Annotated in this window: 55 protein-coding genes, 1 pseudogene and 1 riboswitch; of the genes and pseudogenes, 32 read left to right on the top strand and 24 right to left on the bottom strand. The window is 58.3% G+C overall.

Annotated elements, in window-relative coordinates:
• Positions 1–52 precede the first annotated feature (52 nt).
• The 3 genes from tdh to putA form a co-directional block, all read right to left on the bottom strand.
• Positions 53–1,087: an L-threonine 3-dehydrogenase gene (gene tdh, locus EO133_RS09570; RefSeq protein WP_127072420.1), complete on the bottom strand. Its 1,035-nt coding sequence runs from the start codon at positions 1,085–1,087 to the stop codon at positions 53–55.
• Positions 1,087–2,277, bottom strand: a complete 1,191-nt coding sequence (locus EO133_RS09565; RefSeq protein WP_127072419.1) for a glycine C-acetyltransferase — start codon at positions 2,275–2,277, stop codon at positions 1,087–1,089. Before EO133_RS09565 ends, tdh begins: the two co-directional genes overlap by 1 nt.
• 77 nt (positions 2,278–2,354) lie before the next feature.
• Positions 2,355–6,053 (bottom strand): trifunctional transcriptional regulator/proline dehydrogenase/L-glutamate gamma-semialdehyde dehydrogenase, encoded by a 3,699-nt coding sequence (gene putA / locus EO133_RS09560; protein WP_127072432.1) that lies wholly within the window; start codon positions 6,051–6,053, stop codon positions 2,355–2,357.
• 179 nt (positions 6,054–6,232) lie between these two features.
• On the opposite strand from putA, the gene EO133_RS09555 reads away from it, so the two are divergent.
• Positions 6,233–6,694 (top strand): Lrp/AsnC ligand binding domain-containing protein, encoded by a 462-nt coding sequence (locus EO133_RS09555; RefSeq protein WP_127072418.1) that lies wholly within the window; start codon positions 6,233–6,235, stop codon positions 6,692–6,694.
• On the opposite strand, the gene EO133_RS09550 is transcribed toward EO133_RS09555, so the two are convergent.
• The gene (locus EO133_RS09550; protein WP_127072417.1) at positions 6,691–8,031 is read right to left on the bottom strand and encodes a dihydroorotase; all 1,341 of its coding nucleotides are present in this window, start codon (positions 8,029–8,031) and stop codon (positions 6,691–6,693) included. The two genes, EO133_RS09555 and EO133_RS09550, sit on opposite strands and share 4 nt — an antisense overlap.
• A 76-nt stretch (positions 8,032–8,107) precedes the next feature.
• On the opposite strand from EO133_RS09550, the gene ygfZ reads away from it, so the two are divergent.
• The 3 genes from ygfZ to EO133_RS09535 all read left to right on the top strand — a co-directional run bounded on the left by ygfZ (position 8,108) and on the right by EO133_RS09535 (position 10,334).
• On the top strand, positions 8,108–8,938 hold the full coding sequence (gene ygfZ, locus EO133_RS09545; RefSeq protein WP_127072416.1) for a CAF17-like 4Fe-4S cluster assembly/insertion protein YgfZ: 831 nt from the start codon (positions 8,108–8,110) through the stop codon (positions 8,936–8,938).
• Between the two features lie 21 nt (positions 8,939–8,959).
• Positions 8,960–9,565, top strand: a complete 606-nt coding sequence (locus EO133_RS09540; RefSeq protein WP_127072415.1) for an HD domain-containing protein — start codon at positions 8,960–8,962, stop codon at positions 9,563–9,565.
• Between the two features lie 220 nt (positions 9,566–9,785).
• Positions 9,786–10,334, top strand: a complete 549-nt coding sequence (locus EO133_RS09535; protein WP_164734958.1) for a hypothetical protein — start codon at positions 9,786–9,788, stop codon at positions 10,332–10,334.
• Here EO133_RS09535 and EO133_RS20530 read toward each other — a convergent pair.
• Together EO133_RS20530 and EO133_RS09525 are read right to left on the bottom strand one after the other, a co-directional pair.
• Positions 10,324–10,791 (bottom strand): annotated as a pseudogene (locus EO133_RS20530) (cell wall hydrolase); the annotation flags it as partial. The gene EO133_RS09535 and the pseudogene EO133_RS20530 overlap by 11 nt on opposite strands.
• An 849-nt stretch (positions 10,792–11,640) precedes the next feature.
• Positions 11,641–13,899, bottom strand: a complete 2,259-nt coding sequence (locus EO133_RS09525) for a putative PEP-binding protein (protein ID WP_164734957.1) — start codon at positions 13,897–13,899, stop codon at positions 11,641–11,643.
• A gap of 149 nt (positions 13,900–14,048) precedes the next feature.
• Here EO133_RS09525 and ispH point away from each other — a divergent pair, with 149 nt between their 5' ends.
• Both ispH and rnhA read left to right on the top strand, forming a co-directional pair.
• Entirely contained in the window at positions 14,049–15,029 is a 981-nt protein-coding gene (gene ispH / locus EO133_RS09520) for a 4-hydroxy-3-methylbut-2-enyl diphosphate reductase (protein ID WP_127072411.1), read from the top strand.
• The gene (gene rnhA / locus EO133_RS09515) at positions 15,026–15,481 is read left to right on the top strand and encodes a ribonuclease HI (protein WP_127072410.1); all 456 of its coding nucleotides are present in this window, start codon (positions 15,026–15,028) and stop codon (positions 15,479–15,481) included. The genes ispH and rnhA overlap by 4 nt, the downstream gene beginning before the upstream one ends.
• A gap of 19 nt (positions 15,482–15,500) precedes the next feature.
• Here the strand turns inward: rnhA and EO133_RS09510 are convergent, their stop codons facing one another.
• The 3 genes from EO133_RS09510 to EO133_RS09500 all read right to left on the bottom strand — a co-directional run bounded on the left by EO133_RS09510 (position 15,501) and on the right by EO133_RS09500 (position 19,164).
• A complete protein-coding gene (locus EO133_RS09510; RefSeq protein ID WP_206513493.1) occupies positions 15,501–16,004 on the bottom strand; it encodes an SRPBCC family protein in 504 nt (167 codons plus the stop codon).
• A gap of 145 nt (positions 16,005–16,149) precedes the next feature.
• A complete protein-coding gene (glyS, locus tag EO133_RS09505; RefSeq protein ID WP_127072409.1) occupies positions 16,150–18,186 on the bottom strand; it encodes a glycine--tRNA ligase subunit beta in 2,037 nt (678 codons plus the stop codon).
• Between the two features lie 270 nt (positions 18,187–18,456).
• Positions 18,457–19,164: a glutathione S-transferase family protein gene (locus EO133_RS09500; RefSeq protein ID WP_127072408.1), complete on the bottom strand. Its 708-nt coding sequence runs from the start codon at positions 19,162–19,164 to the stop codon at positions 18,457–18,459.
• A 108-nt stretch (positions 19,165–19,272) separates the two neighbouring features.
• On the opposite strand from EO133_RS09500, the gene EO133_RS09495 reads away from it, so the two are divergent.
• From EO133_RS09495 to EO133_RS09485, 3 genes are read left to right on the top strand one after another with little or no spacing between them, the layout of a single operon-like run.
• Positions 19,273–19,629: a winged helix-turn-helix transcriptional regulator gene (locus EO133_RS09495; RefSeq protein WP_127072407.1), complete on the top strand. Its 357-nt coding sequence runs from the start codon at positions 19,273–19,275 to the stop codon at positions 19,627–19,629.
• Entirely contained in the window at positions 19,626–20,060 is a 435-nt protein-coding gene (locus EO133_RS09490; RefSeq protein WP_127072406.1) for a GNAT family N-acetyltransferase, read from the top strand. Before EO133_RS09495 ends, EO133_RS09490 begins: the two co-directional genes overlap by 4 nt.
• 14 nt (positions 20,061–20,074) lie before the next feature.
• Positions 20,075–20,482, top strand: a complete 408-nt coding sequence (locus EO133_RS09485) for a VOC family protein (protein ID WP_127072405.1) — start codon at positions 20,075–20,077, stop codon at positions 20,480–20,482.
• Here EO133_RS09485 and EO133_RS09480 read toward each other — a convergent pair.
• On the bottom strand, positions 20,476–21,495 hold the full coding sequence (locus tag EO133_RS09480) for a polyprenyl synthetase family protein (RefSeq protein WP_127072404.1): 1,020 nt from the start codon (positions 21,493–21,495) through the stop codon (positions 20,476–20,478). The genes EO133_RS09485 and EO133_RS09480 overlap by 7 nt on opposite strands.
• Before the next feature lie 93 nt (positions 21,496–21,588).
• On the opposite strand from EO133_RS09480, the gene EO133_RS09475 reads away from it, so the two are divergent.
• From EO133_RS09475 to EO133_RS09465, 3 genes are read left to right on the top strand one after another with little or no spacing between them, the layout of a single operon-like run.
• Positions 21,589–22,392 carry a tRNA1(Val) (adenine(37)-N6)-methyltransferase gene (locus EO133_RS09475; protein ID WP_164734956.1) on the top strand — a complete coding sequence of 268 codons (804 nt, stop codon included), beginning with the start codon at positions 21,589–21,591 and terminating at the stop codon, positions 22,390–22,392.
• Positions 22,393–22,427: 35 nt separating this feature from the next.
• Positions 22,428–23,306: a S49 family peptidase gene (locus EO133_RS09470; RefSeq protein WP_127072402.1), complete on the top strand. Its 879-nt coding sequence runs from the start codon at positions 22,428–22,430 to the stop codon at positions 23,304–23,306.
• 1 nt (position 23,307) lies between these two features.
• Positions 23,308–23,532: a hypothetical protein gene (locus EO133_RS09465; RefSeq protein WP_127072401.1), complete on the top strand. Its 225-nt coding sequence runs from the start codon at positions 23,308–23,310 to the stop codon at positions 23,530–23,532.
• Positions 23,533–23,542: 10 nt separating this feature from the next.
• Here the strand turns inward: EO133_RS09465 and EO133_RS09460 are convergent, their stop codons facing one another.
• Together EO133_RS09460 and EO133_RS09455 are read right to left on the bottom strand one after the other, a co-directional pair.
• The gene (locus tag EO133_RS09460; protein ID WP_127072400.1) at positions 23,543–23,809 is read right to left on the bottom strand and encodes a Txe/YoeB family addiction module toxin; all 267 of its coding nucleotides are present in this window, start codon (positions 23,807–23,809) and stop codon (positions 23,543–23,545) included.
• Positions 23,806–24,060: a type II toxin-antitoxin system Phd/YefM family antitoxin gene (locus EO133_RS09455; protein ID WP_127072399.1), complete on the bottom strand. Its 255-nt coding sequence runs from the start codon at positions 24,058–24,060 to the stop codon at positions 23,806–23,808. The genes EO133_RS09460 and EO133_RS09455 overlap by 4 nt, the downstream gene beginning before the upstream one ends.
• Positions 24,061–24,236: 176 nt before the next feature.
• Between EO133_RS09455 and EO133_RS09450 the strand changes: the two genes are divergently transcribed.
• The 5 genes from EO133_RS09450 to EO133_RS09430 all read left to right on the top strand — a co-directional run bounded on the left by EO133_RS09450 (position 24,237) and on the right by EO133_RS09430 (position 28,682).
• Positions 24,237–25,139, top strand: a complete 903-nt coding sequence (locus EO133_RS09450) for a glycine--tRNA ligase subunit alpha (protein ID WP_127072430.1) — start codon at positions 24,237–24,239, stop codon at positions 25,137–25,139.
• Between the two features lie 82 nt (positions 25,140–25,221).
• Positions 25,222–25,779 carry a LemA family protein gene (locus EO133_RS09445; RefSeq protein ID WP_127072398.1) on the top strand — a complete coding sequence of 186 codons (558 nt, stop codon included), beginning with the start codon at positions 25,222–25,224 and terminating at the stop codon, positions 25,777–25,779.
• A complete protein-coding gene (locus EO133_RS09440) occupies positions 25,779–27,680 on the top strand; it encodes a DUF2207 domain-containing protein (protein WP_127072397.1) in 1,902 nt (633 codons plus the stop codon). The genes EO133_RS09445 and EO133_RS09440 overlap by 1 nt, the downstream gene beginning before the upstream one ends.
• Positions 27,681–27,854: 174 nt before the next feature.
• The gene (locus tag EO133_RS09435; protein WP_206513492.1) at positions 27,855–28,223 is read left to right on the top strand and encodes a hypothetical protein; all 369 of its coding nucleotides are present in this window, start codon (positions 27,855–27,857) and stop codon (positions 28,221–28,223) included.
• 153 nt (positions 28,224–28,376) lie between these two features.
• Positions 28,377–28,682 carry a hypothetical protein gene (locus EO133_RS09430; protein WP_127072395.1) on the top strand — a complete coding sequence of 102 codons (306 nt, stop codon included), beginning with the start codon at positions 28,377–28,379 and terminating at the stop codon, positions 28,680–28,682.
• 124 nt (positions 28,683–28,806) lie between these two features.
• Here EO133_RS09430 and EO133_RS09425 read toward each other — a convergent pair whose 3' ends face one another.
• The 3 genes from EO133_RS09425 to EO133_RS09415 all read right to left on the bottom strand — a co-directional run bounded on the left by EO133_RS09425 (position 28,807) and on the right by EO133_RS09415 (position 33,163).
• Entirely contained in the window at positions 28,807–29,682 is an 876-nt protein-coding gene (locus EO133_RS09425) for a 4-(cytidine 5'-diphospho)-2-C-methyl-D-erythritol kinase (protein WP_206513491.1), read from the bottom strand.
• Positions 29,682–31,379 (bottom strand): tetratricopeptide repeat protein, encoded by a 1,698-nt coding sequence (locus tag EO133_RS09420; protein WP_164734955.1) that lies wholly within the window; start codon positions 31,377–31,379, stop codon positions 29,682–29,684. The genes EO133_RS09425 and EO133_RS09420 overlap by 1 nt, the downstream gene beginning before the upstream one ends.
• Positions 31,380–31,507: 128 nt before the next feature.
• Positions 31,508–33,163, bottom strand: coding sequence for an electron transfer flavoprotein-ubiquinone oxidoreductase (locus tag EO133_RS09415; protein ID WP_127072393.1), 1,656 nt, complete (start codon positions 33,161–33,163; stop codon positions 31,508–31,510).
• Between the two features lie 171 nt (positions 33,164–33,334).
• Between EO133_RS09415 and EO133_RS09410 the strand changes: the two genes are divergently transcribed.
• On the top strand, positions 33,335–34,162 hold the full coding sequence (locus EO133_RS09410) for a uracil-DNA glycosylase (protein WP_127072392.1): 828 nt from the start codon (positions 33,335–33,337) through the stop codon (positions 34,160–34,162).
• Here the strand turns inward: EO133_RS09410 and EO133_RS09405 are convergent.
• Positions 34,159–35,073 carry a DMT family transporter gene (locus EO133_RS09405; protein WP_127072428.1) on the bottom strand — a complete coding sequence of 305 codons (915 nt, stop codon included), beginning with the start codon at positions 35,071–35,073 and terminating at the stop codon, positions 34,159–34,161. The two genes, EO133_RS09410 and EO133_RS09405, sit on opposite strands and share 4 nt — an antisense overlap.
• A 301-nt stretch (positions 35,074–35,374) precedes the next feature.
• Between EO133_RS09405 and EO133_RS09400 the strand changes: the two genes are divergently transcribed.
• The 6 genes from EO133_RS09400 (at position 35,375) to EO133_RS09375 (ending at position 40,807) form a co-directional block, all read left to right on the top strand.
• Positions 35,375–36,658 (top strand): MFS transporter, encoded by a 1,284-nt coding sequence (locus tag EO133_RS09400; RefSeq protein ID WP_127072391.1) that lies wholly within the window; start codon positions 35,375–35,377, stop codon positions 36,656–36,658.
• The gene (gene moaB, locus EO133_RS09395) at positions 36,655–37,194 is read left to right on the top strand and encodes a molybdenum cofactor biosynthesis protein B (protein WP_127072390.1); all 540 of its coding nucleotides are present in this window, start codon (positions 36,655–36,657) and stop codon (positions 37,192–37,194) included. The genes EO133_RS09400 and moaB overlap by 4 nt, the downstream gene beginning before the upstream one ends.
• A gap of 146 nt (positions 37,195–37,340) precedes the next feature.
• Positions 37,341–38,462, top strand: coding sequence for a PA0069 family radical SAM protein (locus tag EO133_RS09390; RefSeq protein ID WP_371870929.1), 1,122 nt, complete (start codon positions 37,341–37,343; stop codon positions 38,460–38,462).
• Positions 38,463–38,464: 2 nt separating this feature from the next.
• The gene (locus EO133_RS09385) at positions 38,465–38,848 is read left to right on the top strand and encodes a nuclear transport factor 2 family protein (protein ID WP_127072388.1); all 384 of its coding nucleotides are present in this window, start codon (positions 38,465–38,467) and stop codon (positions 38,846–38,848) included.
• Between the two features lie 46 nt (positions 38,849–38,894).
• The gene (locus tag EO133_RS09380) at positions 38,895–39,539 is read left to right on the top strand and encodes a ribonuclease HII (protein WP_127072387.1); all 645 of its coding nucleotides are present in this window, start codon (positions 38,895–38,897) and stop codon (positions 39,537–39,539) included.
• Positions 39,540–39,670: 131 nt separating this feature from the next.
• The gene (locus tag EO133_RS09375; RefSeq protein ID WP_127072386.1) at positions 39,671–40,807 is read left to right on the top strand and encodes a site-specific DNA-methyltransferase; all 1,137 of its coding nucleotides are present in this window, start codon (positions 39,671–39,673) and stop codon (positions 40,805–40,807) included.
• Positions 40,808–40,897: 90 nt separating this feature from the next.
• Here the strand turns inward: EO133_RS09375 and EO133_RS09370 are convergent, their stop codons facing one another.
• Positions 40,898–41,926, bottom strand: a complete 1,029-nt coding sequence (locus tag EO133_RS09370) for an A/G-specific adenine glycosylase (RefSeq protein WP_371870931.1) — start codon at positions 41,924–41,926, stop codon at positions 40,898–40,900.
• A 132-nt stretch (positions 41,927–42,058) separates the two neighbouring features.
• Between EO133_RS09370 and EO133_RS09365 the strand changes: the two genes are divergently transcribed.
• The 8 genes from EO133_RS09365 (at position 42,059) to EO133_RS09330 (ending at position 49,726) form a co-directional block, all read left to right on the top strand.
• On the top strand, positions 42,059–42,523 hold the full coding sequence (locus tag EO133_RS09365; protein ID WP_164734954.1) for a DUF721 domain-containing protein: 465 nt from the start codon (positions 42,059–42,061) through the stop codon (positions 42,521–42,523).
• Between the two features lie 102 nt (positions 42,524–42,625).
• A complete protein-coding gene (locus tag EO133_RS09360) occupies positions 42,626–43,339 on the top strand; it encodes a DsbA family protein (RefSeq protein WP_164734953.1) in 714 nt (237 codons plus the stop codon).
• Positions 43,340–43,366: 27 nt separating this feature from the next.
• Positions 43,367–46,825 (top strand): chromosome segregation SMC family protein, encoded by a 3,459-nt coding sequence (locus EO133_RS09355; protein WP_127072382.1) that lies wholly within the window; start codon positions 43,367–43,369, stop codon positions 46,823–46,825.
• A gap of 221 nt (positions 46,826–47,046) precedes the next feature.
• On the top strand, positions 47,047–47,424 hold the full coding sequence (locus EO133_RS09350; RefSeq protein ID WP_127072381.1) for an AtpZ/AtpI family protein: 378 nt from the start codon (positions 47,047–47,049) through the stop codon (positions 47,422–47,424).
• Positions 47,425–47,447: 23 nt separating this feature from the next.
• Complete coding sequence (locus EO133_RS09345; protein ID WP_127072380.1) at positions 47,448–48,221, top strand: F0F1 ATP synthase subunit A; 774 nt, start codon at positions 47,448–47,450, stop codon at positions 48,219–48,221.
• Positions 48,222–48,269: 48 nt separating this feature from the next.
• Positions 48,270–48,497 (top strand): F0F1 ATP synthase subunit C, encoded by a 228-nt coding sequence (locus EO133_RS09340; protein ID WP_127072379.1) that lies wholly within the window; start codon positions 48,270–48,272, stop codon positions 48,495–48,497.
• A gap of 115 nt (positions 48,498–48,612) precedes the next feature.
• Complete coding sequence (locus EO133_RS09335) at positions 48,613–49,239, top strand: F0F1 ATP synthase subunit B (RefSeq protein ID WP_127072378.1); 627 nt, start codon at positions 48,613–48,615, stop codon at positions 49,237–49,239.
• A gap of 4 nt (positions 49,240–49,243) precedes the next feature.
• Positions 49,244–49,726 (top strand): F0F1 ATP synthase subunit B family protein, encoded by a 483-nt coding sequence (locus EO133_RS09330; RefSeq protein ID WP_127072377.1) that lies wholly within the window; start codon positions 49,244–49,246, stop codon positions 49,724–49,726.
• Positions 49,727–49,792: 66 nt separating this feature from the next.
• On the opposite strand, the gene EO133_RS09325 is transcribed toward EO133_RS09330, so the two are convergent.
• The 7 genes from EO133_RS09325 to EO133_RS09295 form a co-directional block, all read right to left on the bottom strand.
• Complete coding sequence (locus EO133_RS09325; protein ID WP_244640829.1) at positions 49,793–50,848, bottom strand: DUF2332 domain-containing protein; 1,056 nt, start codon at positions 50,846–50,848, stop codon at positions 49,793–49,795.
• A gap of 165 nt (positions 50,849–51,013) precedes the next feature.
• Complete coding sequence (gene gcvPB, locus EO133_RS09320) at positions 51,014–52,561, bottom strand: aminomethyl-transferring glycine dehydrogenase subunit GcvPB (RefSeq protein WP_127072376.1); 1,548 nt, start codon at positions 52,559–52,561, stop codon at positions 51,014–51,016.
• On the bottom strand, positions 52,558–53,901 hold the full coding sequence (gene gcvPA, locus EO133_RS09315) for an aminomethyl-transferring glycine dehydrogenase subunit GcvPA (protein ID WP_127072375.1): 1,344 nt from the start codon (positions 53,899–53,901) through the stop codon (positions 52,558–52,560). Before gcvPA ends, gcvPB begins: the two co-directional genes overlap by 4 nt.
• Before the next feature lie 17 nt (positions 53,902–53,918).
• Positions 53,919–54,284, bottom strand: a complete 366-nt coding sequence (gcvH, locus tag EO133_RS09310; protein ID WP_127072374.1) for a glycine cleavage system protein GcvH — start codon at positions 54,282–54,284, stop codon at positions 53,919–53,921.
• Between the two features lie 20 nt (positions 54,285–54,304).
• Positions 54,305–55,450, bottom strand: a complete 1,146-nt coding sequence (gene gcvT / locus EO133_RS09305; protein WP_127072373.1) for a glycine cleavage system aminomethyltransferase GcvT — start codon at positions 55,448–55,450, stop codon at positions 54,305–54,307.
• A 172-nt stretch (positions 55,451–55,622) separates the two neighbouring features.
• A riboswitch (glycine riboswitch) is annotated at positions 55,623–55,716 on the bottom strand.
• Positions 55,717–55,782: 66 nt separating this feature from the next.
• Positions 55,783–56,343, bottom strand: a complete 561-nt coding sequence (locus tag EO133_RS09300) for a hypothetical protein (RefSeq protein WP_127072372.1) — start codon at positions 56,341–56,343, stop codon at positions 55,783–55,785.
• Between the two features lie 7 nt (positions 56,344–56,350).
• A complete protein-coding gene (locus EO133_RS09295) occupies positions 56,351–56,863 on the bottom strand; it encodes a peroxiredoxin (RefSeq protein WP_127072371.1) in 513 nt (170 codons plus the stop codon).
• Between the last annotated feature and the right edge of the window lie 65 nt (positions 56,864–56,928).

The following is a 56,928-nucleotide window of genomic DNA, read 5'->3' as shown; positions in this document are numbered from 1 at the left end:
CGCGCTCTCGAACCGAAAAACCGCTACGCACTTTTGCTGAGGGCGCTCCTATTCACCACTCCAGCACAATCTTGCCGGCCCCGCCCTGAATGGCGCTTTTGAAAGCGGTATCGAAATCCCGCGCGGCAAAGCGGTTGGTGATCACGGGGCGAATGTCGAGGCCGGACTGGAGCATGGCGAGCATCTTGTGCCAGGTCTCGAACATTTCCCGGCCATAGATGCCTTTGATCGTAATCATCTTGAGAACCATCTTGGCAAAATCATATTCAAACGGCTTTGCAGGAAGGCCAAGCATGGCAATTTTGCCGCCCATGACCAGTTGATCGGTGAGCGTTGCCATGGCCGCCGGCGCGCCGCTCATTTCAAAGCCGACATCGAAGCCTTCCTTCATGCCAAGACTTTCGGCGACGGCGCGGAGGTCTTCCGATGTGTTGACGGTGACCACCGAGGGTTCGGTTTTCCTGGCCAGTTCGAGCCGGTGATCGTTGGGATCTGTGATGACGACGTGACGCGCGCCCACATGCTTTGCGACCGCCGCGCTCATGATGCCGATGGGGCCGGCGCCGGTGATGAGCACATCCTCCCCGACAAGATCGAAGGCGAGTGCCGTGTGGACGGCATTGCCCAAGGGATCGAGGATCGCAGCGAGTTCGTCGTCAACTGCATCGGGCAGCGGCACGATGTTGAAGGCGGGGATTTTGACATATTCGGCAAAGGCGCCCGGCAGGTTGACGCCAACGCCCTTGGTTTCCGGATCGAGATGAAACCGCCCTGCCCGGCTGGCCCGGCTTTTGAAGCCGATGACATGGCCTTCGCCCGACACACGTTGACCGACCTTGAGATGGGTTACATTGGTGCCGAGTTCGGCAATGGTGCCGGAATATTCATGGCCAACGGTCATGGGCACCGGTACGGCGCCCTGCGCCCATTGATCCCATTTATAGATATGCAGATCAGTGCCGCAGATGCCGGTTTTAGCGACTTTGACCAGCACGTCGTCGGGACCGATTTGCGGCACCGGCACGTCCTGCATCCACAGGCCCGGTTCGGATTTTGCCTTGACGAGAGCTTTCATGGTGCGGGTCATCAGATAACTCCAAGGTCCTTGCCAGCGCCGATAAAGGCATCGATGGCGAAGTCGATATTTTCATCGGTTAGCCCAGCGGACATCTGGGTGCGGATGCGCGCCTTGCCTTTTGGCACAACAGGAAACGAGAATGCCGAGACGAGAACGCCACGATCCTGCAGGGCCTTTGCCATACCCTGCGCCTTTACGGCATCATAGAGCATGACGGGGATGATCGGGGTTTCACCGGGCACCAGATCGAAGCCGGCTTCGGCGAGTGCGGCGCGGAAACGGGCAGTGTGGCTTGCAAGCAGCGCACGGCGATCGTCGGCCTTTTCAGCGATTTCAATGGCCTTAATGGCGCCTGCGGCAACCGATGGCGGCAAGGCGTTGGAAAAGAGGTATGGCCTTGCACGCTGGCGCAGAATGTCGATCACAGGCTGTGGGCCTGCGATAAAGCCGCCCATTGCACCGCCTAGCGTCTTGCCGAACGTGCCCGAGATGATGTCGACCCGATTACCGGCGCCGGTAAGGTGGGGCGTGCCCTTGCCCTTTTCGCCCAGATGGCCGGTGGCGTGGCATTCATCTATCATCACCACCGCTTTGTAGCGCTGGGCCAGGTCGCAGATTTCGGGCAGTTTGGCGATGTAGCCGTCCATCGAGAAAACGCCATCGGTAACGATGAGCTTGAAGCGGGCGCCGTCGTCCTCGGCGGCCTTGAGCTGGAGCTCGAGATCGTCCATGTCGGATGTGTGGAAGCGGTAGCGCCGGGCCTTGGAAAGCCGCACGCCGTCGATGATCGAGGCGTGGTTAAGCGTATCGGAAATCACCGCATCGTCGGGCCCGAGCAGGGTTTCAAAAATGCCGCCATTGGCGTCAAAGCAAGAGCCGAAAAGGATGGCGTCATCCTTTTCGAGATAGCGGGCGACAGTTGTTTCGAGTTGCTTGTGCAGTTCATGTGTGCCGCAGATGAAGCGGACAGAAGCCATGCCCGAGCCGTATTTCTCAAGCGCGGCGATGCTGGCCTCGACCACCTGCGGGTCATCGGCCAGCCCGAGATAATTGTTGGCGCACAGATTGACCATATCGCGCCCTGCGACCGTGACTGTGCCCATTTGAGCCGAACCGATCACCGTCTCGGACTTAAAAAGACCATCGGCTTTGATCTGCTCGAGTTCGGCCGAGAGGTGTTGGGCCAAGCCATCCATCATGTGCATTACTCCTTCTGGCAGATCAGCAATACGATTGCGGTCGCCAAGTCAATGATGTCATTTGGACATTTCAACGATCAGGCAAGCGCCATGAGCGAGGCATTGCCACCGGCTGCGGCGGTGTTGACGCTGGTTGCGACTTCATCGACCAACAGATCGACGGCAAAGACTGCAATGCCGGAAGCAAGATCTTCTGCTGACGCGCCCTGAACATTGATAACCGGGCCACGCCACCGGGCCGCCTGCGCGCAGGCATTGGCAATCGTTTCGGCGTCGCCTTCGACAAGGATGGCCTGCACCGCGCCTTGTGGCGTTTCCTCTTTAGCTGCGCTTACCCGCAAGGCCACTTCCGGCGGTAGGCTGTTGAGGACCGAACCGAGGATCGGATCGGTCTGGACGCGCGCATTGTTGCCTGCCGCGAGTGCGGCTGAGATGCCGTGTACCAACCCGGTCATGGATATGGCCTTTACCAGCACCGTTCCCTTGGCGCGAGTCATGTAGGTATTGCGCTCACCGACAGGGCCCGGCAACTCCACAAAGGCGTTGATGGCCGGATGGGTGCCGTAATCGAGTGCGGCCCGCGCAAGATCGGCATATCCCTTTTCCTCGACCCATTGGAAGAACGCAGCAAGGGTCGGGCCAGCCTGCCGTGCCGGAAGACCGGGAACGTTCTGGTCTGTTGTGGACACAAGGCGGCGCAGATAAAGCGGCCCGCCAGCCTTGGGGCCAGAACCGGACAGACCATGCCCGCCGAATGGCTGCACGCCAACAACGGCGCCGATCTGATTGCGGTTGATATAGATATTGCCGACCTCGATCTTCGAGGTCACTTCGGCAATGGTCGTGTCAATGCGGGTGTGCAGGCCAAAAGTGAGGCCATAGCCAAGCGCATTGATCTTTTCGATCATGGCATCAAGGGCGTTGCGCTTGAACCGGACGACATGCAGGACCGGACCGAAAACTTCCTCGCCAAGCTCGGAAATATCGGACAGCTCTATGATTGTCGGCGGAACGAAAGTGCCGTGCGCGCAATGGGGGGGCAGTTCGAGCTGGGTGATGGCATGGCCTTTCCCGGCCATTTGCGCGATGTAGTTTTCGATATTGGTTTTGGCTTCCCCGGTGATGACCGGCCCAATGTCGGTCGCGATTCGATCGGGATTGCCGATCCTGAGTTCGGCCATGGCGCCCTTGAGCATTTCCATGGTGCGCTCGGCCGCTTCATCCTGAAGGCAAAGCAGGCGAAGGGCGGAGCAGCGCTGACCAGCGCTGTCGAAGGCGGACGCGAGAACGTCGATCACCACCTGTTCGGTGAGGGCCGAACTGTCAACAACCAGCGCGTTCTGGCCGCCGGTTTCGGCAATCAACGGGATGGGCCGTCCGTTGGGCAGCAAGCGTTCGGACAACTGCTTCTGGATGAGCCTTGCCACTTGAGTCGATCCGGTGAACATCACGCCGGAAACCGCCGGATGCGCGACAAGGGCCGCGCCGACCTTGCCATCGCCAGGCATAAGCTGGAGAACATCTGTTGGCACGCCCGCTTCATGGAACAGTGCCACCGCTGCCTGCGCGATCAGCGGGGTTTCTTCTGCCGGTTTGGCGATGACGCAATTGCCCGCGACCAACGCCGCCGACAATTGGCCGGTGAAAATTGCCACAGGGAAATTCCACGGCGAAATACAGACTACGGTTCCCAGCGGCTGGTGTGTCCGATTGTCGAAGGTGGTTTCAACCTGACGTCCATAATAGCGCAGGAAGTCGATGGCTTCGCGCACTTCGGCAATGGCGTTAGCCGCCGTTTTGCCTGCCTCGCGCATGGCAAGGCCCATGAAGGTCTCGAAACGCTCCTGCATCTTGTCGGCGACCGCATAGAGCAATTGCGCGCGCTCGGCTGGCGCTTTTGTTGCCCAGCCCGTATGCGCCTGCCCTGCCCGCACAAAGGCATTGGCGATCTGTTGGTCTGAGGCGACCAGCATCTGCCCGACTACATCGCGGTGATCGGCAGGGTTTTTGATTTCGACAGTCTCGGCAGCGCTTTCGTCGCTCGCTGTCGGTAGAGCCTGCCAGTCACGCTCAAGCGTTGCGTCGAGCGCAGCCTTGAGATGGGCCAGTTGATGCTCGTTGGACAGGTCGATTCCAGCCGAGTTCTGCCGCTCTGCCCCCAGAATGTCCTTCGGCAACGCGATTTGCGGATGGGGAGCACCAAGCGGCGAGATTTCCGATGCCAGCTTTACCGGATCGGCAATCAATCGCTCGATAGCGACCTTTTCATCGGCAATCTGATTAACGAAGGACGAGTTAGCTCCGTTTTCGAGAAGCCGGCGCACAAGGTAGGCAAGCAGCGTTTCGTGAGTACCAACGGGCGCATAGATGCGGCAGGGCCGGTTCAGCTTGTCCTTGCCCACGACCTGCTCATAGAGCGGTTCGCCCATACCGTGCAGGCATTGAAACTCGTAATCGCCAATCTTGAATTCGGGACCAGCCAGCTCATAAACGGTCGCCATGGTCTGCGCGTTATGGGTGGCAAATTGGGGGAAAATGACATCCTTGGCGGCCAGCAGTTTGCGCGCGCAGGCGATGTAACTGACGTCGGAATGGACTTTGCGGGTAAAGACCGGGAAATCTTCAAGCCCGTCGACCTGGGCACGCTTGATTTCGGTGTCCCAATAGGCCCCCTTGACCAGCCGCACCATGATGCGATGGCCCGAGCGCCGGGCAAGGTCGATGATCCAGTCGAGAACGAAGGGGCAGCGCTTGGAATAGGCCTGAACTACAAAGCCTATACCATCCCAGCCATCAAATGCGGGATCGAGCGCCAGAGCCTCGAGAAGATCGAGCGAGAGTTCGAGGCGATCCATTTCCTCGGCGTCGATATTAAGGCCGATGTCGTAGCCTTTTGCCAGTGCTGCCAGTTCCTTTAAGCGCGGCAGAAGTTCGTTCATCACGCGATCGTACTGGGCGCGGAAATAACGCGGGTGCAGCGCGGAAAGTTTGATCGAGATACCTGCGCCGGTATAGATACCCCTGCCTTTTGCCTGTTCACCGATGGCATGGATGGCGTTGGCATATTCATCGAAATAGCGCTGTGCGTCATGGGCGGTGGTGGCCGCCTCGCCCAACATGTCATAGGAATAGGCAAAGCCCCTGGCCTCGTGTCTTTTACCGTTGCGCAGCGCTTCCTTAATGGTCTGACCCGAAACAAACTGCTCGCCCAGCATCTTCATGGCCATCTTGACCCCGGCACGGATGACCGGTTCACCGGAGCGCGCAACCAGTTGCGACAAGGCGCTGGACAGGCCCTTTTCATCGACGGGCGTGACGAGCTTGCCGGTAACGACGAGGCCCCAGGTGGCGGCATTTACAAACATCGAGCGATCCAGCCCTAAATGAGCCTGCCAATTGCCCGGCGCGATCTTGTCGGCAATCAGCAGATCGCGCGTTTCATTGTCGGGAGTGCGTAGCAACGCTTCGGCAAGGCACATAAGCGCAATGCCTTCCTGGGAGGACAGTGCATATTCGTGGATCAGACCATCGACGCCACCGCCCGGCCCTTTGGCGCGGATAGCGCGGACGGCTTTTCCAGCAATGGCGGCAATGTTTTGCGCTTGTGCTTCTGTTACCGTTGCCGCCTGAATGAGCGGGGGCACACAGACAGTTTCAGGAAGATGATAGGCGTTGGTGATGGCGGCCCGCAAAGGGCCATCCGCCCGCTCCCGCCCGGAAAAGCCAGCGAAGGGCCGCCTGATCTCTGCCGACACTTGCCGGTCACTATCGGTCATTGCCTTTACCGTTTTAACCACACCCATAACTATCTCCCTTTGACCGCAGCATGTCCATGTCGGGGGCGAACTCGCCGTCGTCCAACTGCTCCGAAATTATATGGAACATTCCGAATTTCCATTGCTGCTTTGGCTGAAGTCACGTAGCTTTTACGAAATTTTGTATCGGAGGCGTTAAATTGACGGATCTGGATCGACTTGACCGGCGCATATTGAACGAATTGCAACTGGACGGGCGCATCACCAATGCCGAACTGGCGGCAAGGGTGGGCATGGCCCCTACATCAATGAGCGACCGGTTGCGCCGCTTGCAGCGTCAGGGATTCATTGCCGGTTTTGGTGCGCGCATAGACCCGCACAAGGTAGGGCTCGATCTTTTGGTGCTGGTGGAGGTCTCTCTGGACAAGACGACGCCGGACGCTTTCGACAAGTTCTCAAAGGCGGTGCGCAAGGTGCCCGAAATTCTTGAATGCCACATGGTAGCGGGCGGGTTCGATTACCTGCTGAAAGCCCGGCTCAAGGACATGACGCGCTATCGCTCGTTTCTGGGCGACGTACTGCTCAATATGCCGGGGGTGCGCGAAACGCGCACCTATCCGGTGATCGAAGAAGTGAAATCGGACGGGCCGCTGCCGATTTAATCGGCCTGCGGCTCAAGGGTCTCGGCAAAGCGGATCGGCTGGCCCTGGGCGGGCGTTACCAGTTCGCCATCCCACATGACCTTGTTGCCGCGGATGACGGTTCCGATGGGCCAGCCGGTAACAGAGACGCCATCATAAGGGGTCCACCCAGCCTTTGAGGCGATCCACGCGTTGGCAATGGTTTCCTTGCGACCCAGATCGACAATCGTGAGATCGGCATCGTAGCCGACTGCAATCCGGCCTTTGCAAGCCAGATTGAACAGGCGCTGCGGGCCATGGCTCGTCATGTCGACAAAGCGCTGCAGGCTCAGGCGTCCCGCGTTGACGTGATCAAGCATAATCGGCACGAGCGTTTGCACGCCCGTCATGCCAGAGGGTGACGCGGGGTAAGGCTTGTCCTTTTCCTCGCGCAAATGCGGCGCATGATCGGAGCCTAAAATATCGGCAACGCCATTGGCAACGCCCTGCCAGATGCCTTCGCGGTGTTCGGCATCGCGCACGGGCGGGTTCATCTGAACGTAGGTGCCAAGGCGATCATAGGCGGTTTCGTCCAGCGTGAGGTGATGCGGGGTCACTTCAACGGAGGCGACGTCCTTGTGATCGGCAAGAAAGACGATCTCTTCCTTGGTGGAAATGTGCAGCACGTGAATGCGCTTGCCGGTCTTGCGGGCAAGGCGCACGAGCCGCTGGGTGCATTGGAGCGCAGCCTGCGGGTCGCGCCAGACCGGATGAGAGGACGGGTCGCCTTCAACGCGCAGGTTCTTGCGCTCCTCAAGCCGGAATTCATCTTCGGAATGAAAGGCGGCGCGGCGCGAAATGGCCGAGAGGATCGCTTCCACCCCATCGTCATCGGCAACGAGCAAGGAGCCCGTCGACGATCCCATGAAGACCTTTACCCCGGCACAGCCCGGCAGGCGCTCAAGTGCGGGAAGTTCGGCGACGTTGTCTTTGGTGCCGCCGATATAGAAGGCGAAATCGCAGTGCATGCGGTTTGTCGCGCGGGCGATTTTGTCTTCAAAGGTTTCGCGCGTGATGGTGAGCGGACTGGTGTTGGGCATTTCAAAAACGCCGGTAACACCGCCCATGACGGCCGCCCGCGAGCCGGATTCGAGATCTTCCTTGTGGTCGAGGCCAGGTTCGCGGAAATGCACCTGCGTATCGATGACACCGGGCAGGATGGTAAGCCCGGTGCAGTCGATCCGTTCATCGGCGCTATCGTGCATGAGGGCGCCGATTGCGGCGATGCGGCCCTTGATGATGCCGATATCGGCACCACCTATGCCATCGTGATTGACCAGAGTGCCACCGCTATAGATCGTATCGAAATGGCGACTCATGGCATATCTCCCGTAATCGGTTTGGTTGCTGCCGGGTTTAGCGGATTGCGGATGGCAAAAACAAGGGTATTGGGAAATGGGAATTGAATTGCGTGCCGATCGTGTCGCCTTCCGCATCAGCGGACCGGACGCAACGCATCTGCTCCATGATGTCTTGACGCCGCCGGTTAAGGAAGAGGCCGATCTGACGCGCTGGTTTGCGTTGCTCACACCGCAAGGCAAAATCATCGCCGAGGGGCTTATCGGCTGGGCCGGAGACGCCTATTGGCTCGATGTGCATAAGAGCGTGGCTGAAGCCTTTTTCAAGCGCATGAAGATGTATCGGCTGCGCGCCAAGGTCGAAATCGAAATGCTCAATGAAAGTCACAGGGTTGGCTGGAGCGCGATACAAACCGAAACCGGAATTTGCCACAAGGACCCGCGCGCAAACGAGATGGGGTTCCGAATTATCGCAGCGGCGGAAATCGCAGCGGACTGGGCCGAGGGTACTGGACAGGCCGGAGCACGGATTGCTGCCGGCATTGCTGAACTGGGGCCGGACTTTCCTACCGAAGATGCTTTTCCGCACGATCTGGGGATGGACCAGCGTGACGCGATCGACTTCAAGAAAGGCTGTTATGTTGGCCAGGAAGTTGTGTCCCGGATGCAGCATCGCGGCACCGCGCGCCGTCGCCCGGCCATTGTATCGGGACTGCCTGAAAATCTGGACAGCCAGACACTGACCGTTGATGGGAAATCGGTCGGCACGTTCGGTCAGGTTGTTGCCGGACAGGCGGTTGCCATTGTTAGAATCGACAAGATCGATGACCCCGAAAATGTAGTGGCCGGCGACACGCCCGTCACGCTTGCCCTGCCCGAATGGGCGCGTTACGCTTTCGGTTCGCCGGGCGGCGATTCTGACGACTAACAAACCTGAACCGGGGGCAATATGGCACGCGCATCAACCCGCGCCTGGCAGCGTATGTTGTCAGGCCGCAGGCTCGACCTTCTCGACCCGTCGCCGCTCGATGTCGAGCTTTCCGATATTGCCCACGGGCTTGCACGGGTTGCACGCTGGAACGGCCAGACACGCGGCGATTACGCCTTTTCGGTGGCGCAGCATTCGGTGCTGGTTCTCGATATCGCCTGTATGCTGGAGCCAACGCTCGACGACAAGGGCCAGCTTTATGCGCTGCTCCACGATGCGCCTGAATATGTGATGGGCGACATCATCTCCCCGTTCAAGGCGGCGATGGGCGGCAATTACAAGGACGTCGAAGCCCGGCTGCTCGGCGCGATCCATGTGCGGTTCGGTCTTGCAGCCATTCCGCCTGCCGCCATCAAGAAACTGATCAAGCGCGCCGACCGCGAGGCAGCCTTTTTTGAAGCGGTGAACCTGGCTGGGTTCGGGGCCGATGAGGCGCGCAAGATTTTCGGCGAGCCAACACTGGCAGGGTTCGACCTACCCGGCTTTGAGCGTCTGATCCGGCCCTGGCCGACCCAGGAGGCCCATGAGCAGTTCATGTCCGTCTTTGACAGTTTATCCGTGCAATAAATTCTCACTCAGCAGACCTTTTCCAAGGCCACCGCGCGCAAAGCCGGTGGCTTTTTTTCATTGCGCGACACGCATTGGGCGCAACTGCTAACAAATTGAAATATATGCAATTTTATGAAATTTTTAGATATTAACCATGGGGCAAAAAGGCCTTTGCGTTAACGGATCGGAAAGGTTGATAAAGTGTTAACGCCACACGGAGCAATTGTGAGTTCGGATCATGCCGGGACGCCGCCAACCGCCAACAATGTCACGGATTTCACCGCTTATTCGGCTTTCGGTTGCGTTCGGCCTTTTTTGTCTGGCGGCCATTGGCGCCAGTCAGGCGCGAGCGGATGGCTTTCTTCCCAGCTTTGGCGCGGCACCGCTTTCAACGCTCGTGAAGTTCGACGATCGCCGATATGAGGTGACAGCGGCGGATTGGGTATCGCTCGATCCAATCACGTCGTCGACGGTGCGCAAGGTTGGCTATGGCAGGGTCACGGAGGTGAACATCGCGACCACCTCCACGGGCACTTACTCAAGCGACGGCATGGTTTCGCCCCATGTGCTCTATCCGGGCATAGAGGTGGACGAGCTGCCGCCGACATGGTTCGCGTTCCCGCTGGGCGTTATCCGCAACTATGACGGGATGGGACCGGCCGGCGTCTCAATGATGCATATTTCGCGCCGCCCATCGGGCGGGTACAGCTACACGCAAATCCGTCCGACCGGCGTTCGATCCTGCATTACCGGCGGCAGTTTTATCGCCTGCAACGTCACCCGTTAGAACTTGTCCAGTCGCCTTCTACCGAGCCGAAGCGCCAGCCTGGCTTGAAGCGATAGAAGATATGCATGCCAATCTGGGTGAGCCGATCCATGTTTCGCGCCCAGGCTGGACGGACATAGGTGGCGTGATAATGGGTCGCATCGGCCACTTCGGTCAGATAAATCTCGCCATTCAATACTGTCTGGGTGATTTCCTGGGCGCGCGCCCAAGCGGCGACTTCCGGCGTCCGGTTCACGTTGGTTTTGCCGTCACAGGCAAATGAGAATTGGCAGGCGTTGCGCCGATGCTGGTTCTGATAGACCACGCCGCAAATGGTGTTGGGATAGTTCTGATGCTCGACGCGGTTCATGATGACCTGAGCGACCGCGACCTGCCCGCGATAGCTCTCGCCCCGCGCCTCAAAATAGATGCCGGTTGCCAGACACCATTGTTCGCGTTCGGAATATTGATGCTGGGGGGTAAAGTCGGTCTCGGGTGTATTGGCCCGCGCATAGGCAAGTGTATCGGGAACCGATGCCGGACGCGGGATCGATGGATCGGCATCGGGGGCAGAAAGCGCGTCGATAGCGCGCAGGCCTTCCACTCCTGCAAAGTTCGTATTGACCGACGCAACCGAAATGCGCGGACCATCTTCCGCGCCCCCGGATGCCGCATCCGCAACCATCACGTCAGACTGCATCGTTGTCAGCGGATCGCCGTTGGCGCGGCGCTCGGCGATAGACAGGCGCACAGCGTCAAAGGATTGGGCGAATGTCACAATGTCGGTTTCGGGACGCGCACGACCGGTTTTATCGGTGCGATTCGGACCGGAGAATATTGGGGCGTCAAACAGGCTGCTCACCGATCCGGTAATGACGGGCTCATTGGCCTCAAAATGCAGAGCAGCTATCGGCACAGCAGGAATTTCGCTTGCCGGATCGAGCGCTCTATAACCGCCCGTCTCGCCGACCAGCGCAGCCCAGGCGCAGACACTTAAGGTCAGCCCGGCCATTGCCCGTGCAAGAACAGTCGATGCGCGGCCCTTGCGGGACCGCACCGGATGGGACCGGTACGCCATACTCTACGCCAACTCTACACTTCACACATCATGCGGCACACTCTCTCAGGCCCCAGATACTCAGAGCCTGCAAAGGCGGATCGATGCATGTATCTGTCTCAAATCGACACAAGCATGATCAAATGCCATCGATTTGGATGATCGGTCATTAGGGTTAGCAAGCGGTAAACATCAGCAAAATGGCGGACAAGAGTTCGCATTCAGGCGCTGAAGGGATTAATTTGGGGCCGTAAATTGGCCTTGTATCATTCAAGATTGAGCAAGCACCATGCGTGCCACGGGCACACGATAAGGCGAGCAACTCACATAATCGATGTCAAGGCCCGCGAAAAAGCGCAGCGATGTGGGGTCGCCTGCGTGCTCACCGCATATGCCGACTTTCAGGTGCGGATTGACCGCCCTGCCCCGTTCGATTGCCAGGGCAATCAGTTCACCAACGCCACGCTGGTCGATGGTGACAAAGGGATCGACATCGTAAAGCGCCTTGCGATGGTATGAGGCAAGGAAGGCTGGAGCATCGTCGCGCGAAATGCCATAGGTCGTTTGCGTGAGATCGTTTGTGCCGAACGAGAAGAAATCCACTTCCTTTGCGATGTCTCCGGCGCGAAGACAGGCCCTTGGCAACTCGATCATCGTGCCGAAGGCGACATTTGCTCCGCGCTGAAAAATCTCGGCATTGCCGATATATTCGTTCACCCGCGACTTGACCCAGGACACTTCACGCGCCGAGGTCACAAAGGGCACCATGATCTCAAGGTTAACCGGCAAATCCTGATTATCCATCGCCGTTTCGACACCGGCGACGAGTGCCCGGATCTGCATGGCGAGAATTTCCGGATAGGTAATGACAAGGCGGCATCCGCGGTGGCCGAGCATCGGATTGACCTCGCTGAGCCGTTGCAGCCGCGCCTTGAGCGCCTTTACCGACAGGCCGAGCGAAGCGGCCGTATCTTCTATGTCTTCATCGCTGCGCGGCAAAAACTCATGCAGTGGCGGATCGAACAGGCGCACATTGACCGGCTTGTTCTGCATTGTCGCAAACAGCGCCGCATAGTCTGCCGCCTGATAGTCCACAAGCCCCTCCAGCGCAGTCGCGCGGTCATGCTCATTTTCCGAGAGGATGAGGCGACGCAGCGCAATCATGCGTTCGGCGGAGAAAAACATGTGCTCGGAGCGCGCGAGCCCGATGCCCTCAGCGCCGAAACTCAATGCCGTGCGCGCCGCTTCTATGGTTTCCGCATTGGTCCTTACGGCAATAGTGCGGCTATCGTCGGCCCAGTCGAGCAAGCGGGAGAGTGCGCCGCCGATATGTGGACGCGAAAGAGCAAGCGCGCCCTCATAGATCAGCCCTTCATTGCCATCGATGGTTATGCGCTCACCGGCGGCAAATTTGCGATCACCGATCTTGCAGACGCCATTGACCGGATCGATCTGAAGCGAGCGCAGTGCAGCAACGCAGGGCTTGCCGGTAATGCGCGCGACGACCGCCGCATGGCTGGTCATGCCGCCGCGGGCGGTGACAAAGCCCGTCGCTGCCTTCATGCCCTCGATATCGCCCGGACCTGTTTCCATGACAACGAGTATGCAGTGGCGCCCACGCGCCCGGCAGCGCGCGGCATCCTCTGCGGTAAAAACGATCTCACCGCTTGCAGCGCCTGGCGAAACGCCAAGACCAACGCCGACCGGTTCGGCATCGGAGCGCGTGGCCAGTCGCGGGTGCAGCAATTGCGGCAATTGTGTTGAATCGAAGTGTTTTACGGCCTGTGCAGGCGTCCAGATTTTGCGCTCGACCCGATCAACCGCGGCTTCGAGTTGGGCGCCTGCGCTGACTTCGACTGGCCGCGCGGAGAGAAACTGCGCTTCATTGGGCTTGATGGCTACGAGCACCGCCATGTGCTGACCCGAAACGGCGTCGAGGGTTTCGATGAGTGGCTCTATATCGGGCAATCGAGGCAGTTTGGCGCCCTGCATCGGCACCGGCCCAAAACCGCCGGTCACAAGATTGCGCGACAAAAACTGCTCGATTGTTCCATCTGCCATCGCTTGTACGATGACCAGTTCGTTGCGGCGGCGCTCAATCTCGGCATCACCGGCCCAACCGGCATTTTCGGGGCCGTAGGATGCAAAGGCTGCCTGAATGGCCTTGCCCATCGGGCGCTGGGGATCGACAGCATCCATCTCCTTGCCTGGCGCCGCCAGCCCGACGCGGGCCGATTGCAGGCCGGCAATATGCTTGTTGGCCGAGGTGCGCACCACGAGTTCAGGCGGGGTCGTGCCCGGTTTGACCAGCTTGAAGAGCGTTGCGACCCAGACGCGACGCAAGGTATCGCCGCCATTGCTACGCTCTTGCTGCAACTCTTCCCACGCCGCACGCGTAATGACGATTGTGGGCGCGACTGGCAAGCCACGTTCGGCGACAGCATGTATCCACCGGGCCTTGCCCACGAGCAGGCTCGCCTGAGCCTTGCTGAGCAATGGCTTGCCCTGTGCAGGCGCAATCGCAAACATGAGCCGGGAAGCCGCCACGAAATAAAGTCCCAATTGATTCAACGCCCATATTGCCCATGCTAGTGCCATACGGCAACAGGGCTTTCACTGCGCCTTTGGTCACATGAACATGGCTTGACTTGGGCACGATGAAACAGCATGTGATGGACATGACCGACAAGCCCAAACTCGATATCCTGCTTTGCGCCCCGCGTGGATTTTGCGCCGGGGTGGATCGTGCCATTCAGATCGTCGATCTAGCGCTCAAGAAATATGGCGCGCCGGTCTATGTGCGCCATGAGATCGTGCATAACAAATATGTGGTGGACGGGCTGCGCGCCAAGGGCGCTGTTTTCGTTGAAGAACTGGACGAAATTCCAGAAAAGGATATTGACGCCCCGGTGATCTTTTCCGCTCACGGGGTTGCCCGGTCCGTGCCAGCCGAAGCCAAGGCGCGCAACATGTTCTATCTCGATGCCACCTGCCCGCTTGTCACCAAGGTGCATGTGGAAGCCCAGCGTCATGCCGAGGATGGCCGGGACATCGTTCTGATCGGGCATAAGGGGCATCCCGAAGTTATCGGCACGATGGGCCAGTTGCCGCCGGGCAAGATCAGCCTTGTGGAGACCGTCGACGATGCCGAGGCGTTCACGCCGCGCGATCCCAACAATCTGGCGCTCGTGACCCAGACAACGCTTTCGGTGGACGATACAAGCGCCATCGTTCTGGTGCTCAAGAGCCGGTTCCCTTCCATTGCCGTGCCCCATAAGGAAGACATCTGCTACGCCACCACCAACCGGCAGGAAGCAGTCAAGAAGGTCGCGCCGCAAGTTGACGCCATGATCGTTGTCGGGGCGCCCAATTCTTCCAATTCCATGCGTCTCGTGGAAGTCGGGGAACGTGCGGGCTGCAAGGTTTCAGTGCTGGTGCAGCGCGCCAAAGATATTGACTGGACGCTTTTCGAGGGCATCTCTTCGCTCGGCATTTCCGCCGGTGCTTCGGCGCCTGAGGCATTGGTGGAAGAAGTGATCGACGCTTTTGCCGCGCGATTTGAGGTGAATGTGGAAATCGCCGTGACCGCAGAAGAAAATATCGCCTTCAACATTCCGCGCATTCTGCGCGAACTCGAGGTGGCGTCGGGACACGCATGAGCCAAAACGTCATCATCCATACGGACGGGGCCTGCTCGGGCAATCCCGGCCCCGGCGGTTGGGGCGCAGTGCTGCAATATGGCGGTACTGTCAAGGAACTCAAAGGCGGCGCCGCGCTGACGACCAATAACCAGATGGAGCTTACGGCCGCAATCGAAGCACTCAATGCGCTCAAGCGCCCGTGCAAGGTGGAGCTTTATACCGACAGTCAGTACGTGAAAAACGGCATTGGTGGCTGGCTATTTGGCTGGAAGAAGAACGGCTGGAAAACCGCCGCCAAAAAGCCGGTCAAGAATGTCGAGCTTTGGCAGGCGCTCGATGAGGCCGTCAAGCGCCATGACATCTCATGGCACTGGGTCAAGGGCCATGCGGGCGACGAACTCAATGAGCGCGCCGACCGGCTGGCTAACGAGGGCATGGCGCCTTTCAAGAGCAACGGGAAGGCCAAGTGAAGCCTGCCCGCGCCTTTGTTTATTTCGCCAGTTTCTCTGAAATGAACTTTTCCATTCGATCGTAGCTCTGGTTCATGCCATCGGCCATACCGCTGGCAAGCGCGCCGTCACGGACGTTGGAATTGGCAAAGCGGATGGTGGTGGTCAGCGTGGTCTTGCCGTCCTTTTCGACCAGGCTCAAGGTGTTGAGCGCTTCACCATCGGGACCATCGACCGCGCCGGGAAAGCCGTACATGCGCTCGGTGTTTACGATGTATTCGGGCGCTTTGATCTCGCGATACTGGCCTCGCGCTCCGAACTGGTTGTCGGCATCGTTCTCGCGCCAGACAAAGTGATAGCCACCGCCTACGCGCAGGTCGATTTCGCAGACCGGCATATGCCAGCCATCGGGCCCAAGCATCCAGGACTGCACATATTCAGGCACGGTGTGGCATTTGAAAATCAGATCGGCAGGGGCCGCGAAAACGCGCGTGACCACGATATCGCGATCATTGGGTGTTTCGACCTTAACGGGTGCAGGCACGATAGAGCCCCTTTCATAACCAATGCATTTAATAACTATATAGCTATAAACAGATTGACCAAGTGTCAAGCGGGCAAAAAACCCCGGCGAGAACGCCGGGGCGGGAAATCTACCAACATTTTGCAGGGCTGGAGAGAATGGCGCCCTACCCTGCGACCTTACCGAAATCGGCAACAAGGTGCATGGTGTCGCGCAGCCGGGCCAGAAGGTTCAGGCGATTGGTGCGAATGGCCGGGTCATCGTCATTGACCAGAACCTTTTCAAAGAAGGCATCGACCGGCTCCCGCAAAGAGGCCAGCGAAGCGATAGCGCCAGCGTAATCGTCGGCTTCGAGCCGGGCGGAAACGTCCGTGGCGGCGAGATCGATAGCGGCGGACAGCACCTGCTCTTCAGACAGCGTCAAGGCCGCGTTATCGAGGTCGCCGGTATAGGCCTTGCCGTCTTTTTTCTCCTCGGCGACAAGGATATTGACCGCGCGCTTATAGCCGGCCAGCAGGGCAATGCCGTCTTCGGCTGCAAGCAGGGAGCCGAGGGCGTTCACGCGGTTGACGATCTGCAAAATGTCGTCGCTATCGGCTGAAATCACGGCATCGACAAGATCGTGCCGCGCGCCCGCATCGCGGAGCGAGACTTTCAACCGGTCATGGAAAAAGGAGAGGAGGTCCTTGTCGGAGACGAATTTCCCGAGGCTTAAACGCAAGCCATTATCTGCAATCAACCGGATCACCCCCAGCGCGGCGCGGCGCAGGGCGTAAGGGTCCTTGGAGCCGGTGGGCTTTTCATCGATGGCCCAGAAGCCGGTCAGAATATCGAGCTTGTCGGCCAGGGCGACCGCGATGGAAACCGGATCGGACGGCACGCGGTCGGACGGGCCGAGAGGCTTGTAGTGCTCTTCTATGGCGGCGGCGACTTCGGGCTTTTCGCCTTGGGCCAGTGCGTAATAACGGCCCATCAGCCCTTGCAATTCGGGGAACTCGCCAACCATGCCGGTCGGCAGGTCGGCCTTGGAGAGTTTTGCTGCGCGCTTTGCATCTTCGACATCGGCGCCAACCAGCGGCGCGATTTCGGCGGCCAGCTTCTCGATGCGGGCGACGCGCTCGGCCTGAGTGCCCAGCTTGGCGTGGAAGACCACATTTTCCAGCTTGGGCAGATTATCGGCAAGCGGGGTCGCCAGATCGGATTCATAGAAGAATTTGGCATCGGACAGGCGCGCACGGATCACGCGCTCATTGCCTGCAACGATGGTCTTGCCGTCATCTTCGGCGATGAGGTTGGATGTGAGGATGAACTTATTGGCGAGTTTGCCGGTGGTGCTGTCGCGCAGGCAGAAGCATTTCTGGTTGGCGCGGATGGTGGCAATGATCGCTTCTTCGGGCACCGAGAGAAAAGCCTCATCGAAGCTGCCCATCATCACGACCGGCCATTCGACCAGTCCGGCCACTTCTTCAAGCAGGCCTTCATCCTCGATCAGCTCCAGACCTTGGGCAAAAGCAAGCTGGTTGGCGTCGGAGCGGATGATGTCCTTACGGCGGTCTATATCGAGGACGACATGCGCTTTTTCGAGCGCTTGCACATAATCGTCGAAGCGGCGGACCTTTATGGCCTCAGGCGCCATGAAGCGATGGCCGTAGGTGGTATTGGCGGACGCTATCTCGTCGATTTCAAACGGCACGATCTCGGGTTCTTCGCCGTCCGGGCCAAAGGTCGCCGTGATAGCGCGCAGCGGGCGCACCCATTCCAGCCGCCCGGAACCCCAACGCATGGGCTTGCCCCATGGGAAGGATTTGACCGCGCCGGGAAGCACATCTTTCAAAATATCGATGGCCGGGGCGCCTTTTTTCTCGATCACGGCAACGTAAAAATCGCCCTTTTTCGGGTCCGACTGAATTTTGGCTTGATCGATGCTGTCGAGCCCGGCACCGCGCAGAAAACCATCGATTGCCTGTTGCGGAGCGCCGACCTTAGGGCCTTTGCGTTCCTCGCGCGTATCGGGCGAGCCGGCAGGCAGACCCGTAACGGTCAGCGCGAGGCGGCGCGGGGTCGCAAAAGCACCAGCGCTTTCGTAAACCAGACCGTTTTCAACCAATGCGTTGGTGACGGCTTTTTTGAGATCTTCGGCGGCGCGGCGCTGAAGGCGCGCGGGGATTTCCTCGGAAAACAGTTCAAGCAGCAATTCGGGCATGGTTTTTCAGGCCTTGGAGAGAAAAGGATGCGGGCGGAACGGGTAGCAGGGCCAAACCCAAATGTCTATTGGTGAAGGTTGGGGAGCCTTGTGCCAGCGCACAAGGCTCACGATTTGCGGCTCTCTGGATTCAGTGAACAAGCGCCCGAATGACAGAGAAGGGGCGCTTGGTGCAAGAACAGGGAATGGTGCGCATACCTTACCCAGGCTCAAGGCCGGGGCGACAGTTTGTGTTTTGTGGCACGAGTATGCACATACACCGGTGCTGCTCTACGACTTTCCGAACTTTTCAATGACCTCGGCCAGAGGCAGATGCCCCTTGCAGGCGCCGGACCCTTTTGGCGTTTCGCCTTCTTCCAGTGCCGTGGCGTAAATCACCGCAGGATCGGCTTCGAGCCGTTCGCGCAAGGTGGCAAGCTTTGGCCACCGCGCCTTGTCGGCGACGGCATGGAAATCGAGCCAACGCGCGACGCCGATCAGCACGCCATCGGCGAGCGAGGGCGTTTTGCCGACCAGATAAGGATCATTGCCGATCATGGCTTCAAGCTTATCGTGGCGTTCGAGAACACCCTCCCTGCCCCATTCACGCAAGGCGTTTTGCAGGGGCGGATTTGGCGGGGTCATTTCCATGGCGGCCCAGAGCGGGCTGAAAGCGCCGGTGAACCCGGTATTGATGTAGGCCAAAAGCTGATACATGCGATCGGCCTCGCGCGATTGCGGTTCAAAGCTGATCCGCCGGTCGGTGTCGCGCGCAGCCAGCCAATGGGCGATGGCCATTGTTTCGGTCAGGACGTCACCCTTGTCGGTAATCAATGCAGGTGTTTCAACGCGGGGGTTGAGCCGGGTATAAGCGGGCTCACGCATTTCGCCCATCATATCGACCCGGCACAGGCGATAGGGCTTGCCTAGCCATTCGAGCGCTGCGACAAGGCCCATGGAGCTTCCTGAGGGGAAGCCATATACAAGAATCGGTTCCAATTGTGGTCTCCGTGAAGTGTGGTTTGTTCACGCTGCGCAGCGAGACCGGACCCTAACCTTGCGTGCCGCAAAGTAAATTACGCACTTTTTTGTAACCACGAGAGCGCCATGAAAGACCTTGTTTCCCGCTGTCCCATCGAAGAAGTGATGCAGGTGCTCAGCGGACGCTGGCCGACACTGCTGATCTATTATCTCAAAGAGGGCACCAAGCGATTTTCCGATCTGCGGCGCGACAATCCAACCATTTCCCACAAGATGCTGACGCTGGAGTTGCGCAAGCTGGAAGAGGCGGGAATTGTTGAGCGCACCGAGTTTGAAGGCTATCCCCTGCGTGTTGAATATGATCTGACACCCGCGGGGCACCGACTAGTTCCGCTTATCGATGCGCTCGGAGACTGGTGGGATGCCAATAGCGATATTGCTGGCGGGGAAACGACAGCAGCAGAGGCAGTTAGCGTCAAATGATTATCCGTCCTTATGAACAGACCGATACAGCGCAGCTCGTTTCCATCTGGCGCGCAGCGTCAGAACAGGCGCATTCCTTTTTTGCCAAAGAGCAACTCGACCACAATGAGCAGCTCGTCCGGGATATCTATTTGCCCAAGGCTGAAAACTGGGTGCTTTCGGTTGAAAACGATCCAGTCGGTTTCATCGGGCTTATCGATCATTTCATCGGCGGATTATTTGTCGATCCCATGCGACAGGGCCATGGCTATGGTCGTGCGCTAGTGGACCACGCCGCACAGCTAAAGGGGCGACTTGAGCTGGAGGTCTATAGCCGCAATCAAAGCGCTGTCGGCTTTTATCAAAGGCTGGGTTTTGTCGAGATCAGCCGCAGACCGACCGACGATCACGGCCTGCCGTTTGAACTGATCAAGATGCAGCGGGACGGCTAAGCGGAGGTTCTCCCATGGCACAGGATCTTGCCCATATCGCCATTGTTGTTCGCGATTATGACGAGGCAATCGCCTTTTATGTGGATCAACTCGGCTTTTCGCTGATCGAGGACACGTATCAGCCCGAACAGGACAAGCGCTGGGTTATCGTCAAACCCCAGGGCGATGGGGCGACCTCGCTTCTGCTCGCGCGCGCTTCGGACGCACATCAGGCGCAATATGTAGGCGATCAGGCCGGTGGCCGGGTTTTCCTTTTTCTCAGCACCGACGATTTCTGGCGCGACTATGAAGCCTATCGCGCCAAAGGCATAACGTTCGTGCGTGAGCCGAAGCAAGCTGAATATGGCACTGTCGCCGTTTTCAAGGATCTCTACGGAAACCTATGGGACTTGGTTGAATTTGCCGAGGCAAAGTCTCAATAAGCGCGCGACGTGCAAAATTCAGGCACATCGAACAGAATGTCGCGCTCAAGCGACGGGGCGACGTCTGAAAGCGCCGCACGAGCGGCCTCGGCGTGATGCTCGGCCTTGGCCATTGTCTGCTTGAGCGTCCCGTAGCGATTGAGGATGGCAAGCACGGCCTCAAATGCATCCTGCCCGGCATCGGGTTTTCCCAGAACAGCTTCGATGGTCTTGCGCTCATCGCCGGTCGCACTTTCCAGCGCCAAAATGACGGGCAGCGTCATCTTGCCTTCGCGCAAGTCATCGCCCGTATTCTTACCCAGGACGCCACCTGCCCCGCCATAATCGAGGACGTCATCGACAAGCTGGAAGGCCATGCCCAGTTCGCAGCCATAAGCGGCAAGTGCCTTGCGCGCGAGCGCATCGGCCCCACCTGCCATCGCGCCAACCTCGGTGGCCGCTTCAAAAAGCGTTGCCGTCTTGGCGTGGATGATTTTCGTGTAATCTTCCGGCGTTGTCGAAAGATCGCCGGCCTTGGCAAGCTGGAACACTTCGCCTTCGGCAATGACGGCGGCGGCGCGCGAGAGCACGCCGAGCGCATCGAGATCGCGGCTTTCCACCATCATCAAAAAGGCCTGGCCAAGCAGGAAATCGCCTACCAGAACAGAAGCCTGATTGCCCCAGATGGTGCGGGCGGCGGGACGGCCACGACGCATATCGCTTTCATCGACAACATCGTCATGGAGTAGCGTAGCGTTGTGCATGAATTCAACGGCGGCGGCGAAACGGATTTCGTTGCCATTGGCGCCGCCGAACAGGGCGGCCGACGCAAGCGTCAGCATGGGGCGCAGGCGCTTGCCTCCCGCATCGATCAGGTGATTGGCAATTTCGGGCACCATGTCGACAGGACTGTCCGAGCGCGAAAGAATCAGGCGGTTCACCGCTTCCATCCCGGATTGGGTGGCTGAAATCAGATGATCGATGGTTGCCGAAACATCGGAATCAGCATTGCGCGCCAAATTATCAACCGCCATTGGGGTCCGATCTCCGAAAACGGCATAGTGCCGTTCCAATCAAGTGTCGTCTATGTCTATTGTGCGGGCCGAGAGAAAGAGAGCCGCGCGCCTATGTCGGTAAACCAGACGCCTGCATTTGTAAAACATATCCGCCACACAATTGACGCGTTTCTGGGCGGCAAATTGTCCATCTGCCAGCCGGAAAAAGGATTTCGGGCGGGCGTCGATTCCGTGCTTTTAGGTGCAAGCGTACCGCAAACGGCCCGTTCGCTGCTCGATCTTGGTGCCGGTTCGGGCGTCGCATCGCTCGTTGCCATGACACACAATGCTGATCTTGCTGCCACGCTGGCGGAAATAGAACCGGATATAGCAGCCCTGGCCGAGCATAACATCCGCGAAAACGGGTTTGGCACCCGCAGTCGTGTCGTTACCGTCGATGTAACCGCGGGCGGCGCGGCGCGCAAGGCGGCGGGGATAGAGCCGGACGGCTATGACGTGGTGATTGCCAATCCGCCCTATTTCGACAATGGCACGCTGGCGTCTCAGGCCGATCGGGCGCGCGCGCGTCACATGCAGACAGAAGACCTTGAGCTTTGGGTCAAGGCAGCGGTTTCGAGCGCCGGGGGCAAGGGCGAGATCATTTTCATTCACACGGCCCAGGCTTTGCCAGCGCTAATGGCGGCGTTCGACGGGCGCGTGGGCGATATTGGCATAATGCCCATCGCCCCCCGGCCGGGCATGGCGGCAAGCCGGGTGATTGTAGGTGGGCGCAAGGGATCGCGCGCGCCGATTTCGCTTTACCCACCGCTTGCGCTGCATGGGGAGACGGGGCACGGTTTTGCGCCAGAAGCAAAAGCGCTATTTCTCGGTGAAGCGCGGTTTGACTGGCGAAACGCAACACAAGCACCTAAGTGATACAGTCAATCGAGTATTCCGGAGACGCAAAGACGATGACCGCCGCCCCACCGACCGAGATCAAGGACACGCCCAAGCGCCCCTGGTACAAGAGGCTGTTTCGGGCGTCGGGTCCGACAATTCCCGTGGTGCGGCTTCAGGGCGTGATTTCACAGGATACCAAACCGGGCCGGCTCAATATCGCCTCGGTCAATCCGCTGCTGGAAAAGGCTTTTGCATTCAAGAAAGCGCCGGTGGTGGCGCTGATCGTCAATTCTCCAGGCGGCTCGGCTGTGCAATCGCACCTGATCGCCAAGCGCATCCGCCAGCTTGCCGACGAAAACAAGAAACAGGTTCTGGTTTTCGTTGAAGATGCGGCGGCATCGGGCGGCTATTTCATCGCCACCGCCGGAGACGAAATCATCGCCGATCCCTCCTCGATCGTTGGGTCGATCGGGGTGATCTTTTCAGGGTTCGGCTTTGTCGACGCCATCGAAAAGCTCGGGGTCACGCGCCGTCTCTATACAGCCGGCAAGAACAAATCGACGCTCGACCCGTTTCTTCCCGAGAAGAAAGAGGATGTCGCCCGGATCAAGCAGATGGAACTGGATGTCCATGATGTCTTTATCGGATATGTGAAAGCACGGCGCGCCGAAAAGCTGAAAGTTGCCGACGACGAGCTTTTTACCGGCGAATTCTGGACCGCTCATCGCGGATATGGGATGGGGCTTGTCGATAGCCTTGGCGACATGCACTCCACGTTGAGCGCGCGGTATGGCAAGAATGTACAGGTCAAGCTGATCGCGCAGAAACGTGGGCTGTTTCAGTTGCCGCGGTTCGGGCTTTCAGGCTCTAGCATAATGGAAGCCGATCTTGCGGGAGAGGTCATGGCGAAACTGGAAGACCGCACCTTCTGGTCGCGGCTGGGGCTTTAGCGTGGGATTGCGAACACTCATCTATCTCGCGTTGGCACTTGTAATAGTGTGGGGCTTTCGCACGATCTATCGCGATTGGCGCAAGAAATTTGCCGATGACGACAAGAAGGCCGAAGCTAAGCGCAAGGCTCAATTGGAACACAACCGCAGGGAAGCGAAAAAACCGGGCGTTGTCGAACTCAAGCGCGGAGATGACGGGGTTTATCGACCGGGGGATGAGGAATAGTGCGCGGCACTCAATAATGAAATCTGAGCTGGGCGATTTCCAGCGACTGGCTCTGATTGCTGCCGGAAACCCGATAAACAAAGCGATGCTCTCGCGTTATGCGCCGGGACCACCAGCCGGACAAATCCCCTTTGAGCGGCTCGGGTTTACCGCGCCCTCTGAAAGGGTGGCGACGCGTTTCCTCGATCAATTCGTTGATGCGTTTTAGCCGTTCGGGATCGTTCTCCAGCCAGAAAAGGCAATCCTGCCAAGCCTGGCTCGAGAAAACGAGCTTCACGGCTCGATCAAGTCCTTCGCCTCGCCCTTGCCTTCATCAAGTTCGGTAATCGAGCGCCGCAATGCTGCGGCATTGGCGCGCGTGGAGAGCAAATGCAAGGTCTCATTGATCGAGGACCAATCCTCCAACGACACAACAACAACCGCCTCGCCCTTGCGCCGGGTTACAACGATTTCCTCATGATCGTTTATCGCGCGATCCATGACTTCCTTGAAGTTGGCGCGGGCATCCGTGTAGGTCATAACTGGCATGGGTATGCTCCTTATGCACAAAGATATTGTACAGAATTCTGCACAAGTCAACATTGGCACTGTCTGAGATGGCAGGACGCCGACCCGCTTGACCTGTCCGGCTGCCGCAACTACGGTCGCGCCGCCTTCAACACTGGTTTTTCGGATAGACGATGAGCGACGCGCCCAAGCCCCATATGGACCCAAAGAACTCGTTTCAGGGCCTGATTCTGACCTTGCAGAATTTCTGGGCGGATCAGGGCTGTGTCATCTTACAGCCCTATGACATGCAGATGGGTGCGGGCACGTTCCATACGGCAACGACGCTGCGCGCGCTTGGTCCCAAGCCTTGGAATGCCGCCTATGTGCAGCCTTCCCGCCGCCCAACCGATGGCCGGTATGGCGAAAACCCGAACCGGCTGCAGCACTATTACCAGTTCCAGGTGATCCTGAAACCGTCCCCTGCCAATATTCAGGAGCTTTACCTGCAATCGCTGGCGGCAATCGGGCTCGATGCCAGGGTGCATGACATTCGATTTGTCGAGGACGATTGGGAAAGCCCGACGCTGGGCGCCTGGGGGTTGGGCTGGGAATGCTGGTGCGACGGGATGGAAGTTTCCCAGTTCACCTATTTCCAGCAGGTTGCAGGCTTTGAGTGCAACCCAGTGCCCGGTGAAATCACCTATGGGCTGGAGCGGCTTGCCATGTATGTGCAAGGCGTCGAGAACGTTTATGATCTGAACTTCAACGGCCGGGAGGGCGCTGAAAAGGTCACTTATGGCGACGTATTCCTGCAAAACGAGCAGGAGTTCTCGAAGTATAATTTCGAGGCTGCCGATACGGCCATTTTGTTCCGGCATTTCAAGGATGCCGAGGACGAATGCCGCGCCATTCTGGAAAAGGGCGCTTCGGGCAATCGTCAGACCATGGCCGTGCCGGCATACGAACAGGTGGTCAAGGCGTCGCACACCTTCAACCTGCTTGATGCGCGCGGCGTGATTTCAGTCACAGAGCGCCAAAGCTACATCCTGCGCATACGCGAGCTTGCCAAACTGTGTGGCGCGGCATGGTTGCAGACTGAAGGCGGCGGCGCCGAATAAGGCACTTCCCACATAAACCGTTGATAATGCCCGGCAATGGTGCAAATCTCCGACTCATTTGAACGAGCCGGAGGGACACGGCATGGAATGGGTAATTCTGGCACTGGTTTTGGCCATCGCTGGCTATGCGATCTATGCCTATAACCTTCTGGTCAAAAACAGGCAGCTAACCGAGGAAGGCTGGTCGGGTATCGACGTGCAACTCAAGCGTCGCGCCGACCTCATTCCCAACATGCTTGAAACTGTCAAAGGTTATATGAGCCATGAACGCGAGACGCTTCAGGCTGTCACCGATGCGCGCGCCGCAGTGCAACAGGCTGGTAATGCCTCGCCAGCCGAACGCGGCAAGATCGAAGGCATTCTCTCGGGCGCATTGGGGCGGCTTTTCGCCGTTGCCGAGGCCTATCCCGACCTCAAGGCCAATACCAATTTCCTTGAATTTCAGGGCGCGCTGCAAACAGTGGAAGACGAAATTCAACTTTCGCGGCGCTATTATAATGGTGCCGTGCGCAACCTCAACATTGCGGTTGAATCGTTTCCGTCCAATGTCGTTGCCAATGCGTTTCAGTTCAAAAAAGCTGAATATTTTGAACTGGATAACGAGATAGATCGTGCCGTTCCGCAGGTAAAATTCAACTGATGGTGAAACTGGCGTCGCAGGTGATTGCCCGGCTCTGGCTGGCGGCAGCGCTTATTCTGGTGAGCCTGCCGGCACTCGCCCAGGAAGTCATTCGCAGTTTCGATACGGCGATTGTCGTCAACACAGACATGTCGGTGACGATTACCGAGAGCATCGAGGTCAATGTCGAAGGCCAGGAGATCAGGCGCGGCATTTTCCGCGATATTCCCACGGTGCTGGAAGGCCCGCACGGTTCGTCCATACGGTCAGATCTCGATGTGATTTCGGTCACCCGCAACGGCAATGCCGAACCCTATTCGGTCGAAAGCATTCGCGATGGCCAGCGGATCAGGATCGGCAGCGCTGGCGCGATGCTCAATCGCGGGGTGCATCGCTACCAGATCCGATACACCATGGACCGCGCAGCACGCTTGTTTGACAGCCACGACGAAATCTACTGGAACGCGACCGGCAATTTCTGGCAGTTCCCCATCGAGCGGGCAACAAGTGTCGTGACCCTGCCGGACGGTGCGCGGATTATCGACCTTTCCGCATATACCGGCAAGCAAGGCGAAACCGGGGCTGAAAGCTCGGTCGAGCGACTCAGCGATACACAAGCGCGCTTTACCACGCTGCACCCATTGCGTCCCTATGAAGGGCTGACCGTTGCTGTGGCCTTCGAGAAAGGCGTATTGGTCGCCCCGGAAGGCAGCGAGGCCCTGGGCTATTGGCTTTCGGACAATCGCGGATTTCTCATTCCGGCAATTCTGGTGCTTCTCGTTCTCGCCTATAACGGGCTGGCCTGGAACAAGGTCGGACGCGATCCGGCCAAGGGCGTCATTTTTCCACGCTTTTATCCGCCCGAAGGATATTCCCCGGCCCTGACCCATTACGTGCATCGGATGGGATGGACCAACTCGGGATGGACGGCCTTTTCCGCCGCCCTTGTTTCTCTGGCGCGCAAAGGCGTTATCGAGATCGAAACCGAGGGCAAGACCAACACTCTGCGCCCGACCGGCAAGACGCCGGACGAAATGCTGCCACCGGGCGAGGCCGTGATTTTCAACTATCTCGATGGCCAGGACAAAATCACCATCGACAAGAAAACCGGTCCATCGCTCAATACAACGCGCGGCAAGTTCATATCGGCGATAGAGCGGGAAAATTCCAAGGTCTATTTCAAGAACAATACGGCCTTCATCGTTCTGGGCGCGGTGCTCGGTGTCGTTTCGCTTATCGTAATGGCGGCGACTGAGGTGCTCGATCCCAGTATTGTCGTGCTATGCCTGTTTCTCACTGTGGGAGTGACGATTTTCGGGGTCGTGCTGCACGGCGTGTGGCAGGGCAATGCCTTGGGCAAGATACGCATATTCGTGACTGCCGCAGTTGCCCTGACCATGTTTTCCGGTTTGATAAGCGAATTGCTGGACCTGTTCGATGGCAGCTTTGCGGTGGTAGCAACGATTGTCATCGTGGCGATCACGGTGATCTTCGGGATCTTGATGCGGGCGCCAACCGTGCATGGACGCAAGGTCATGGACGAAATCGACGGCTTCAAGATGTATCTGGAAACAGCCGAGAAAGAGCGGCTGAACTTCCAGAAGGAACCGGAAATGACGACCGCGCGGTTCGAGCAGATCCTGCCCTATGCGATGGCGTTGGGCGTCGAAAAGCCCTGGTCGGAGCGGTTCGAGAGCGATCTGGCACGCAATGCGGTCAAAGATGCTCGACAAGGCTACCATCCGCATTGGTATCGCAGTTCCTCGTTCTCGCCGGGGGCTCTTGCCAGTTCGATGAGCGGGGTTGCCACAGGGCTGAGTTCAGCAATGGTGGCGGCACAGCCAGCCAAATCGTCAAGCTCGGGTTTTTCTGGCGGCTCTTCCGGTGGTGGCGGAGGCGGCGGTGGTGGTGGCGGCTGGTAGCCTTCGCTTCAAACCAAGACCGATCAAAACCGTCCGGTCGCCTTGCTTCCAGGAAAAACCGGCGCGGTAGTATTTGCCTCATGGACTTGCGCCGCAGCAATGCTTAGATGAGCCCCTGAGCATTGTTCTAGGGCAACGACCTTGTCACACCCGGTAAAACCGTTTCGCGTTGAAATGAGCCGCGTTATCGCGTTGGCGCTCGTTGTCTTTGCGCTGGCCGGTTGGGTTGGGCATGGCGTCTCGCATTCTGCCAAGTTCAGCGACATCGGCGCGCAAAGCACCGTTACGCTTACTGCCCCCGAACATGCCTCCCCGCTGGCCAAGCTGCCCGATGCGGGCCGGTCGCTCGGCACGCAGACACAAGGCTGGGCGTCTGCCGATACTTTTGGTGACGATGCCGCGCCACTGATCGAAAGATCTGCGTCCGCAACAAATCTTGCCTTCGGGTCCGCTGTCTTTACCATAGCCGCTGCGGCGGCACCGCTGGCTGGCCGCCGGGCCGGTGCCCAGCCCAGAGCCCCGCCCCAGACCCCCGTTCTGTAGAAACAGAGCTGCGCCCTCACCTTATCGTCGGCTCGCTGACTGTTTCCACCGTGCTTTCGCAACGATGCGCTTTCGTTCTTGCTTCCGGCTCCAACATCGGCCGGGCAAGCGCCGGTGCGCATACCCGATATTGCAGAACTTGTGGTTTTGGAAATGACTGATCTTACCGTCGAACATACCCCGTGGTCTCTTGCCGATCACATGCGCATGCCGCGCTTTAATGCAGATGACGTCCGCTCACCGCTGCAAGCCTTCGTTCACGCCCTTCCCGCCTTCCTCTATATTTCGATTAACGTCTGGCTCGCGGGCATCGGCGGCGCCTGGGCGCTGGCGCTGGTTTTTCCCTTCCCCCTTGCCATCGAATTGGGCTTTGCCGCGATATTGGCCGTGCCCTGCGCGATTGTGAGCTGGATGGTTTTTGTGACCTGCGTTGAGGTGGAGGCTGTAACGCCCAATTAGAGCCGTTCAGGATTTAATGGAATCAAATCCCTGGCTCTAAATCTTTGTTTTGTCGTGTGTCCGAACCGCAAAACCGTTTCCACCCTCGGATCAAGTTCGAGGGCATGCTTGCTGGACACGCTCTCTAGTCCTGCAGGACTGGCGTGGCCGCCACCCAATAACCGGAAAGCCGCTCACGCAGATCGTGGGCGGCCTGATGGGCCGCAGCCGCGCTTCCATAAAGGCCAAAGCAGGTGGCGCCCGATCCCGACATGCGGGCAAGCGTCACCCCTTGCGTGGCAGCAATGGCATCAAGAATTGAGCGGATGGCTGGAAATATTTCGATTGCGGGCGCTTCGAGGTCGTTGCGCGTATCGGCCAGCCAGAGCGAAAGCATGGCCACACGATCGAACGGCTCCGGCAAGCTGGGCATAGGCGAATTATCCCGCCTTTGCAGCCGTTTGAAAACGTCGGCTGTTGCAACGGGCGCCAAGGGATTGACCAGCACCAGATATGTCGGCGGCAATGGTTGCAGCGGCCTGATATGCTCACCGATCCCCATGACCTCGCATGTGCGCGATAAAAGGCACATGGGCACATCGGCGCCAAGTCTGGCAGCCAGATCGAACAGGTCGGCATCGTCGATGGGGTTGCTGCTCAATTGCGCAAGCAGGCGCAATACCGAGGCCGCGTCGGCAGAACCGCCGCCAAGCCCGGCAGCAACCGGCAGATGCTTTTCCAGCGCTATGGATACCCCATCGGGCAATTGGCCGGGAAAGCGGGCCCGGAATTTTTCCACCGCGCGGACAACAAGATTACTGCGTCCTGCCGACAGGTCGTTGGCGAAAGGACCGGTGATTTCAAGATCGTCTCTGGCGGCAGGCGATATCGATATTTGGTCGCCCAATTGTGCAAAAACGCAAAGGGAATGAAGCGTGTGAAAACCGTCCTCGCGCTGCCCGGTCACGTGCAGCGCGAGATTTATCTTGGCCGGTGCGATTTCAGTGAGCACCGCTTCCATTATTGGATTTCAGGCATATCCACCAAACCTTCGGTGAGTTTCGGCCGGGCTCGCTCTGTAACCTCACCACGCTCATCGACGGCAATTGCAATGCGCCACTGGAACATGGCTTCGCGATGGCGGCCAGCAACCCAATAGGCATCGCCCAAATGGTCGTTTATTTCCGGATCGTTTGGCAAATATTGCAGCGCACGCTCCAGTTCCGCAATCGCTTCGTCGACGCGACCGAGACGGAAAAAGGCCCAGCCGAGACTGTCGATGATATAGCCATCGCGTGGACGCAATTCGACAGCGCGCTCGATCATTTCAAGAGCGGGTTCGAGATTCATGCCCATATCGACCCAGCTATAGCCAAGGTAGTTAAGCACCTGCGGCTGATCGGGGTTGAGCTCAAGCGCGCGCTTGAAATCAGGTTCGGCATTTTCCCAATGCCCTGCGCGCTCATAGGCTATGCCGCGTACATAGTAGTAGCGCCAATCGCGCGGGCGGTCGGTTTCAATGGTGTTGATAAGCTGCGTATAGGCGTCAGCCGCTTCTTCCCACCGCTCATCGTACCGCAGCACATCGCCTAGCGCCCCCCACGCTTCAACATTGTCGGGATTGCTGTTTACGATGTTGCGCAAACGGGAGATTGCGCCTTCACGATCATCCTGCGCGTCACGGCTTTCTGCCAACCGGATCAGCGCACTGGTAGAAAGCGGAGAGGACGAGGGAATCTTGCCATAAACCGCATCGGCTTCGCTGTAGCGGCCCGCGCTGGCGAACAACTCACCGAGCGTCATTGCAACCACGGATGCTTCGGGATCGAGATAAAGGGCCAGTTGCAGAAACACGACACCCAGTTCCAATGAACCGTCGCGTGCCAGGGCTGTGCCCAACCCATGGAACATCTCCGTGGCACCCGACTGCACAGAATTGGCAAACAGGCCAGGGCGGCGGCCAGCCGCAACGGGCGCCCTCAGCGAGTCCACCAAAGGATGCGCAATGCCTTCAGCCGCGTATTCATCGAGAACAATCTGGGCTTCTTCAAAGCGCCCGGCATTTGCAAGAATACGGACATAGGCCTCGGCAATGCGGGTTACGAAGGGGTCCATTTCATAGGCTTCGCGGGCATAGTCGAGCGCCTGGCCCCGTAAGCCGCCGACATCTGCAACCAGAGCGCGATGGAAAACTAGAAAATCTGCGAAGCCGCTGTCTCCCAACGCATCAAGAGTTGCGAGAGCTGCACTTGGATTGCCGTTTCCTGCCTGCGCCCATGCCCTAAGAATGCCGCCAGTCAGCCCGATCAGCGATCCGTCGGAAATGCGCGAAAGGGTCTGTTCGGCAGAACTGTAGCGGCGCTGCTTGAGCGCAACTGTGCCCAGAGTAAGCCGGGCAAGCTCATCATTGGGTTCGAGATCGAGAAGATGATGGGCAAGCGTTGCCGCATCGGAAACCTTGCCGGCAACCAGATAGGAAAGAAATGCGCGAGAAACGTAAACCGGATTGTCCCACTCCTCGCTGGCGGCGTCCATGAAATAGCGCGCGGCGCGATTGCCATCGAGGTTTTCGAGCGCAGCAACGCCCGCAAGATAGCTGCCCACGGGACTGGGCTTGCGCAGCGACAACATACCACTCTGAGCCTGCGCAGCCTGGACCGGAACGATTGCCGCAAAGGCAATTGCGACCCCTGCCAAGACAGCCTTACGAATAGACATATGCACGTTTATCGATGCTCCTCGCATGTTCTTTTCTGGACAGCACACAGCCGTGCTGTACGAACCATCCAAGAGTCACTGTTTCGCAAATCCGGGTCACTCGCAAGTGTCGTCGCTTCACTTGATGTTCACATGCCCGAATAGTTCGGGCCACTGCCCCCTTCAGGTGGAACCCAGGTGATGTTTTGAGCAGGATCTTTGATGTCGCAGGTTTTGCAATGCACGCAATTTTGGGCATGAATGCGGAAGACTGGCCCTTCTTGTTCTTCCGCCACCTCGTAAACGCCCGCCGGGCAATAAAGCGGCGCCGGTTCTCCATAGCGCGGCAGGTTCTGGGCAATCGGGATAGCCGGATCGGTTAGACGCAGATGAACCGGTTGATCCTCGTCATGGGCGATATTGGCGCGATAGACCGATTCCGAGCGTGCAAAGGTTATTTTCCCATCCGGTTTGGGATAGGCGATGCGCGCGACTTCGGAGATGGGTTTGAGAGTTGCAAAATCGGGCTTGTGGCGCGCCATACCCGCCAGCGGCGAAATCTTCGCAAGGCTTGAAGCCCACATGTCCATACCCGCCAGCGTTACACCAGCAAAGGTCCCGAATCGCGCCCAGAGCGGTTTGACCGACCGGACCGGATAGAGATCGTCGCGAATGCCGTTGGCCAGAATGGCTTCATCGAGCGTTTCAATAACATCGTTCGCGCGGCCTGCCCCAATGGCTTGCGCCACCTCGGCAGCGGCGCTCATGCCCGAGCGGATTGCGTTGTGGATGGCCTTTAGGCGCGGCACGTTCATAAAGCCCGCAGCGCAACCGATCAACGCACCGCCGGGGAACGCCAGTTTGGGGATCGATTGCCAGCCGCCCGATGTGATTGCGCGCGCGCCGTAAGACACCATCTCGCCGCCTTCGAGCAACTGGCTGATCGCGGGGTGCAACTTGAAGCGCTGGAACTCGCCAAAAGGAGAGAATGTCGGATTATCATAGTCGAGATGGGCAACGAGGCCGAGATAGATCCTGTTGTCGGGCGCGTGATAGCAAAAGCCGCCGCCGGAAGTGGAATTGCCCAGCGGATAGCCCATAAAATGTTCGACCTTGCCAAGCTGGTGCCTTGCCGGATCGATCTGCCATATTTCCTTGATACCAAGACCGAATTTTTGAGGCGCCCTGCCCTCGTCGAGCGCAAAGGTACGAATGAGCTGCTTGGCCAACGAGCCGCGTGCGCCTTCACCGATCAGCGTATATTTGGCGCGCAATTCGATGCCCGCGGCAAATGTGGATTTATGGGTTCCATCGCGCGCGATGCCGAGATCGCCGGTTATCACACCGGCAACCGCGCCATCCTCAGTTGTGACGAGATCGACGGCGGCCGTGCCGGGAAAAACATCGACACCGAGCGCCTCTGCCTGTTCGCTCAGCCAGCGGCATAGATCGCCCAAGGAGATGATGACACCGCCTTTTGTCTTCATAACGGGCGGAATCAAGAGATCGGGAAAGGTTTGGGAGCCTTTTTCAGTCAGATACACGAAGTGGTCGCTCGTAACCTCAGTGGCCGCGGGGGCACCTTTTTCTCGCCAGCCGGGGATCAGCGCATCGAGGCCGACCGGATCCATGACAGCGCCGGACATGATATGACCGCCGATCTCTGCCGACTTTTCAATGACAATGACCGAAAGATCGGGCGCGTTCTGCTTAAGCGCAATCGCAGCGGAAAGCCCGGCCGGGCCGGCACCAACGATCAGCACATCGGTTTCCATGCTTTCGCGCTCGATCGGTTCTTGGCTCATTGGCTGGTTCCCGCGTTATTTGTTTGGGTCGCCTTTTAGCATTGCCGCAGGCTGTGAACCTAGCCCCGTGACGCAATTTGGGACCGTTTTCTGCGCATCACCTAATACATAAATGGAATGGTTCAAGATTGGCTTTTACCTGAGCATGGCGCGGGCTATAACCGCCCTATCATGGTTTCAGACACCCTCACCCGCGACGAAATGATTGCCCTGCTCGATTGGTATCGGGCAGCAGGCGTCGATATGGCGGTGAGCGAGCAACCCGTTGACCGGTTCGTTCAATCGGCACAGTTGCCCAAGAGTGTTGGCAGCGCTGCGCAAAAACCAGCTATGCCACAGCTTCGCCCGCAAGCGCCTGCACAGGGCGCGCCGCAAGTGGCCGCGACAGAGAGCCGTGAAGCCAGCCCTCAAATGGCGCAAGAACTTGCAGCCAAGGCGCAGACGCTGGATGAACTCAAGGAACTGCTGGCCGGATTCGAGGGCTGCGGCCTTAAACTGCGCGCAACCAATCTGGTTTTTGCTGACGGCAACCCGCAGGCCGATATCATGTTTGTGGGTGAGGCGCCCGGACGCGACGAGGATTTGCAGGGCAAACCTTTTGTCGGGCGTTCGGGACAATTGCTCGACCGTATGCTGGCGGCTATCGGACTGGACAGGACGCGGGTTTACATCGCCAACACCGTGCCTTGGCGCCCGCCTGGCAATCGCACGCCCACGCCCGCGGAAACTTCCGTATGCCTGCCCTTCCTCTACCGCCAGATCGAACTTGTGGCGCCCAAGGTACTGGTGACGCTGGGCGGCGCGGCCTCTTCAACGCTATTTGAAACCACAACCGGGATTACCCGGCTGCGCGGGCAATGGAGAGAGCTAACGATAGCGGACCACACTATGCAGGCCATGGCGACGCTTCATCCAGCCTTCCTGCTGCGCCAGCCAGCGGCAAAAAAGCTGGTCTGGCAGGATCTGCTTTCGATCAGGGCGGCGCTCGACGCCGTTTAAGCCGGGCTTGTAACCTTGCGTGCCTTGGCGCGATCCAGCCCCAGCCTATGCTCTCGATAAATGATGAATATGCCAGCCGCGACAACGATCGAGCCGCCAATCAGCATCTGGATGGTCGGGACTTCACCAAAGACGATGAAGCCGGTGGCAATCGAGAGTACCATTGAGGAATATTCAAAGGGTGCAACTGTCGAAAGCTCGGCGTGACGATAGCTCTCGGTGAGCAGAATTTGCCCAATGCCACCGGCGATGCCAGCCCCAACCAGAGCGAGCGTTTGTTCGAGCGAAAGCTCGACCCATCCCAGGAAAGGAATCGTCAAAAGCCCGAGAACGGCGCTGACGATCGAAAAGTAAATGACGATGGTTGCGCTGCGCTCGGTCTTGACCAGCGTACGCACCATGAGCATGGCCACCGCGCTGACCATACAGGCACAAAAGGCGGCGATGGCACCGACGGTTTCAGGGCCCATTGCTGATAAATCACCCGAGAACACGGTGAGACGCGGCCACATGATGATCAACACGCCCAGAAGTCCGATTAGAACCGCGGTCCAGCGGAAAAGGCGGATTTTTTCATGCAGGAACAGGGCTGAGAAAATCACGATGAACAGCGGGGTCGCGTAATGGATGGTAATCGCTTCAGGGAGCGGCAGCCGGGTCAACCCGAAAAAGATCAGGAACATGCCCATTGTGCCGATGACGCCGCGCAGAATGTGACCGACAGGCCGGGACGTCTTGAACCCTTCAACGAGTTCTCGCCGCCAGGCGAGGAAAATCAAAACCGGAATCAGTGCAAAGAACGAGCGGAAAAAGACAAGTTGGCCAACCGGTACACCTTCGGCGCCCTTGATGATGGCGCTCATGGCCACAAAGACAAAAACCGAAGCAACCTTGAGGGTGATGCCCAGCATGACCCCGCCCCCCAGAACGAAGCGGGTGCGCGATTTCGCGATATGGGCATTGTCTTGCGGCTGGGACACGAACTTGATCCAGAAAGGCCAGCGCCCGTATGAGCGCCAAAACGTAAAATGTCAGTTGCTACCGGTAATCGGCTTGGCGCAAACTGGCAAGCCGGTTGGCGGGATTTTTTACGAAACCGATCATGGGGATGATCGTTTCCGACCAGTATGCAGTGTCACATAAACTCGCTACATTCCCGCTCAAATCAAGAGCGCATGAGACAAATGTTCAAGCGCCGAAAGAGGGCCTTTCATGTCGCAAGTCGTCAAAATCTCCGCACTTTTGATCAGTTCTGCCTTGCTGATGTTTGCGGGCGGCATGCACGGGCTGATTCTGCCGGTGCGCGGCGCCGAGGAAGGCTTTTCGCTTTTGGCGCTGGGCCTGATCGGCACGGGCTGGTCGATCGGGTTCATGGCTGGGTCGATCTCGGTGCCGATGCTGGTCAAGCGCGTGGGCCATATCCGGGCCTATGCGGTTATGGCAGCGGTTGCTTCGATGACGATTCTTGTCAACCTGCTGGTGATCGACGATTGGGCCTGGATTTTCATGCGGATTTTCTCCGGCTTCTGCTTTGCCGGCGCTGCCATGGTGGTGGAAAGCTGGCTCAACGAGGTTTCCGACAACGAAAGCCGCGGCACAACATTTTCGATCTATGTCTCGATAACGCTTTTTGCATCCACTGCGGGCCAGATGGCCATATCGGTCACAGGGGTGGCAGGTTATATCCCCTTCGTTCTGGCGGCTCTTGCCTATACCTGCGCAGTGTTACCAACCGCTGTCACCCGCACGCCTCAACCTGCGCCGCTGCAATCGGCCTCGCTTGATATCGGACTGTTGTTCAAGACTTCGCCCATTGCTGTGGTGGCCGCTTTTTCGGTCGGCATGGCTAATGGCGCCTTTGGCACGCTGGCACCTGTTTATGGCATCGAGCGCGGATTTTCGACCGCAACGGTGGCGTATCTCATGAGCCTTGCGATTGTCGCGGGCGCATTATCGCAAATCCCGCTTGGCCGCCTTTCAGACAAGATCGACCGGCGCAAGGTTCTTGTTGGCGTAGCCCTGATCGGCGCGACGGCCGGGCTTTTGACCATCATTATAAATCCCGGCGAAACCGTGCTGCTTTATGCGCTTTTCGGCATGTATGGCCTTGCCGCCTATTCGCTTTATGCAATTGCCGTGGCTCACGCCAATGACTTTGCCAAAGAGGGCGATTTTTCCAAAATCGCATCGGGAATGCTGTTGGTGCTCGGCGCGGGACAGATGATGGGTCCGATCGCCGCGTCAATCATCATGGGCTTTATGGGCCCGGTGGCGATTTTCGTTGTACCGGTGATCTTCCACGGTGCGCTGGCCGCCGCAGCCTTTATCCGTATGCAAATTCGCGATGCCGCGCCGGTCGACGATCGCGCGCCGTTCCAGCCGTTGCCGACAGAACGTGCGGTTACAGCGGAGACCGTTTCACTCGATCCGCGCTCGGAACCCGATGAATTCACCCTGCCCGATGAGGACCAACCCGCTCCGGAAGGCCAGCAATGATTTTTCCCTTCAAGATCGATGAAACCCGCGACTTCATTCCCGTCACCTTCGCGGTGCTGGCCGTGTCCGATACCCGCACCCTGGAGACCGATACTTCCGGCGCATTGCTCAAGGAGATGATCGAGGCGGCAGGGCACAATTGCGCAGCGCGCGCGGTCGTGAGCGACGATCGCGAAACGATCGCGGAGCAGGTGCGGCTGTGGGTCGAAGACCCCGCCATTGATGTTGTGCTGACAACGGGCGGCACCGGCTTTTCCGGTCGGGACGTTACGCCCGAGGCTGTGGAACCGATGTTCGACAAGAAGATGGACGGATTTTCGGTGCTGTTCCACCAATATTCGGCAACGACCATCGGTACATCTTCCATCCAGTCGCGCGCGACAGCAGGACTTGTGGGCAGCACTTTCGTTTTCTGCCTGCCCGGCTCGCGCGGTGCCTGCCGGGATGCCTGGGAAGGCATCCTGCAATATCAGTTCGATGCCCGGCACAGCCCATGCAACTTCATTGAGGTGATGCCGCGGCTCATGGAGCGATAAGGCAAGCTCTTACCGCTTGTTCTTGTTATGTTCCAATTGTTGCGCTATCGTTAACGGAACGGAACAGGCCTGATTCGCCTTGTTCCGGTATCGGCGGACGCTAACGAGGCGCGAACATGGCACAGGCAGGCAATATCGGCGGGCATATGGAGGCGCGGCAGCGGCTGTTCGGCAGCCGGGATTTCGACCTGCTCAGCCGCCCCGTTATGGAAAGTCGCAGCCTCAAAGGTCGCGGCGCGCGCAGTAATGAAAGCGGACGCTTTGAAAAGCTGCGGCGCGAGCTTGCCGATGATGGCTGGGAAGCTCAGGAAGAAGCAAAGTTTGAGACCCGCGAACATATCGAGCGGGCCAAATCGATCATTACCCGCAACGTTTCGCCCGACATTCACTTCGACCGCTCGATCAATCCCTATCGCGGCTGCGAGCACGGGTGTTCTTATTGTTATGCGCGGCCAAGCCACGCTTATCTCGGCCACTCGGCAGGCGTGGATTTCGAGCGCGATATCTATGTGAAGATCAATGCGCCCGACCTTTTGCGCGCCGAACTTGCCAATCCGCGCTACAAACCCAAGCCTATTGCCATCGGGACCAATACCGATCCGTATCAGCCAGTCGAACGCAAGCACAAATTGATGCGGGGTATTTTGAAAGTCCTGCTGGACGCAAAACATCCAGTGACGATCACCACCAAATCGGCGCTGATCGCACGCGATCTCGACCTTTTGACGCGGCTCAACAAGCACGGGCTTGTGGCAGTGGGGATTTCGGTGACGTCGATGGATCACAAGCTGTCGCGTTTCATGGAGCCGCGCGCGTCAACGCCGTCGCGTCGTCTCGAAGCGCTAAAACTATTATCGGAAGCGGGCATCCCGACGCGGATCATGGCGTCCCCCATGATCCCTGCGGTAAACGACCACGAACTCGAACGCATCTTGGATGCAAGCAAGGCACAGGGAGCCGAGGCCGCGTCCATGATCGTTTTGCGCTTGCCTGGCGAAGTGCGTGATATTTTCCGTGAATGGCTGCTGGCCAACTATCCCGATAAGGTCAAGCATGTGATGAACCTTGTGCGTGACATGCGCGGGGGCAAGGAGAACGATCCGCGCTTCGGCTCCCGGTTCAAGGGTGAAGGCCCTTACGCACTGATGATGGAGCAGCGTTTTGAAAAGGCCGTTGCCCGGCTTGGACTGGATAAGGCCGGACCGGTGTTGCGCACCGATCTTTTTAGCCATCCCAAACGCGACGATGCGCAACTGGCATTGTTCTGATCATGGGTGACGCCGCACATATTGCCAGAAATTTCTGGGAGCGCATGAACACAAATGACTGGGCGCTTGCTGCCCGGTTGTTTGCACCCGATTTCGAGCTATTGTGGCCGCAATCGAATGAACGGATCAGCTCATCTGAAGATTTCGTAGCGCTGAATGCGGCCTATCCGGCGGATGGAAAATGGTCGTTCAGTGTATGTCGGCTGATCGGTGACGGACAACAGGCGATGACCGAGACTGAAATCACCGATGGCAAGGTGGAAGCCGTGGCGCTGACCCTGTTCGAGGTCGAAAATGCCATGATCCGACGCATTGTTGAACATTGGCCGGAAGCGTATCCCGCGCCGGAATGGCGACAGCGCTGGGTATCGCCGATTTCACAATAGGGGCATGGGGCTTTTCTTTGCCGCGAAAATCGGCACCTTGGCAATCATGGCCCGCCCCGATTCGGAAATGACAATTGCAACGCCCTTGCCTGACCTTGCGCTGGAAGCCGCGGCGCAGGAATGCGGTCATGTAAGAGTGGCAGGTGTGGATGAAGCAGGGCGCGGACCATTGGCGGGGGCTGTTGTCGCTGCTGCCGTTGTTCTCGATCCAGCAAACATTCCAGCGGGCCTCAATGATTCAAAAAAGCTGACCGAAGCGCGGCGCGAGGTGATCTTTCTCGAGATCATGGAAAAGGCGCAGGTCGGTTTTTGCGCGGCGCCTGTATCGGTGATCGATAATCTCAATATTCGCGGAGCAACGCTCTGGGCGATGACGCAGGCCGTTGCCGCCCTGCCCTTTTCTCCCGATCTGGCGTTGATCGATGGCCGCGATGTTCCGCCCGGCCTGCCTTGCAAAGGTGAAGCGGTTATTGGCGGCGATGCACGGTCCCTTTCGATTGCCGCTGCGTCAATTGTTGCCAAGGTCATGCGAGACAGGATGTGCGGGGTAATCCACCAGAGCTTTCCGCAATATGGCTTTGCCAAGCACAAAGGTTACGGGACAGCCTTTCATCTCGAAGCGCTCAACGCGCATGGCCCGAGCGAATTGCATCGAACCAGCTTTGCTCCGGTGCGCGCCGCAATGCGGTAACGTTTTTCCTTCCTTGACGGAAGCGCCAGTTGCGATTTTGCCGACAACACTTTGTTAACCCTAAGTTTTAGGCTGCACTTAACCCTAACGGGCTATCAATAGCTCATTAGTTTTGCGTTAGGGTTAGTAAGATGTTGCGTACCGGCACGGCGGCGCGAAAGCGCGGTCCGGAGGCTTTCGATAGCCACCTTCCTCTTGATACCATTCTGGTTGGCGATTGCATTGAGCACATGAACCGCCTGCCCGAAGCATCGGTCGATCTGATCTTTGCCGATCCCCCCTACAACCTGCAACTGGAAGAGGGGCTGACCCGACCGGACCAATCGCGCGTCGATGCGGTTGACGACGATTGGGACAAGTTCGACAGCTTCGCCCATTATGACGAATTCACCAAGGCGTGGATGAGCGCCGCGCGGCGTATCCTCAAGCCCGATGGCGCAATCTGGGTCATCGGATCGTATCACAATATTTTCCGTGTAGGCGCGACCCTGCAGGATCTGGGTTTCTGGATGCTCAACGATGTGGTCTGGCGGAAATCGAACCCCATGCCCAATTTCCGGGGCACCCGTTTCACCAATGCGCATGAAACGCTGATCTGGGCGTCGCGCAGTCAGAAAAGCCGTCCGACCTTCAATTATGAAGCGCTAAAGCTATCCAATGACGACACCCAGATGCGCTCAGATTGGCTGTTTCCGATCTGCACGGGCGGAGAACGGCTCAAAGACGCCAATGACGACAAGGTACATCCGACTCAAAAACCCGAGGCCCTGCTCTACCGGGTGATCATGGCGACGAGCAAGCCGGGCGATGTGGTGCTAGACCCATTCTTTGGGACCGGGACAACGGGTGCAGTCGCCAAAAAACTTGGCCGTCATTTTATTGGAATTGAACGCGAAAACACCTACATTAATGCAGCTTTGAAGCGCATTGCGGCCATAAAACCGCACGATTTGACTGCCATTGCTACAATGAAGCCAAAGCGAGCTGAACCACGCGTGCCATTTGGCTCATTGATCGAGCAGGGCTTAATCGCTCCGGGCGCGCAACTTTTCGACGCCCAGAGGCGTTATTGTTCTATCGTGCGCGCCGATGGATCGCTGGTTTGCGGCAGCCACGCCGGTTCAATCCATAAGGTCGGCGCGCTCGTACAAGGTTTCGATGCCTGCAATGGTTGGACATTCTGGCATTATGAGCACAAGGGGCAATTGTACCCGATCGACGATTTGCGCGCTCATATCCGCGCTGCTCTCGAAAAGCTTTCTGCCTGATTTTGACCTCCAATCAGTCAGGCATTCCTGCCCCCGGTTATCGAGCCGGGGGCTTTTTTTGTCTCACGCGTAATGGCGCGCAAGCGCGCCCTATTGCAATCCCGCTGCCTTGAGCACCTTGCGGAAAACGCTTGGGAGGGCTTCGTTGTCGAGCGCATCAATGCATGCCCACCAGCCCTCATCGAGCGCCTGATCGGATTGGATGCTCCAGACAGAAAGCGAGAGATGGAAATGCGTGAAGGTGTGGGTGACCAGACCAGCTTCTTTCCATTGACCTTTCAGGGGGAAATTTGCGTCCTTTTCCTCTCCGACCCATTCGGTGCCGGGCACTTCGGTCATTTTCGCCAAAAGCCCTTTTGGGCCGCGCTGGCGCAGGAACACCGACCCGTCGGGATGGCGGATAACAAAGGCGTGGCCGAACCGGTGCGGCTTTTCGGCCTTGGGCGCTGGCACGGGAAAGGTGAGCGGATTGCCGGTTCTGGTGCCCTGACAGTCACGCTCAAGCGGGCACACCAGGCAATTGGCGCGGCGCGGGGCACAGATGGTGGCGCCCAGATCCATCATCGCCTGAGCGAAATCGCCAGCGCGTTCGGGCACGGCCTCCTGTACGCGGGCCCGGATGAGCGCTTTTTCCTCCCGCACCGGGACGGGCAACGCAAGAAAACGCGCCATGACACGATCGACATTGCCGTCGAGCACGGCAACCTGTTCGTCATGGCAGATAGCAGCGATAGCAGCGCTGGTGTAGTCGCCGATGCCCGGCAAATCGCGCAATCGGGCGGCGGTTTGCGGAAAGTTTCCGCCATGATTTTCCATGACCGCGTTGGCACAGGCATGCAGATTGCGCGCACGGGCGTAATAACCAAGCCCGGCCCATTGAACCAGAACGTCGTCAAGCGGCGCAGCAGCCAAATCGGCAACGGTCGGCCAGAGCCGTGTGAAAGCGGCGAAGTACTTTCCCACCGCCGCAATCGTTGTCTGTTGCAGCATGATTTCGCTCAGCCATACATGATAGGGGTTCGGCTTTATGCCGCGCGCGCGGTCTTGCGGCGGCACACGCCAAGGCAAAATGCGAGCGTGCCGATCATACCAGTCAAGGACAGCGCCTGAATCGGGAATAGGGCTTGCAGGCAGATCAAAGGATGCGGATTGAACCATAATGGTGCTATATACGCCGGGAGCGACAAGACAAGATACAACGCATCGCGCATGGCAAAACAACCGACAGTTCCGAAACGAAAAAACCGAGCGGTGCAACTTGGCGACATGATCGGCAATGCGCTCGATCCGGCGTTGAGAAAACGCGGATTTGCCTCGCGCGATCTGGTCGCCAATTGGACCGCAATTGCGCCCGATCCCTATAACCGGGTTTCCATGCCCGACAGGCTGGTCTGGCCGCGCAACAATAAACCCGATGCCGATGGTGCTATTCTTTATCTGCGGTGCCAGGCAGGTCAGGCGCTTGCGGTCAGCTACGATGGACCGATGATCGCGCAGGCAATAAACCGCTATTTTGGCTATTTCCTCGTCTCATCGGTCAAATTGTCCGCATCGCCGATGGACAATCCACAGCCAGAAGCGCAAAGAGGCCCCGCCCCCCTGGCACCGGAAAAATCCGAATTGCTGGCGAAATCGATTGAAAATATCGAGGATGCCGGGCTCAGGGCCGCGCTGGAACGGCTTGGACAGGGCGTATTGGCCAATAAACGCAAATAGCGTGTTCACCGTGAGTTGACCGATCTGCCCCCTTGCTGCCGTGTTCGCGCTGTGTAGTGTGCGCACATTCAAAATGAAATGATTTCAGGAGTACGTGTTTTGTTGCTTGACCGCAGAAAATTGTTGGTTGCCGGTTCGGGTGCGGGAATTGCCACCCTGCTTTACGGATGCGGGTCCAGCTCGGACGCCCAGGAGCAGACCCCGGCTGCCAGCGGCGCCGACACCAGCGAAACAACCGGTGAGGTCGCGCTTTACGACGGGTCGCCAATCGAGCCGATTGACGGTCAGGCAATCAACAATCCTGACGGATTGCAGGACCGGCCATTGGGCGGGGTCAATGCCAATGTCACGGTGATCGAATATGTATCGCCGACCTGCCCGCACTGCGCCAACTTCCACGTAACGGTCTATCCCCGCCTTAAGGAAGAATATGTCGACACCGGCAATGTACGCTGGATCGTGCGCCCCTTCCGCCGCAACGTGCTCGATCTTGCCGTCTTCATGGTCGCGGAAGCTGCGGGCAGTGCATACCATGATGTGCTGTCAGCCTATATGGCTTCGCAGAATCAATGGATGACTGCGGACAATCCGCGACAGGCAATCTTTGAAATCGCGCAGCAGTTCGGCTTTACACAGGAAAGGTTCGAGGAAGTCTTGACCGACGAGGAAATGTTCGCTGCATTGGAATCCATGCGCGAACAGGCCCTGAACCAGTTTGGCCTGTTGGGCACGCCCACATTCTATATCAATGGCCAGCGGCTGGAGTCGAATGCCACTTTCGAAGCCCTTTCGTCGGAAATCGAAGCGCGCCTCTAGCTGGTTTGTGCCTTGCCGGGGCGCGGAATGAAGTTTTCGCGCCTCAAGCTTTTAGGCTTCAAATCTTTTACCGACCCCGTTGAACTTGTCATGGAGCCCGGCCTGACTGGTATCGTCGGGCCCAACGGGTGCGGGAAATCCAATCTCGTTGAGGCCCTGCGCTGGGTGATGGGCGAAAGCTCATATAAGGCCATGCGCGCCTCGGGTATGGATGATGTCATTTTTTCCGGTTCGGGAAACCGGCCCGCGCGCAACAGCGCCGAAGTGACCGTGGTGCTCGACAACACCGATCGTACAGCCCCTCAGCAGTTCAACACCGCCGATACCCTGGAAATCAGCCGTAGAATCGAGCGCGAACAAGGCTCGGTCTATAAGCTGAACGGTCGCGACGTGCGGGCGCGCGATGTCCAACTTCTGTTCGCCGATGCTTCGACCGGCGCCCACTCCCCTGCTCTTGTGCGACAAGGCCAGATCGGGGAACTGATCGCGGCAAAACCGACCCAGCGCCGCGCGCTTTTAGAAGAGGCCGCGGGGATTTCGGGCCTGTACTCGCGGCGCCATGAAGCGGAATTGCGGCTGAAAGGCGCAGAACAGAACCTCGAGCGCGTCGATGACATTATCGCGCAGGTGGAACTGCAACTCGACACACTCAAGCGGCAAGCCCGCCAGGCAACGCGCTATCGGGCATTGTCGGGCGATATAAGGCGGGCGGAAGCCACGCTCTACCACATCCGCTGGGTCAATGCCCGTTACGCGGAAAAGGAAACCGAAGCCCAGCAGGGACGCCTGATCTCCCAGCTTGCCGATGCCTCCCATCTCGAGCATGAGGCGAAAAAGCATCTCGCGCAGACCGATGCGACCATGCAGCCCTTGCGCGATGCTGATGCAGCCGCCGGGGCGGTATTGCAGCGGCTGACGATCTTGCGCGGACAGTTGGACGAGGAATTGCGTCGCGCCAATTCACGGCGGGCGGAACTGGAAGACCGGCTAAAGCAGATTGAAACGGACGGAGCACGTGAAAGCGCGCTGATCGAGGAAAGCCAGGGCATTATCGATGCGCTGGCCGAGGAGCGCGAGGACCTCACAGCCGCGGCCGAGACCGATAACGAAGCCAGCGAGATGGCTCGCGCACAGGCCGAAGAAGCGCGTGAGGCGCTAAGCGCTGCAGAAGACGCCGCGCGCGAGGCAAGCGATGCCGTAGCGCAAATCCGGGCTCAACGCGCGCAAGCACAGCGTCAAGTTAGCGACGCGGCGGCGCGCGTGGAGCGGCTCAAGGCACAGATTTCCGACGTTGTGCGTGACGCAGAAGCGGTCAAAGCCAGCCTTGCGGCAGATCATACGCTGGCCGAGCGTCAGCAAGTGCTCGAGGAGGTACAGGAAGCAGCAGCCGTGGCCGAAGAAGAGGCCGAAATGTCCGAAGCCGCAGCGGCAGCCGCGCAACTGGCGCTCGATAACGCGCAACCGGAGCTTACCGAAATCGAAGCGCGGCTGAACCGGCTTGAGAGCGAGGCCGAAACCCTGGCGCGCGTTCTCAATGTGGACGGCGGATCGCTCTGGCCAGCGATCGTGGACGCGCTTTCCGTGGAGCCGGGTTATGAAACCGCGCTTGGCGCAGCGCTCGGCGATGACCTCGATGCATCGTCGGATAGCGCCGCGCCGCTTTACTGGTCGCAATCGGGAGACGGCAGCAATGACGCAGCGCTGCCCGATGGTATCGAGCCGTTGTCGCGCTATGTATCGGGATCGCAGCTTTTGGTGCGGCGCCTCAATCAGATCGGACTGGTGAGCGCCAACGATGCCCAGCACCTTATGGCGCAATTGCAACCCGGCCAACGGCTTGTGAGCCTGGAAGGCGGGCTTTGGCGCTGGGATGGCTTTGTTGCAGCGGCCGATGCGCCGACCGCAGCCGCGCAGCGGCTTGCCCAGCGCAACCGGCTCAATGAACTGGATGCCGAAATCACGCAATTGCGGAAACAGCGCGAGACGGCCAAAATGGGGCTGGCGACCTTGCGCAGCCAGCTTGAGACTGCGCGGCAAGCTGAGATCACCCAACGCAACGGCTGGCGCGAAGCCCAGCGCGCTATTTCGGCAGCGCAGGCCGGGCTCGACGCAGCGCAGAAGAATCTCGTTGAACTGACGAGTCGCCAGAGCGCGCTTGACGATGCCCGCGCAAGGCTCGAACAGGATTTTGAGGATGCGATAGTTTCCCAAGAAGCGGCCAATGAAGCGCTGCGGGAGTTGGGCGAGGAAGGCGATGCCGTTGCCGAGGCCGAACGCCTGCAACGCGCATTGACAGGCTTGCGTGAGGCCGCACAGCAGACTCAGGTCCGTCTCGCCGGATTTGAAAGCGCGGCCCAGATGCGCAACAGCCGGTTATCCCGCATTGGGTCGGAACTCGATAGCTGGCACAAGCGCCGCGCCTCGGCACAAGCGCAAGTCGACACGCTCGCCGAACGACAGGCCGGCATCAAAGCGCAATTGGCAGAACTCAATGCGACGCCCGATGCCTTCAACCAGCGGCGTGACGATCTCGACAGCCAGATCGAAGACGCGCAAGCCGAGCGGCAAAAGACTTCCGACCGGCTTGAACAGGCGCAAACGCATTACAGGGAAGCCGATAAGGCCGCGCGGCTGGCGGCTGAAGCGCTTGCCGATACACGCGCAGAGATCGCGCGCGTGGAGGAGCGGCTCAAGGGCAATATCGTTCAGCGTCAGCAGGTCGAACGCCAGATTACGGAAATTCTGGGCATCGAAGCCACTCGCACGGCAGAAGCTGCAGGCATAAAGCCCGAGGACGCACTACCGGACGAGCAGGCGACAGAGAATCGGGTAAACCGGCTCAAGGCCGAACGCGAGCGGCTTGGCGGCGTAAACCTGATGGCCGAGCAGGAAGCTGCGGAAACGCAGGAAAAGCTCGATCAGATGGTTGCCGATCGCGAGGATCTGATTGCGGCCATTGCCAAGCTGCGCACAGGCATCTCCAACCTCAACCGCGAAGGACGTGCGCGTCTCACCGAGGCGTTCGAGCGCGTGAACGCCCATTTCCGGGAATTGTTCACCACCCTTTTCGGTGGCGGCACTGCCGAGTTGACCTTTGTGGAAAGCGATGATCCGCTCGAAGCCGGACTCGAAATCATTGCGCGCCCGCCGGGCAAAAAACCCCAGACCATGACGCTTTTGTCAGGCGGCGAGCAGGCACTGACTGCGATGAGCTTGATCTTTGCGGTATTTTTGACCAACCCCGCCCCGATCTGCGTACTCGACGAGGTGGATGCGCCGCTTGACGATGCCAATGTGGAGCGGTTCTGCAATCTGCTCGATTCCATGTGTCAGCGCACGGAAACGCGATTTGTTGTCGTCACCCATAATCCGATCACTATGGCGCGCATGGATCGGCTTTTCGGCGTCACCATGCCCGAACGCGGGGTCAGCCAGCTCGTCTCGGTCGACCTTCGGACAGCCGAAACCTTCCTTGAGGCGGTGTAGGCGATAGCCAGATTCTTCGCGGCTCGCCATGCTCTCAACACAATCGGGAATGTTGACGCAATGCCGCACCCTCCCAACAACACTGCAAGCCATTGATTTTACTTACATCTTTGCTTGCCAAGATGCCTTGACTTCACAATGGGTGGCAACTATGGTGCGCGCGACTTTGAGGGCACCCTTTGCCGGGTGTCTGGCTGGGTGGAGCGGGCAGGTTTTTCGGCGTGACCAATTCCAAAAATGACCCAGACAGACCTGTACCTCCTTCGAGTGGTAAGCCGGATACTTCCGATCTGGCCAACCGCATAAAGAAGGCACAGGATGCACGGCTTGCGGCTAATGGCGGCAACGTGGCATCGCGGCAAGGCGACATGTCGGCTTTGGCCCGCGGATTGCGGATCGGGACCGAGTTTGTCGCCGCAATCCTTGTCGGGACAGGCATTGGCTATGTCATCGATCAGGTTGCAGGAACCGGCCCCTGGGCAATGCTTATCATGTTCATGATGGGCTTTGCTGCTGGAATTTTGAACGTCATTCGTGTAGTGGCGGAATTCAATGCTCGAAATGCCGCGCCCGGCCAGGACGCGGACAAAGTGGACTAAAGGGCGAGATAGGGACCAAAACCTTGGCTGACGATCCGATTAAACAGTTTGTCATCTATGACATCTTTACCTTCGGTACCATCGGCGGCGACGGCACGCCCGAATCCGGTATTACCCTGGCGTTCACCAACTCGGCGCTGTTCATGGTGCTGACAACCGGACTTATCGCAGCATATCTGATCCTGACGACGCGCGGTCGCGGGCTTGTGCCCAACCGCTGGCAGCTTTCCTCGGAAATGCTCTATGAATTTGTTGCAAACATGGTGCGAAGTAGTGCGGGCACCGAAGGCATGAAATTCTTCCCCTTCGTGTTCTCGCTCTTTACCTTCATCTTTGTCGGCAACATGTTCGGGATGATCCCGTACTTCTTTACCTTCACCAGCCACATCATCGTGACCTTCGCCATGTCGATGATGGTCATGCTGGTGGTCGTGATCTACGGCTTTGTAAAGAACGGCCCCAAGTTCCTTAAGCTGTTCGTGCCTTCCGGCGTTCCCGGCTATATCATTCCCATCGTGACGCCGATCGAAGTCATTTCGTTTCTGTCGCGTCCGATCTCCCTTTCGGTCCGTCTTTTCGGCAACATGCTCGCCGGACATATCACACTAAAAGTGTTTACGGGCTTCGTTGTCTCCCTCGGCTCCCTCGGGTTTCTGGGGTTCTTTGGTGCCGTGCTGCCGCTCTTTATGGGCGTGGCGATCACCGCTCTCGAATTCATGGTGTCTGCGGTTCAGGCTTATGTCTTTGCCGTCCTGACCTCCATGTATCTCAATGATGCGATCCATCCGTCGCATTAGGGTCTCGTCTAAATCTAAAAAGTTTCAAGGCTTTGAAAGGATCTAAAAATGGAAGCTGAAGCCGCAAAGTTCATTGGTGCCGGTATCGCATGTTTCGGCATGGCTGGCGCTGCAATCGGCGTGAGCAACATCTTCGGGAACTTCCTTGCGGGTGCCCTGCGCAACCCGTCGGCTGCTCCCAGCCAGACTGGCAACCTGATTTTCGGCTTCGCCGTGACCGAAGCTCTGGGCATCTTCTCGTTCCTGGTTGCCCTTCTGCTCCTGTTCGCAGTCTGATTTAAGACGCGAAGCAGAGTTCAGTTTCGGCAGCCCGGGGCGATCTCAGGCTGCCGGCGCTTTATCTGGCCCGGCAAGCAAGGGCTGATATGATTGACACCGGCGAGTGACGGATATGGAACGCATCATCATCGCACAGGCGGATACGGACGAGTCCGTCGGAGAAGCGCTCGGCGACGCTATCGAATTTGAGTCGGTAGGCGAAGGCGCATTGCACGAAGGCACTGTCGTCGCCGACGATTACCAAGGCTCGGACGTATTCCCGCCATTCGATTCAACGACATTCGCGTCCCAGATCCTCTGGTTGGCCATAAGCTTTGCTGCTCTGTACTTTATCATGAGCAAGCTGGCATTGCCGCGGATCGGCGAAATTCTGGAAGTCAGGCGTGACCGGATCGAAGGTGATCTGGCGGAGGCCGACCGGCTGCGTCAGAAAACCGACGAAGCTATCGCTACCTATGAAGCTGCATTGGCCGATGCGCGCGGCAAGGCCCATACGATTGCCGAACAAACCCGTTCGGAAATCAAGGCCGACCTCGATGCCAAGCGCAACAAGGTTGAAACCGACCTTGCCAAGAAGGTAGCGGCTGCAGAAGCCCGGATTTCCGAAACCAAAACGGAAGCTCTTGGCCATGTGAGCGAAATCGCTACCGAAACGGCGCAGGCCGTGGTCGCGCAATTGCTCGGAAAGGTTCCGGTCAAGGCAGCGCGCGATGCCGTTGCCAAGGTCGTGAAGGAGTAAGCCAATGGCATTCGATTCAACCTTCTGGGCCTTTATCAGCCTGCTTATCTTCTTTGGGGTGATCATTTACTTCAAGGTGCCGGTCTTTATCGCCAAGGTCATGGACAAGCGGATTGCACAGATCGAAACCGATCTGGATGAAGCCTGTCGCCTGCGTGAGGAAGCACAGGCCCTGTTGGCCGAGTATGAGCGCAAGCGCAAGGCTGCGGAAAGCGACGCGGAAGAAATCGTGGCTGCGGCCAAGGAAGACGCCGAACGCATGACCGCAGAGGCGCAGGCTGCACTTGAGGAAATGGTTGCGCGCCGCACCAAGGCCGTGGAAGACAAGATTGCCCAGGCCGAAGCGCAAGCTCTGGCCGAAGTGCGGGCTCAATCGGCTGATGTGGCGATCGAAGCTGCACGTATCCTTCTTGCCGATCAGGCAAAGGACTCCGGTGCAGACCTTGTCGATCAATCGATCAGAGATGTGGGCGCACGGCTGAACTGAGCCTTGTGACTTAAGATTAAAAAACGGGCCTCACGGGCCCGTTTTTTTGTGCCGATAATATTGGGATCAGGCCCAATCAACCCAGCGACCGTGATAATCGGCAAGCCCGACGGTTTCCAGTTCCCCACCGGGCCAGACGCGCTGCTTGAGCACCGCACCGGCTGGATGGTCTTCAGCTTCCATATACATCCAGACTAACGGCGCCTCATTGGACGCTGCCGCACCAGCCTTTTCAAAGGCCGCAGTGATCCGTTCCTTTGTCGCCTCAGGTAGATACTGCCAGACGATCGTGTGAAAAAAAACTCTGACAATGCCAGCTTCCGGCTCCTCGGCCAGCTTTGCCTCAACCCAATCGGCGGCATCAGCCTTGTCCACGTGATATGGCAAGGATGCCGCGGCAACCGAAGCAGCGGAAATGCGGGCGATGCGCTGGTGCTGATCTGCCCAGACATAGGACAGTTGGCGTTCAACGCTTTCAGGATCATGTGGATCGAGCGGATTGCGATCACACCCGGCCCGGCTCGCAATCGTCAGTTCCACCTCAAGGTCCGGGACATGGCCTCGCCAGGCGCTCTCAATGTGAACGAGCGAATCCGCATCTCCCCATTCGCGCTCTTCACCATTGCCGAGAATATAGTGGTAACGATCGAACGCGAGGTTGAGGCCAGCGCTTGCGCCAATCTCATAGATGGCAAGCGGCATGGAAAAGCGTTTCGACAACAGCAGCGCCATACCAAGCAAAGCAGATGAGCGCGAGACTTCATTGGTTTGTGGTGGGCTATCGAGGAAGTCGTAAAGTGCGTCGTCATGCCGTTCTATGGCCTTGGCGATTGCTTCCCATAGCACATCGGGCTTGGTTTCAAGCGGTGGAAACAGGGTGGCCAATTCGCGAGCCTGACCTGAGCGCGCCAGCCAATGCAGCGCACCGGCAGCACGCAGCGCCAAAGCATCGGCCTTGGCTGTTTGCGGCCAGTTGATTATGCGCGCGCCGAAACGCGTAGAATCATCGAGATTTTGCGCAAGAAGTTCGCACAATTGTGCGGTGAAAGGAGAACCCAGACTTCGGCAGGCCTGGGCCTGAAACTCGAAAGTCTCAAGCACATGGGTACTCAAATTCGACATATATAGCCCTCCGACTTATTCGGGGGGAGTTTAGGGCGTTCTCGATTTCGATCAATGGTCTTTTCTCGACTCATTTGGCCGACATGAAGAATAAAAACGGCTGCCCGGACTTGCCGGGCAACCGTTGGTTTTGTTCGCTCCCTCATGATAGGAGCGGTTGCTTTGCTATTGCGCTGCTTGGCGTGCCTGGGCATCGCCTTGCCATTTGAGACGCGGTTGACGCGCCGCACGGGTTTCGTCCAGACGGCGCAGCGGCGCTCGGACCGGAGCGGCGGTAAAGCGTTCGGCGTTGCCCGCCTTGGCATCTGTCGCCAACTCGCGCATGGTCTCGATGAAGAAATCGAGCGTATGCAGCGATTCCGATTCTGTCGGCTCGATCAGCATGGCCCCGTGCACAACCAGCGGGAAATACATGGTCATGGGATGGAAGCCCTCGTCGATCATTGCCTTGGCAAAGTCGAGCGTGGAGATGCCGGTGCCCTTGAGGAAGGCATCGTCGAACAGCACTTCGTGCATAACTGGCTGACCGTTGAAGGGAGCAGTAAAGAGGTCCTGCAGCCGGGCCTTGATGTAATTGGCGTTGAGCACCGCATCACGCGCAGCCTGGGCCAGACCATCCTTGCCGTGACTGAGCATATAGGTTAGCGCCCGCACATACATGCCCATCTGCCCGTGGAAGGCTGTCAGGCGGCCAAAGCTGCCGCCTTCGACGTGCTCGATCATTTCCAGCGTTTCACCATTCCTACGCACGAACGGAACCGGCGCAAAGGGCGCCAACGCCTCGGACAGAACGACCGGCCCTGAGCCCGGCCCGCCGCCGCCATGCGGGGTGGAGAAGGTTTTGTGCAGGTTGATGTGCATCGCATCGATGCCGAGATCACCTGGACGCACGACGCCCATGATGGCGTTGAAATTGGCACCATCGCAATAGAAATAGGCGCCCGCATCGTGGACTGCTTGCGCAATCTCGATGATCTGGCTCTCGAAAAGCCCGCAGGTATTGGGGTTAGTGAGCATGATCGCCGCAACATCGTCCGAAAGTGCAGCCTTTACCGCTGCCACATCGACAGTTCCGTTTTCGTTGGCATCGATCGATTTGACCGAATAGCCGAGAAACGCGGCAGTTGCCGGGTTGGTGCCATGGGCGCTTTCGGGCACGAGAACCACTTTGCGATGCCCCTGCCCCTTAGCCTCATGGGCAGCCTTGATCGCCATCATGCCGCAGAGTTCGCCATGTGCACCAGCCTTGGGCGACATTGCAACTGCGGCAGTGTTGGTCAATTCCATCAGCCAATGACCGAGTTGCTCGATCAGGCCGAGGGCACCCTGTACGGTCGAAACAGGCTGAAGCGGATGAATGTCGGCAAAGCCGGGCAGCCGCGCCATCTTCTCATTGAGGCGCGGATTGTGCTTCATGGTGCATGATCCAAGTGGATACATGCCCGAATCGATCGAATAGTTCTGCCGTGAAAGCCGCACATAATGGCGCATGGCCTCGGGCTCGGTAAGACCGGGAAGATCGAGCGGGGTTTTGCGGCGCAGACCGGCCAGCCGATCTTCGTTGATCTCGACATCGGGCAGATCGACACCGGAATGATCGTGATCGCCGATCTCGAACAGAAGCGGCTCTGAGGGTAGAAGCGCCGAGCCGGATGCGGATACAGATCCTGTATGGGCGGGAGCGGTTGGACGCCCTTGCGTGTTCATGCTCATGCAAGTTCTCCCTTGATGGCGGATGTCAGCGCTTCGATGTGCGCGTCGGTCATCAGTTCGGTGGCGGCGAGAACCAACAGGTTCTCCACTTCATCTTTGCCCGGCTCAAGGCGCGAGACCGGCAGGCCTGCAAGGATGCCCTTGGCAGCGAGCTTTTCGACCAATGGCGCAGCGGCAACCGGAAGACGCACTGTCATCTCGTTGAAAAAGCTCTTGTTGAGCAGTTGAACGCCAGGAACCGCTGCAAGCGCATCTGCCAACTTGCACGCCTGCGCATGATTGATCTTGGCAAGGCGTGTCAGCCCCTGCTCGCCCAAAAGCGAGAGGTGGATGGAAAATGCCAAGGCGCAAAGCCCTGAATTGGTGCAGATGTTGGAGGTGGCCTTTTCGCGACGAATATGCTGCTCACGCGTGGAAAGGGTGAGGACAAAGCCGCGCTTGCCTTCCGCGTCAACGGTTTCACCGCAGAGGCGGCCCGGCATCTGACGGACGAATTTTTCGCGGCAGGCAAGCAGACCGACATAAGGACCGCCATAGGTCAAAGGATTGCCTATGGACTGGCCCTCAGCCACAACGATATCGGCGCCCATTGCGCCGGGCGCTTCAATGAGCCCAAGTGAGACGATTTCGGTTACGACGATTATGAGCAGTGCGCCCTTTTCGTGGGCAGCGTCCGCCAGCTTGGAGACATCGCGCAGGTGCCCATAAAAGTCCGGTGTCTGGATGACAATAGCGGCGGTGTTGTCGTCGAGATGATCGAGAATGTCGCCCTGCCCTTCCGGCGATGGTGAAAGGCATTCCAGCCCTTCTTCACCCGAAAGATAGGTTATCACCGTGTCGCGATACTGCGGGTGCAGACCACCTGAAAGGATTACCTTGTCCTTTTTGGTGATACGGCGCGCCATGAGAACGGCTTCGGCGGTCGCCGTCGAGCCGTCATACATGGAGGCATTGGCGACATCCATGCCCAAAAGATTGGCCACCTGGGTCTGAAATTCAAAGAGCATCTGAAGCGTGCCCTGAGAGATTTCCGGCTGATAAGGCGTATAGGCGGTGAGCCACTCGGACCGCTGGATCAGATGATCGACGCTGGCAGGGACATGGTGACGATAGGCACCTGCGCCAATAAAGAACGGCCCATCCCCGGCCGCGTGATTCTTGCTCGCGAGCGCGCGCATATGCGCCTCGACTGCAAATTCTGGCTGATGATCGGGAAGATCAGGCGAAAAGGTGCCGAGCACTGAAGCGGGCACCGCCGAGAAAAGCGTATCGACCGACGGGGCGCCGATAGCGGCGAGCATGGTGGCCCTGTCGGCCGGGGAATGGGGCAAATAGCGCATCGCGAGGGGCTCTTTGGTTAGGCTGTGTGATCGGCGTAAGCGGCTTCATCCATCAGGCTATCGAGTTCGCCGCTGTCGGAAACCTCGATCTTGAAGATCCAACCGCCATTGGCGGGGTCCGAATTGATGAGACCGGGTTCATCGGACAGGGCGTCATTGATTTCCACGACCTTTCCCGAAGCCGGGGCGTAGATTTCCGAAGCGGCCTTGACCGATTCAACAACTGCGGCTTCATCGCCCTTCTTGAAGGTGGCGCCAATCGCCGGCAGCTCGACAAAAACGATGTCGCCGAGCTGTTCCTGCGCATAATTGGAGATGCCGACGATACCGATATTGCCTTCGAGACGGATATATTCGTGATCTTGGGTATAGCGCGTGGTCATGATGAGGTTCCCCTTGAGTGTCAGTTGGTTTTGCGCACGTAGCGCTGTGGTACGAATGGCGTCTTTGCAATGGTGCCTGCAATGGCCTTGCCGCGGACCATTGCAACGACCGGCTGCCCCGGTGTTGCAAGTTCGGCAGGAACATAACCCATGGCAATTGAAGCCTGAGCGGTCGGCGCGAAGGTGCCCGACGTTACCGTGCCGAGCGATTTCCCCTCGGCATCGACTAGCTCGGCGCCTTCACGGACAGGCTGTCGCCCTTCGAACTGGATGCCGACGCGCTTTTTGGCCGGACCATCGGCGATTACCGCCAGAACCTTGTCAGCGCCGGTAAAGCCCCCCTCGGTGCGACGGCGCTTGCCGATGGCAAAAAGCAAGCTCGCCGACACCGGATCGATGGTGTCGTCCATATCGTGACCATAAAGGCAAAGCCCTGCTTCAAGGCGCAGGCTGTCGCGGGCTCCAAGTCCGGCAGGCTCGACCAGAGGATCGGCAACAAGAAGATCGAAAACGGCCTCCGCGTCGCCGTTGGCGATGGAGATTTCAAACCCGTCCTCACCGGTATAACCAGAACGGGAAATGTTTGCCTTTATGCCGCCGATTTCGGTTGGACCGGCCTGCATGAAGCCCAGTTGCTCGGCCAATGCGGTGTGTTTTGCCAGCACCTCAACTGCTCGAGGGCCCTGTAAGGCAATCAGCGAAAGATCGGCGCGCAACTCGAACCGAACGACGCCCTCGAGCGCTTCCTGCATGAAACGCAGGTCATGCGCCTTACGGGCAGCATTGACCACCATGAGCATCACACCATCTTCAGCCTGGCCTTTGGCGGGCCGCGTGATAATCAGATCATCCTCAATGCCGCCATTAGCATTGAGCAGCACGGTATAGCGCATCTCGCCGGGTGCGAGCGAAGCGAGGTCGGCAGGCGTGATCGTTTCCAATGCCTTGATGGTGGTTGCGTGATCGGGACCGGTGACAACGACCTGCCCCATATGGGAAACATCGAAGAGGCTGGCGGCTTGCCGGGTGTGATTATGTTCGGCGACGATGCCAGCATACTGGACTGGCAAGGCATAGCCGCCAAATTCCACGATGCGGCCACCTGCAGCCACATGCCGATCATAAAGAGCGGTCTTTTTAAGGTCGTTGGTTGACCCGTCGGCCATTGCGATCTCCCTGGTTCCAAAAGTGGGCAGCACCGATCCAATGCAATATCTGCATCGTGCATGGTGCCCCCTCTGTCGGTCAACCTGAGAGATTTCCCGGATCGCTTGCTTGCTCAGATCCGGCTACGCCCGTCGGTGGGAAAGCCAAAGGCTTTCCGCTTTCCAGAGTTCTAGTACAACAGCGGTCCGTTTTGCCTGAGAGTTTCCGGGGCGGTTGCTCCTTCGGCGTCCTGGCACAAGGTCAGGATCTCTCCCGCTGCCGGGAGGACCATGTGCGAGAAATCGCGCAAGGTCAATCTGCTTGCCATCACAATGGACAGCTTAGCCAATATTTAAGAGTCAAAACCGACCCAGATGGTAATCGACTCCCCTCCCACATAGGGAATGGCGATGCCTTCGAGCGTGTGAACAAATTCGTTTGCTCCCGCCTGCTGGGCTGCAACCTGAACGTCAAAGCGCTGCGAATAGACGGCTACGCCATCGCGCTCGACGGCAAAACGCAGAGGCACCGAAATATTGCTCGGGGAACCCGAAGGGCCAAGAATGACGCGACCCGCCGCGCCCATCTGAACGGTAATCTGGCCAGACGAAACCACACAATTGCGGCTGACATCATCGATCACACCCTGATAACGCAGGGCCTGCGGATCGGACGAGCGATTATTGGCAAAGACACGATAAGAGCCCGCGCCTGACCGAATGCGAATGGGAGGGCATTCTGTAGCGATGGCAGGCATGGCAGAGGCGGCAGCCTGATCGATCTGCGCCTGGCTGGCAGAAACACCTGCAAGCCTGACCTCCTGATCGCCGCCAAGAAACGACCCCATCGTGCAGCCGGACAGCGCCAGCGCAAAGGCCGATACCGCTGCCAATTTTGAAATATGTGCAATCATGGTTTCGTTACCCAATCGCTTGATGTCTTTCGGCGGACAATGCTTCCAAAATCGCGCCAGCTCCCGAGCCGCTTACTTCACCTGGAACAGTTTCCAAGTTGACCAGTGTGACAACCCCATCCTCAATGATCAAGGCCGAACGGATAAATCGGATACCCAAGCCTCCGCCGGACAGATCACGCTCCAGCCCCATTTCCCGGGCCAGTTTTGCCAGCCCGTCCGCAATAAAGTCAATCTTTCCCAGCGCGCCCGTCGCTTCGGCCCATGCCTTGACCACATGTTGATCATTGACGGTGCCACAGACAATACGATCAACGCCCGCCATGGCGAAGCGCTCGACGTTTTCAACGAAACCGGGCAGATGGTTGAGATGACATGTCGGGGTAAAAGCGCCAGGAACAGTAAAGAAAACGACAGTTCCGCTACCAAGGACATCTGCACTGGAAACATCGGAAACGCCATCTACACTAACCAGCTTGATAGGAACCGACGGCACACGCTGCCCAGGCTGAATTGTCATTTATTGTCCTTCTTGCATTTTTGCCCGTTGATTGATGATGGTTATAGCCGCAACCGACTAGCTTA

Source organism: Pelagibacterium lentulum (assembly GCF_003992625.1).
Classification (GTDB): Bacteria; Pseudomonadota; Alphaproteobacteria; order Rhizobiales; family Devosiaceae; genus Pelagibacterium; species Pelagibacterium lentulum.
This window is presented reverse-complemented; position numbering and strand designations above follow the sequence as displayed.

Bases quoted from the DNA above. Each gene is read 5' to 3' on its own strand.
- tdh (WP_127072420.1), bottom strand. From the start codon at position 1,087: ATGACCCGCACCATGAAAGCTCTCGTCAAGGCAAAATCCGAACCGGGC.
- EO133_RS09565 (WP_127072419.1), bottom strand. From the start codon at position 2,277: ATGATGGATGGCTTGGCCCAACACCTCTCGGCCGAACTCGAGCAGATC.
- putA (WP_127072432.1), bottom strand. From the start codon at position 6,053: ATGACCGATAGTGACCGGCAAGTGTCGGCAGAGATCAGGCGGCCCTTC.
- EO133_RS09550 (WP_127072417.1), bottom strand. From the start codon at position 8,031: ATGAGTCGCCATTTCGATACGATCTATAGCGGTGGCACTCTGGTCAAT.
- ygfZ (WP_127072416.1), top strand. From the start codon at position 8,108: ATGGGAATTGAATTGCGTGCCGATCGTGTCGCCTTCCGCATCAGCGGA.
- EO133_RS09540 (WP_127072415.1), top strand. From the start codon at position 8,960: ATGGCACGCGCATCAACCCGCGCCTGGCAGCGTATGTTGTCAGGCCGC.
- EO133_RS09535 (WP_164734958.1), top strand. From the start codon at position 9,786: ATGCCGGGACGCCGCCAACCGCCAACAATGTCACGGATTTCACCGCTT.
- EO133_RS09525 (WP_164734957.1), bottom strand. From the start codon at position 13,899: ATGTTTGCGATTGCGCCTGCACAGGGCAAGCCATTGCTCAGCAAGGCT.
- ispH (WP_127072411.1), top strand. From the start codon at position 14,049: ATGACCGACAAGCCCAAACTCGATATCCTGCTTTGCGCCCCGCGTGGA.
- rnhA (WP_127072410.1), top strand. From the start codon at position 15,026: ATGAGCCAAAACGTCATCATCCATACGGACGGGGCCTGCTCGGGCAAT.
- glyS (WP_127072409.1), bottom strand. From the start codon at position 18,186: ATGCCCGAATTGCTGCTTGAACTGTTTTCCGAGGAAATCCCCGCGCGC.
- EO133_RS09495 (WP_127072407.1), top strand. From the start codon at position 19,273: ATGAAAGACCTTGTTTCCCGCTGTCCCATCGAAGAAGTGATGCAGGTG.
- EO133_RS09490 (WP_127072406.1), top strand. From the start codon at position 19,626: ATGATTATCCGTCCTTATGAACAGACCGATACAGCGCAGCTCGTTTCC.
- EO133_RS09485 (WP_127072405.1), top strand. From the start codon at position 20,075: ATGGCACAGGATCTTGCCCATATCGCCATTGTTGTTCGCGATTATGAC.
- EO133_RS09480 (WP_127072404.1), bottom strand. From the start codon at position 21,495: ATGGCGGTTGATAATTTGGCGCGCAATGCTGATTCCGATGTTTCGGCA.
- EO133_RS09475 (WP_164734956.1), top strand. From the start codon at position 21,589: ATGTCGGTAAACCAGACGCCTGCATTTGTAAAACATATCCGCCACACA.
- EO133_RS09470 (WP_127072402.1), top strand. From the start codon at position 22,428: ATGACCGCCGCCCCACCGACCGAGATCAAGGACACGCCCAAGCGCCCC.
- EO133_RS09455 (WP_127072399.1), bottom strand. From the start codon at position 24,060: ATGCCAGTTATGACCTACACGGATGCCCGCGCCAACTTCAAGGAAGTC.
- EO133_RS09450 (WP_127072430.1), top strand. From the start codon at position 24,237: ATGGACCCAAAGAACTCGTTTCAGGGCCTGATTCTGACCTTGCAGAAT.
- EO133_RS09445 (WP_127072398.1), top strand. From the start codon at position 25,222: ATGGAATGGGTAATTCTGGCACTGGTTTTGGCCATCGCTGGCTATGCG.
- EO133_RS09440 (WP_127072397.1), top strand. From the start codon at position 25,779: ATGGTGAAACTGGCGTCGCAGGTGATTGCCCGGCTCTGGCTGGCGGCA.
- EO133_RS09435 (WP_206513492.1), top strand. From the start codon at position 27,855: ATGAGCCGCGTTATCGCGTTGGCGCTCGTTGTCTTTGCGCTGGCCGGT.
- EO133_RS09430 (WP_127072395.1), top strand. From the start codon at position 28,377: ATGACTGATCTTACCGTCGAACATACCCCGTGGTCTCTTGCCGATCAC.
- EO133_RS09425 (WP_206513491.1), bottom strand. From the start codon at position 29,682: ATGGAAGCGGTGCTCACTGAAATCGCACCGGCCAAGATAAATCTCGCG.
- EO133_RS09420 (WP_164734955.1), bottom strand. From the start codon at position 31,379: ATGTCTATTCGTAAGGCTGTCTTGGCAGGGGTCGCAATTGCCTTTGCG.
- EO133_RS09415 (WP_127072393.1), bottom strand. From the start codon at position 33,163: ATGAGCCAAGAACCGATCGAGCGCGAAAGCATGGAAACCGATGTGCTG.
- EO133_RS09410 (WP_127072392.1), top strand. From the start codon at position 33,335: ATGGTTTCAGACACCCTCACCCGCGACGAAATGATTGCCCTGCTCGAT.
- EO133_RS09405 (WP_127072428.1), bottom strand. From the start codon at position 35,073: ATGCTGGGCATCACCCTCAAGGTTGCTTCGGTTTTTGTCTTTGTGGCC.
- EO133_RS09400 (WP_127072391.1), top strand. From the start codon at position 35,375: ATGTCGCAAGTCGTCAAAATCTCCGCACTTTTGATCAGTTCTGCCTTG.
- moaB (WP_127072390.1), top strand. From the start codon at position 36,655: ATGATTTTTCCCTTCAAGATCGATGAAACCCGCGACTTCATTCCCGTC.
- EO133_RS09390 (WP_371870929.1), top strand. From the start codon at position 37,341: ATGGAGGCGCGGCAGCGGCTGTTCGGCAGCCGGGATTTCGACCTGCTC.
- EO133_RS09385 (WP_127072388.1), top strand. From the start codon at position 38,465: ATGGGTGACGCCGCACATATTGCCAGAAATTTCTGGGAGCGCATGAAC.
- EO133_RS09380 (WP_127072387.1), top strand. From the start codon at position 38,895: ATGGCCCGCCCCGATTCGGAAATGACAATTGCAACGCCCTTGCCTGAC.
- EO133_RS09375 (WP_127072386.1), top strand. From the start codon at position 39,671: ATGTTGCGTACCGGCACGGCGGCGCGAAAGCGCGGTCCGGAGGCTTTC.
- EO133_RS09355 (WP_127072382.1), top strand. From the start codon at position 43,367: ATGAAGTTTTCGCGCCTCAAGCTTTTAGGCTTCAAATCTTTTACCGAC.
- EO133_RS09340 (WP_127072379.1), top strand. From the start codon at position 48,270: ATGGAAGCTGAAGCCGCAAAGTTCATTGGTGCCGGTATCGCATGTTTC.
- EO133_RS09335 (WP_127072378.1), top strand. From the start codon at position 48,613: ATGGAACGCATCATCATCGCACAGGCGGATACGGACGAGTCCGTCGGA.
- EO133_RS09330 (WP_127072377.1), top strand. From the start codon at position 49,244: ATGGCATTCGATTCAACCTTCTGGGCCTTTATCAGCCTGCTTATCTTC.
- EO133_RS09325 (WP_244640829.1), bottom strand. From the start codon at position 50,848: ATGTCGAATTTGAGTACCCATGTGCTTGAGACTTTCGAGTTTCAGGCC.
- gcvPB (WP_127072376.1), bottom strand. From the start codon at position 52,561: ATGAGCATGAACACGCAAGGGCGTCCAACCGCTCCCGCCCATACAGGA.
- gcvPA (WP_127072375.1), bottom strand. From the start codon at position 53,901: ATGCGCTATTTGCCCCATTCCCCGGCCGACAGGGCCACCATGCTCGCC.
- gcvH (WP_127072374.1), bottom strand. From the start codon at position 54,284: ATGACCACGCGCTATACCCAAGATCACGAATATATCCGTCTCGAAGGC.
- gcvT (WP_127072373.1), bottom strand. From the start codon at position 55,450: ATGGCCGACGGGTCAACCAACGACCTTAAAAAGACCGCTCTTTATGAT.
- EO133_RS09300 (WP_127072372.1), bottom strand. From the start codon at position 56,343: ATGATTGCACATATTTCAAAATTGGCAGCGGTATCGGCCTTTGCGCTG.
- EO133_RS09295 (WP_127072371.1), bottom strand. From the start codon at position 56,863: ATGACAATTCAGCCTGGGCAGCGTGTGCCGTCGGTTCCTATCAAGCTG.